Origin of the sequence: Bradyrhizobium glycinis (genome assembly GCF_016031655.1) — a bacterium.
Lineage (GTDB): Bacteria > Pseudomonadota > Alphaproteobacteria > Rhizobiales > Xanthobacteraceae > Bradyrhizobium > Bradyrhizobium glycinis.
This window is the reverse complement of record NZ_JACCHQ010000009.1, coordinates 170301-221667: the sequence shown is the minus strand read 5'-3', so window position 1 is coordinate 221667 and position 51367 is coordinate 170301. Positions and strand designations below refer to the sequence as shown.

Genomic DNA, 51367 nt, shown 5'->3' with positions numbered 1-51367 from the left:
CCCGCGCTTCGCGCGAGCGACCCTCCCCCTCCAGGGGAGGTAAGAGCGAGTCTTCAACCGATGCCCTCCAAGCTGGCGATCAGCTACCAGCACGTCACCAAGCGCTTCGGCTCCCTCAAGGCCGTCGACGACGTGTCGCTCGAGATCACCGACGGCGAGTTTGTGGCGATCGTCGGCGGCTCGGGCTCGGGCAAGACCACGCTGCTGCGGCTCGCCAACCGGCTGATCGAGGCCGATAGCGGCACCATCACCGTCGAAGGCCAGGACGTGCGGACTATCGATCCGGTCGCGCTTCGGCGCCGGATCGGCTACGTCTTCCAGAGCGTTGGGCTGTTTCCGCATCTGAGCGTCGCCGACAATATCGGCATCACGCCGAAGCTGCTCGGCGAGCCGGCTGCGGCCGTTGCAGGGCGTATCGACGAGCTGCTGGAGCTCGTGCAGCTCGACCGCGCATCGCATCGCGACCGGCTGCCCGAGGCGCTCTCCGGCGGCGAGCGCCAGCGCGTCGGCGTGGCGCGGGCGCTCGCGGCAAGACCCCGCATCGTGCTAATGGACGAGCCGTTCGGCGCGCTCGATCCCCTCACCCGCGATGCGCTCGGTGATGATTATCGCGCGCTGCACCGCAAGCTCGGCCTGACCACCGTGATGATCACCCATGACATGACCGAGGCGATCCTGCTCGCCGACCGCATCACGGTCATGCGCGGCGGACGATTGCTCGCACAGGGTACGGCTGCGGAGCTCTGGAGCAGCCGCGACGATTACGTGCTCGAGCTGTTGCGCACCCCGCGGCGCCAGGTCGAGCGACTGAATGCGTTGCTGCCGATGGGCGGTGCGGCATGAGCCTCTTCACCGATCCGCGCTGGGGCGAGGCGCTGTCGCATCTGCCGGACTACCTCGGCAACCATGTGCGGGTGAGCCTCGCCGCGCTCGCGCTTGGCCTCGCCGTGAGCTTACCGCTGGCGATTTTGACGCGCAATCGTCCGGCGCCACGCGCCATCCTGCTCGCGTTCGCCAGCATCGTGCAGACCGTACCTGGGCTGGCGCTGCTCGCGCTGTTCTATCCGCTGCTGCTGCTGGCTGCTTCCGTCACGCTGGCCTGGTTCGGCGTATCCTTTTCGGCGTTCGGCTTCCTGCCGGCGATGCTGGCGCTGGCGCTCTATTCGATGCTGCCGGTGCTGCGCAACGGCATCACCGGCCTCAACGGCATCGATCCCGCGCTGATCGAGGCTGCCGAGGGCGTCGGCATGACCGCGCGGCAATCGCTAATGATCGTCGAGCTGCCGCTGGCGCTGCCGGTGATGATGGCCGGCATCCGCACTGCGGCGGTGTGGGTGATCGGCACCGCGACGCTGTCGACGCCGATCGGGCAAACCAGTCTCGGCAATTACATTTTTGCCGGCCTCCAGACCCAGAACTGGGTATTCGTGCTGTTCGGCTGCGTGGCTTCCGCCCTGCTCGCGCTCGCGGTCGACCAACTGCTTGGGCTGATCGAGAGCGGCCTGCGCCGCCGCAGTCACGTGCGCAGCGGCCTCGGCGCGATCGGAATCGCGGCGCTGCTCGCCGCTACGCTCGTGCCGACCTTGGGACGCTCGTCCTCAGGTTATGTAGTCGGCGCCAAAACCTTCGCCGAGCAATATGTGCTGTCGGCGCTGATAAGGGACCGCCTCCAGGCGGCAGGCCTCTCGGCGACCCCGCGCTCCGGCCTCGGCTCCAGCGTGATCTTCGGCGCGCTGAAGGCCGGCGACATCGATCTCTATGTCGATTATTCCGGCACGCTCTGGGCCAACCAGTTGCATCGCACCGACATCAAGCCGCGCGCCGAGCTGGTCGCGGAATTGAAGACGGCGCTCGCCAAGGAGGACATCACCCTGTTCGGCGAGCTCGGCTTCGAGAACGCCTATGCGCTGGTGATGCCAAGACGGCGCGCCGAGGCGCTCGGCATCCGGACCGTCGCCGATCTCGCCGCACATGCGGCCACGCTGTCGATTGCCGGCGACTACGAGTTCTTCTCGCGCCCGGAATGGGCGGCGCTGCAAAAGGCCTATGGGCTGCAGTTCCGCGCCCAGCGCCAGATGCAACCGGACTTCATGTATGCGGCCGTCGCCAGCGGCGAAGTCGACGTCATCGCCGGCTACACCAGCGACGGCTTGATTGCCAAATACGAGCTCGTTGCGCTCGACGACCCCAAACACGCGATCCCGCCCTATGATGCGATCCTGCTGCTAGCGCCGAAGCGCGCCGGAGACGAGAAGTTGCAGGCTGCACTCAAGCCGCTGCTCGGCAGGATCGACATCGCCACCATGCGCGAGGCGAATTTGCGCGCCAGCGGCAATGATGCGAATTCATCGCCCGATGCGGTGGCGAGGTGGCTGTGGGAGAAGGTGGGCGGGCGATAAGGTGAGATTTCGTAGGGTGGGCAAAGGCGCGTAAGCGCCGTGCCCACGGTCTCTGCGTGTGAGAGGTGATGGGCACGCTTCGCTTTGCCCACCCTACGGATTCTCAGGATGACGGTAAGGGCTACAGTCCCCGGATCATCCCCGCATCGATCAACAGCCGGTTCAGCCGCCGCGCCTCGGCGCCGTCCTTGCAGCCATAGAAGATGCCCTTGCAGCGGAGCATGATCTCTTTCTGCTCGGCAAAGGACGGATCGAGCGGGATGCCGGCGGCTTCCTGAACCACCAGCGGCAGATAGGGGCCGTCGATCGTATCCATCACGGCATCGCTTCTAACCGGCTCGAAATTGATGGCGTCGATGGCGTAATAGGTCGCGTAGAGGCGCGCATCGTAGGCGTCGAGCTTCTTGCCGATCGCGCCCTCGTCGAGCCCGGGCTCGAGGATAGCAGGCGCAAATTCCGGCTGATGATCGCCGTAGCGCACGATCAGGAAGGGCTCGCCGGGAAAGGTCTTCTTCAGGCCGGCAACGAACGCCTTGTACTGCTCGGCGCTCATCGTCTGGCGGCGCAGATATTCGTCGATCGACGGCACATTGCCCGGCGCGCGCCAATTCGGCAGCAGATCGGGACGGAAGCGGGTCTCCCAGGGGAAGTGGTTGGCACCGAGATAGATGAAGGTGAACAGCGGCTTGTTCGGCGGCTGCTGGCCGATCAGCTGAAGCGCCTTGTCATAGAAGAAGCTGTCGGGCTCGACATCCTTGGCGCCCAGATCCTTGGAATCCAGAAAGCGCTCGATTCCCGTGGTCATCTGAAAGCTGCGCGCACCCATGAAGCCGCCATGGGCGGGATAGAGCGACAGCGTGTCATAGCCGCAGCGGCGCAGCGCCAGCGGCAGGCCTCGCTCGACCCGGTTCGAGGCGATGCGCGTGACGAAATAGGCGAAGCGACCAAACGAACGCGCGGAGAGCCCCGCGAGCACGTTGTATTCGGTGAACCAGCTCGGCCCGCCATTGCTCTCGGCGAGGAACGTGCGCTGCTTGCCGTCCCACGATTTGAAATAGTCGCCATAGCGCGGCGGCACCTTGATGCCCTGGGCGGCGCGGATGTCGAAGCTGGATTCATCATGGATCATGATGATGTTGGGCCGGCGGCCCGCTGGGTGGCAGGCATCGATGAGCGGCATGTTGAGCCGCTCGCCGGTCGAAGCAGACGCCTCCATGAAGCCGTGCCGCGCAAAGTCGGAGACGGCCGTGACGCCCGAGCGGAAGAATTTCGAGAGATAGCCGTCGTCGTAATAGCCGCGCCAAGCCTCTTCCGGATGATAGAGCGAATAGCCGACCAGGGCAGCAAGGCAGGCGAGCTTACAGGCGAGCGCCGGCAGGCGACGGATGCGGAATGGGTCGAGCCACCACAGCGCGTACATCAGCGGCAGCGTGACCAGACCGGCCAGGATCACCGACCAGCGCAAATTCGGAAAGATCGTGAACAGGAACGCGACGGTGTCGCGGTCGATCATCATCAGGTCGATGAAGTTGACCGTCATCTGCACGACGTCGTGCTTGAGCCGCGACAGCAGCACCAGCACGACGACCATGGTCAGCGACAGCGCGCCAGACAGCGCCGGCCGCCGCAGCAGCGTGATCCAGAAGAAGTTGAGGATGCCCCAGGCCAGCGCAAAGGACAGGCGCGAGCCGAAATCGGTCTCGGTCTCGTACATCAGCGCGAGTGCGGCCAGATGCGGCGCTGCAACCGCGAGCAGCCGCCAGATGCCGAGCGCGGTGACGCTCGCCAGCACGGCGGTCGTGGCAGAAGGACCTGGATTGGGCGCGGACGCCATCGACGACACGCAACTTCTGGTCCGGCGCGGTGATGCCAAGCCTCGCTGGCCCCCAAAGACGGCCAGCGACGCCCGATGCAGCCGGAAACCTGCACCGTGTCATAAAACTGTAACGGAACCGTCAAGGAGAGGCAACGCGCGGCCGTGGTCGACGTTCGCTTAATGTTAGTGGGAGGCGCCGCCCAGCATCGCCCAGAGCCACTGACCGCTAGAGCTTTGCGATACCCGCGATGAAAAGATCGATCACGCCTTCCGCCATCTGCTCGATCTCGCCCTTCCCGACGCCCCAGCGCGGGAAATGGCCGTCGAGATTCATCCGGGCGAAACCGTAGACGAGGGCGCGCCCGGCGATCTGGATGCGCTTGAGGTCAGCAGGCCGCAGCAGGCCTTGCTTTGCCGCGTCATCCAGCATCTGCTCCGTTAGCGCGATCAGCTCGGCATTGTCTCGCATCAGCTCCGGCGAGCTGCCATGAGCAAAATAGCGCCCGGTCGAGATGATCTCGAAATGCGCGGGGTTGCGCATGGCCCAACGCAAATAGGCGAGACCAAAGGCGCGGAAGCGGCCGAGCGGGTCGGCGGCCGGAGCCTCAGCCAACGCCGTCTCGATCTCGGCGCGGAAGCGGCGCTGTGCCTCCGCGGCGGCGGCCGCCATCAGCGCATCGCGGTTGGGGAAGTGTCGGAACGGCGCCCCCGGCGACACCGCGGCGCGGCGCGCGGCCTCCCGGACCGAGACTTCGGCGCCTTCCGCTGCAAGTTGCAGCGCAGCATCGATCAACACGCGGCGGAGGTCACCGTGATGGTACGGCCGAGCTTCGATGACAGGGCGGCGGGCGCGCGGCTTGGACGGCTGACGGACAGGCATGGAGCTTTCTAGCCTCACCCGAAAGTGAATGTAAGTAATGATTACACCATTGACGGCCCCTTCGATGCCAAATGTAATCGGCGATTACATAGAGAGGGAGATCGCCATGTCCGAACGTCAAAGCTGGCTCGAAGGCTGGCGGCTGCTGGCCGTCCTCTGCTTGAGCCTGGTCGCACTCAGCCTGTGGATCGCCTCGATGCGGCAGTTCGAGGTCGAGGGCGTCCGCATGGTGATCCGCTTCACGGCGCGAAGCTCGCTCCTGTTGTTCTGCCTCGCCTTCAGCGCCGCGGCGCTGGCGCGGCTCTGGCCCAATGCCTGGACGCGCTGGCAGAAACGCAACCGCCGCTATTTGGGCCTCAGCTTCGCGGTCTCCCACGCCATCCACGCGGCGGCGATCGTGACGTATGCCAGGATGGATCCGGCCGGATTTGCCGAGGCCACCTCGGCGGCCTCCTACATCTTCGGCGGCATCGGCTATGGCTTCATCATCGCCATGAGCGCGACGTCGTTCGACCGCACCGCCGTACTGATCGGCCCGCGTGCTTGGCGGGCCCTGCATCTTGTGGGCGGCTACTACCTCTGGTTCCAGTTCATGGTCTCGTTCGGCAAGCGCGTGCCGACGATGCCGCTCTATGCCGCCTTCCTGCTTCCGTTGCTCATCGTGATGGCGCTGCGCATGATTGCGATGGCCCGCCATCCGCGTGGGCAGACCGTCCCCGCGGGCTGATGCGACGGCTTACTTGGCAGGAGCCGAGCCGCTCAACTGCGCCTTAGGTCGCGGAAAGTTTGAAAGGAGCAATGCCTCGCCAAGATGAAAAGAGCGAGACCGCTGTTTGCGATCTCGCTCGACATAGTCGCCAGGGTCCAAGATTTGGTTTGACGAGCGAAGATTGTGCTTCGCTCGTCACCCACGGAATGACGGCGCAGACGTCAGTTCTTGCTCTTGTCGACCAGCGCGCCCTTCTTGATCCAGGGCATCATGTCGCGCAGCTTCGCGCCGACTTCCTCGATCGGGTGCGCGGCGAGCTTGGCGCGGGTGGCCTTGAACGAGGTCTGGTTGACCTTGTTCTCGAGCATCCAGTCGCGGGCGAACTTGCCGCCCTGGATGTCAGCCAGAACCTTGCGCATCTCCTTCTTGGTCTCGTCGGTGATGATGCGCGGACCGGTGACGTACTCGCCGTACTCGGCGGTGTTGGAGATCGAGTAGTTCATGTTGGCGATGCCGCCTTCATAGATCAGGTCGACGATCAGCTTCACTTCGTGCAGGCACTCGAAATAGGCCATCTCCGGCGCGTAGCCGGCTTCGACCAGGGTCTCGTAGCCGCCCTTGATCAGCTCGACCAAGCCGCCGCAGAGCACCACCTGCTCGCCGAACAGGTCGGTCTCGCACTCTTCCTTGAAGGTGGTCTCGATGATGCCGGCGCGGCCGCCGCCGATGGCGGAAGCATAGGACAGGCCGAGGTCATGGGCATTGCCCGAGACGTCCTTGGCAATCGCGATCAGGCAGGGCACGCCGCCGCCGCGCTGATACTCCGAGCGCACGGTGTGGCCGGGGCCCTTCGGCGCGATCATCAGCACGTCGAGGTCGGCACGCGGATCGAGCAGATTGAAGTGGACGTTGAGGCCGTGCGCGAACACCAGGGCCGCGCCCTTCTTCATATTGTCGTGCAGGTGCTCGCGGTAGATGTCGCCCTGGAGCTCGTCCGGGGTCAGCATCATGACGAGGTCGGCCCATTTGGCGGCTTCCGCAACTTCCAGCACCTTGAACCCGGCAGCTTCCGCCTTCTTGGCCGAGGCCGAACCCTTGCGCAGCGCAATGGCGACTTCCTTGACGCCGGAATCCTTCAGATTGAGCGCATGGGCATGGCCCTGGCTGCCATAGCCGACGATGGCGACCTTCTTGCCCTTGATCAGGTTCAGGTCGGCGTCGCGATCGTAATAAACACGCATGGGTCGTTTCCTCGTTCAGGGCCGAAATCGGCCAATGGTCAGTGTCCGAAGGGTGAAATTTGCGGATTTCCGGGGCTGTCTAGAGCATTTTCAGCCCTGAGGGAAACCCGTTTCTGCATGGAAATCCGCGACATCATGCATCCATGAAAACGGGGTAGAGGGAGGCCAAGAGCAGGATCGCCATCAGGATGTTGAAGGCGCGGACCAGCCGCTCGGAGGTCAGGACCGGCCGCAATGCGGAGCCGAATAGCGCCCAGACCACGGTCGAGACGGTACCGACGACGAGGCTGATCACGGTCTGAATGGCGATGTTGATCGGAAATTGGGCGATTGCGGCATAAGCGGTGATGGTGCCGATCACGATGACCCAGCCCTTCGCATTGATCCACTGGAACATGGCCGCGCCCCAGAAGGTCATCGGGCCGCGGCCATTCTCCTCGCCCGGCTTGGCCGGACCAGCCATGGCGATCACGGCGGCCAGGTAAATCAAATAGGCAGCGCCGGCATATTTCAGGATGGTCTGGAGGATCGGATAGGCGAGGAATACGGTGCCGAGCCCGAGACCGACCGCGGCCACCATGAAGGCAAAGCCAATGACGATGCCGACGATGTGCGGGATGGTGCGCCGGAAGCCATAGGTCAGGCCGGAAGACAGCAGCATGATATTGTTCGGCCCGGGCGTGAAGTACATCACGACCATGAAGACGAGGAAAGCGTAGAACAGCGAGTAGGTCATCATCACCTCACGCGGTCTTCGGCAGAACTTGCGGGCGCTTTGCCAGCACCATCACGGCGATACCGCCGATCACGGTCAGCATGCCGGCGAGCCTCAAGGGGCCGAACCGCTCACCGAACACGATGCTCGACGCAGCCGAGCCGACGAACGGGACCAGCAGCGCGAACGGCACCACCTGGGCCGCGGGATAGTCGCGCAAGAGGCGGCCCCACAGCCAATAGGCGATGCTTGTGGAAATGCCGCCGAGCATCAGCATGCAGAGCGCCGATGTCAGCGACATGTGCGTCAGCGACGTCCAGGTCGGCGCCGGTCCGTTGGCGATCAGCGCCAGCACGAACAGCGGCATAGCCGAGGTGAGGCACAGCCAGGCAAACAGATCGAACATCGGCACGCCGCGGGCGCCGCGCAGCAGTAGATTGCCGACAGCAAAGCTGAGCGGCGAGATCATCAGCACCGCAAAGGCACCGACGCTGAAATCGTAGCCGACGGTGCCGCAGATCATCAAAAGACCCGCCGCGGCGATGGCGACGCCGAGCGTCTGCACCGGCGTCGGACGTTCGCCGAATAGGATCGCGGCAAAGCCGATCGTGAACAGCGCCTGGCTCTGCACGACGACGGAGGTCAGGCCCACCGGCACCCCATGGGCGATGCCGTAGGCCTGCGACAGGAACTGACCGAGGAACAGCGTGAAGCTGATGGCGATCAGCAGCGACCAGGCGACCTTCGGCTTGGGAATGAACAGGCACGGCACCGCGGCGATGGTAAAGCGCAGGGCCGTCATCAGTTCGGGCGAGAGCTCGTCGAGCGCGATCCGGCTCGCCACGAAGGCAAGCCCCCAGATGATCGCCACCATGACGGCGATGAGGATGTCGGCCGGCTTCATTGTTGTTTCCGGTTCTGCTTTGTCTCGCAGCCCTGTTTGTTGTTCTGGTCTAGCCTTGCTCGCCGGCTTTCGGTTTCCGCAGCAGATAGGTGCCATGCATCGGCGCGTGGTAGTCGGCCGAGACCAGTGTGAAGCCGACGTCGGTCAGCATCCGCTCCATCACCCAGCCGAAGGTGGAATATTCGTCGCGCATGTGGGTCACCACGCCCTCGCGGGAGAAATCGTGGTTCTTGATCTGGAAGTCGGCCCATTGCTCGACGTCACGCTCGATTGCGTCAGGCATCGTTGAGTAAACAATGTCACGGAGATAAAACGTCGCTCCGGGCTTGAGCGCGCGAAAAATCCGCGACATCGCCACCGCCTTCCAGAAATCCGGCAGATGGTGCAGCGTGAACTCGCTGACGATGAGATCGTAGGACTCGGGCCGGTAGGCGAAGCTGAGCAGGCCGGCGGATTGGGTGCGCACGGGCGCTTTGCGGTCGCGGGCATAGATCTCGGCCAACGCCAGCATCGCCGGCGAAATGTCGATGGCGTCGACATCGGCCCCCATCAACGCCGCTTCGGTGGCAAGCACGCCGTTGCCGCAGCCAATGTCGGCGATGCGCCAGCCACGCTGGACCCCGAGCATCTTCAACGCGGCGCGCGCCCGCAGATCGGCATCGTCATGGTTGTCGTAGATCGAGGCCACCGCGGGCTCGATCCCCATCCGGTTCCGCTCGTTGTAGTACCAGTCGCGCGCCAGCATGGCTCACATCCCCTCAGGCCCGCGAGCGATCGCGGCAACACCCGTGCGCGACACCTCGACAAGGCCGAGCGGGCGCATCAGGTCGATAAATTGATTGATCTTGTCCGTATTGCCTGTGATCTCGAACACAAAGCTCTCGGTGGTGGCGTCGATCACCCGGGCGCGAAACGCATCCGCAAGCCTGAGCGCCTCGACCCGATGCTCGCCCTGCCCGCGCACCTTGACCATCGCCAGCTCGCGCTCGATCGAGCGCTTGGTCTGGGTCATGTCGACGACCTGGTACACCGGGATCATGCGGTCGAGCTGGTTCTTGATCTGCGCGATCACCATCGGCGTGCCCGTGGTGACGATGGTGATACGCGACAGATGCTTCTGGGCCTCGGTCTCCGAGACCGTGAGGCTCTCGATGTTGTAGCCGCGCCCCGAGAACAGGCCGATGACGCGCGCGAGCACGCCCGGCTCGTTCTGCACGAGCACCGCAAGCGTGTGCGTCTCGTTGGGATCGTGACGGTCCTCGATGAAATAGGCGGATGCGGGCTGGTTCATTGTCGTCCCCTCTTGTCTCTCCATCACGCCGTCGCTGGCGCGTCCGTCCCGACCCAACGGCGGAACAGATCGAAATCGATATTGCCGCCGGACAGCACGAGACCAACGCGCTTGCCCTTCAGCTTGCTCTTTTCCTGCAGCGCCGCCGCCAGCGCGGCCGCGCCGGCGCCTTCGGCGAGATTATGCGTATCGGTCCAGTAGGCGCGTACCGCAGCGGCGACCTCGTCGTCGGTGACCTCCACGATGCGCGAGGCGCCCTTGCGGATCAGCGCGAATGCATCCTCGTCGGGGATGCGCGTCGCCATGCCGTCGGCATGCGTGTTGCTGGTTTCGGTCGTCACGATTTTTCCAGCCGCGAACGACAGCGCATAGGATGGCGCTTCCGTCGACTGCACGCCGACGATCTCGGTCTTCAGGCCGAGCAGGTCGCACGCCATGATGCAGCCGCATATGCCGGAGCCCTGTCCGATCGGCACATAGAGGATATCGAGGTCGGGCACTGCGCGGAACAGTTCGAGAGCGTAGGTCGCAACGCCAAGAACGAGATCCGGGTGGAAAGAGGGCACCATGTGGAGCCCGGCGAACTGCGCGCGGCGCTCGGCTTCCTCGCGTGCCGCCTGAAAATCCTCGCCGTGTTCGACGAGTTCGGCACCAAAGGCCTTCATCGCGCGGTTCTTCTCGACCGAGTTGCCGCGCGGCACATAGATGACCGCGGGCACGCCGTGGCGGCTCGCGGCAAAGGCGAGGCTCTGACCGTGATTGCCGCGCGTCGCCGAGATGATGCCCGATGTCTTCGGCCGCTCGCGCTTCAGCCGTTCGAGATAGACGAGGCCGCCGCGCACCTTGAAGGCGCCGATCGGCGTGTGATTCTCGTGCTTGACCACGACCTCGGTGCCGAGCCGACGTGCGAGCAACGGCCAGGCATGCGCCGGCGTTGCCGGCACCGCCTGCCTCACGATCGCATGTGCGCGCTCGAGCTCCCTCAGGTCGAACATGGCCTCACACCAGCGCCTTGCCGCCGGCGAATGCCTTCGCGGTTGCCTCGTCGTTGGCCTGCTCCGGCAGCAGCATCTCGTTGTGGGCCTTGCCGGAGGGGATCATCGGGAAGCAGTTTTCGAGTGCCGCGACACGACAGTCGAACAGCACCGGGCGCTTGACCGAGATCATCTCCTTGATGGCGCCATCGAGATCGGCCGGCTTGTGCACCTGAAGGCCAACGGCGCCGTAGGCCTCCGCGAGCTTGACGAAATCCGGCAGCGCCTCCGAATAGGAATGCGACAGCCGGTTGCCGTGCAGCAGCTGCTGCCACTGGCGCACCATGCCCATGTACTGGTTGTTCAGGATGAAAATCTTGATCGGCAGCTCGTACTGAACCGCCGTGGACATCTCCTGCATCGTCATCTGCACCGAGGCATCGCCCGCAATGTCGATGACGAGGCTGTCCGGGTGCGCCACCTGCACGCCGACCGCGGCCGGCAGGCCGTAGCCCATCGTGCCGAGACCGCCCGAGGTCATCCAGCGATGCGGCTCCTCGAAGCCGTAGAACTGCGCCGCCCACATCTGATGCTGGCCGACCTCGGTCGTGATGTAGGTATCCTTGCCGCGCGTCTGCTCAAACAAGGCCTGGATCGCATGCTGCGGCAGGATGACCTCGTTGCTCTTCTTGTAATAGAGCGAGTTGCGGGCGCGCCATTGCGCGATCTGCTGCCACCACGACTTGATGTCGGGCTTTTTCGCCTCCGCCTTGAACACCTGGAGGATGTCGCCGAGGACGTTGCCGCAATCGCCGATGATCGGCACGTCGACGCGGATGTTCTTGTTGATCGAGGACGGATCGATGTCGATGTGGATCTTCTTCGAGCCCGGCGAGAACGCGTCGACGCGGCCGGTGATGCGGTCGTCGAAGCGCGCGCCGACGCACAGCATGACGTCGCAATCATGCATGGTCATGTTGGCTTCATAGGTGCCGTGCATGCCGAGCATGCCGAGCCAGTTCTTGCCCGACGCCGGATAGGCGCCGAGGCCCATCAGCGTCGAGGTGATCGGAAAACCGGTGACCTCGACCAGCTCGCGCAGCAGCCTGGTCGCCTCGGGGCCGGAATTGATCACGCCGCCGCCGCTGTAGATCACGGGACGCTTGGCGTTCGCGAGCAGCGAGACCGCTTTGCGGATTTGCGTCGCATCGCCCTTCAGGCGCGGCGCGTAGGAGCGGTGCACGTCGGACTTGCGCGGGGGATGATAGGTGCCGGTGGCGAACTGCACGTCCTTGGGGACGTCGACCAGCACCGGACCCGGACGGCCCGAGGTTGCGACGTAGAAGGCCTCATGCAGCACCTTTGCGAGATCGTTGACATCGCGCACCAGCCAATTGTGCTTGGTGCAGGGGCGCGTGATGCCGACGGTGTCGCATTCCTGGAACGCGTCGTTGCCGATCAGATGCGTTGGCACCTGGCCGGAGATGCAGACCAGCGGGATCGAGTCCATCAGGGCATCGGTCAGCGGCGTCACCATGTTGGTGGCGCCGGGGCCGGACGTCACCAGCGCGACGCCTGGCTTGCCGGTGGAGCGTGCATAGCCCTCGGCGGCATGGCCCGCGCCCTGCTCGTGGCGGACCAGGATGTGCTGGACCTGGCTCTGCTGGAAGATCTCGTCATAGATCGGAAGCACCGCACCGCCGGGATAGCCGAAAATGTCGGTCACGCCGTGATCGATGAGCGCGCGGACGATCATCGCTGCGCCGGTCATCTGGTTCGGATCGTGGCTCTTGTCGCTCATTGGCTTGCTCCGGATGCGCTGTTGTCAGCGGCTTCATTCGTGTCGGGTTCGGGAAATAAAAAAGGCCCCGAAGAGGGCCCATGCACACCGCCTGTCATGTGGATGGCAGCTAGCCACCCCCGGCGGTGTGCCTGGGTACGACGGCGATAAGGAGATTGGTAATAATGTTACGCATGGCGGGCGCTCGGCTTCCCAAAGGTTGCGCGAAACATAGCGGCCAAAGCCTCGATGTCAAGGCAATGCGGCCATTCTCGCGCGATTTTGGCAGTGTAGCCGTGTTCCCCGGGTTCGGCGAGAGGTAAATTGGGGAAGCCGGCACAAAAGCGCGTCAGTTGGAGTCCCGCTCCGACATCACGACCGCGGCGAGCCATCCCCTAGCGTCGGCCGGCCTCATCCATTCGAACTCCGGCAGTTGGTGGCGGAACCAGGTGAATTGCCGCTTGGCGTAATGGCGGGTATCGGCGCGGCCGATGCTGGCGGCCTCCTCCAGGCTGAGTTCGCCGCGCAGATGCCGGATCAAGGACGGCACGCCATGGGCCTTCATGGCCGGCAACAGCGGATCGAGATGCCTGGCGGCGAGCCGCTCGACCTCCTTGAGCGCGCCGGCGCCCAGCATGGCATCGAAACGGGCATCGATGCGGGCATAGAGCTCGTTACGCTCGGGCGCGAGGAAGACCGCGCGAAAACTGTCCTTGGGCAGCAGCGGTGGCTGTCCCTCCCGGTGCCAATCGAGCAGCGAACGGCCGGTGGCCTCGATCACCTCGAGCGCGCGGGCGATGCGGGTGCGGTCGCGCAGGTTCAATCGCTCGGCCGCGCGCGGATCGCGGGCTGCGAGTTCCGCGTGCAGCGCCTCGACGCCATTCCGTTCCAGCCGCGCGCGCACATCCTCGCGCAGATCGGCGGGAATCGGCGGCACCACGGACAGGCCTGTGGTCAGCGCCTTGAAATAGAGCCCGGTGCCGCCGATGAAGATCGGCAGCCGTCGGTGGGCCCGCGCTTCGTCGAGCGCCTTCGCCGCATCGCTTACCCAGGCACCGGCCGAGAAATTCACGGCGGCATCGACATGGCCATAGAGACGATGCGGCACAAGCGCCTCGTCCGCCGCGGTCGGCCGCGCCGTGATGATGCGGAGGTCACGATAGACCTGCATGGAATCGGCATTGATGACGACGCCGCGGGCGGCGAGCGCAAGCTCGAGCGCCAGCGCCGACTTGCCGCTGGCGGTCGGGCCTGCGATAAGCACGGCCTTGCTCGAATGCCCCTCGCTCACGAAAACCTCAAATGTCCCTCGTCGCCACGCTGATCTGCAACCCCGACAATCCCGCGCTCGACTCGACCATCGTAGACGGCGCCCGCGCCGTGCTGCCGCAGGCGGCGCCCGCGCACTGGCTGTTCGACGGGGTTGCGGTCGACATCCCCTTCGGCGCCGACAGTAACCTCGAAGGCGACCGCCACGCCATCGAACAGCGGTTGCGCGAGCTCGGCGGCGACCTGCCCATCGACATCGTCGTGCAGCCTGTTGGCTTCAGGCGCAAGAAGCTTTTTCTCGCCGACATGGATTCCACCATGATCGGCCAGGAATGCATCGACGAGCTCGCCGATTTCGTCGGGGTCAAGGCACATGTCGCCGCCATCACCGAGCGTGCGATGCGCGGCGAGATCGAGTTCGAGCCGGCGCTGCGCGAGCGCGTCGCGCTGCTCAAGGACCTGCCCGCCAGCGCGGTCGACGAAGTCCTGGCCAAGCGCATCACGCTGACGCCGGGCGGCCGCGAGTTGGTCGCGACCATGCGCGCGAACGGCGCCTATACCTGCCTCGTCTCCGGCGGCTTTACATTGTTCACGCGCGCGGTCGCCGCCAAGCTCGGTTTCCAGGAGGACCGCGCCAACGAGCTCGTCGTGCGCGACGGCAAGTTCACCGGCGAGGTCAAGGAGCCGATCCTGGGCCGCGCTGCGAAGCTCGCGACCTTGGTGGACCTGATGGAATCGTTCGATCTTGACGACATCGACTCGGTCGTGGTCGGCGATGGCGCCAACGATCTCGCGATGATCCAGGCCGCGGGTCTGGGTGTCGCCTATCACGCCAAGCCGGCCGTGGCTGCGGCCGCAGCCGCGCGGATCGATCACGGGGATCTCACCGCGCTGCTCTATGCACAGGGGTATCGGCGCGACGAGTTCGTGGAGGGATAGACTTTTTCCGTCATTCCGGGGCGATGCGAAGCATCGAACTCCAGTGCGCCCTTGCGCACCTGAGAATCTCGAGATTCCGGGCCTGGTGCTTACGCACCATCCCGGAATGACAGGTGACCCCCTACTGCACGCTCAGTGCGACGAACCGCAGCTCGCCTTCGCCGTTCGAGACCAGCAGCAGCACCGATTTCTTGCCGTCCTTCTTGAGCTGATCGACCCGCTTCTGAATGTCGGCGCCGCTCGACACCGCCTCCTGCGCCACCTCGACGATGACGTCGCCGGCGGACAGGCGCTTCTCGGCGGCGTCCGAATTGGCATCGACATTGGTGACGACCACGCCCCTGACGCTGTCCTTGATCTTGTAGCGCGTGCGCAGATCCTTGTTCAGCGTTGCGAGATCGAGGCCGAGCGCCTTCTGCGTCACCGGCTTCTCCGGTGCCGGCTCGTCGGTCCTCACCGCCGCCTGCACCTTGTCGGGATCCTGGAGGCGGCCGAGCGTGACCTTCTTGGTCTCCTCCTGGCCCTTGCGGATGATGACGACGTCGACCTCCTTGCCGACCGCGGTGTCGGCGACAACGCGCGACAGGTCCTTCGGGTCCTTGACGTCCTTGCCGTCGAACTTGACGACGACGTCGCCGGGCTCGATGCCGGCGGGCTTGGCCGGGCCCTTGTCGTCGACACCGGCGACCAGCGCACCGCGCGCGGGCTTGATGTTGAGGCTCTCGGCGATCTCGTCGGTGACGCTCTGGATGCGCACGCCAAGCCAGCCGCGGCGCAGCTCGCCGAACTGGCGGAGCTGGTCGACGACGCCCACCACCGTCTTCGACGGCACGGCGAAGCCGATGCCGATGGAGCCGCCGGACGGCGAGATGATCAGCGTGTTGACGCCGATGACGTCCCCGTCGAGATTGAACAGCGGACCGCCGGAATTGCCGCGGTTGATGGAGGCGTCGGTCTGGATGTAGCTGTCGTACGGCCCTGAGGAGATGTCGCGGTTCTTGGCCGAGACGATGCCGGCCGTCACCGTGCCACCGAGACTGAAGGGATTGCCGATCGCGACCACCCAGTCGCCGAGGCGCAGTTTGTCGCTATCGCCGAACTTCACCGCGACCAGCGGCTTCGGCGGCTTGATCCTGAGCACGGCGAGATCGGTCTTCTTGTCGACGCCGACCAGCTCGGCCTTGATCTTGGTGCCGTCGTTGAGGATGACGTGGATCTCGTCGGCATCCGCAATGACGTGGTTGTTGGTGACGACGACGCCCGACGTGTCGATGATGAATCCGCTTCCAAGCGAGTTGGTCTTGCGCGGCGGGTTGTTGTCGCCGCGCTCGCCGCCCTTGCTGCCGCCACCGGGACCCCGGCGGTTCTTGAAGAAGTCGTCGAAGAACTCCTCGAACGGCGAGCCGGGCGGCAGTTGCGGCATGGTGTTGCTGCCGCCCCCCTTGGCGTCGACCGTCTGCGAGGTCGAGATGTTGACCACCGCGTCGATCACCTTCTCGGCGACGTCGGCGATGCCATCCGGTCCACGCGCATGAGCCGGCGCGCCGAACGCGCTGAAGGCACCGATGGCGAGCGCGGCCAGCCCAAGTCGAACACCAAATCGCGCGCGACGACGCGAGCGGGACGGGGCAATGGTGGCAGCGGTCATTGTGATCTCCAGGCAAAGGGATTCGGCGCCAGACTGCGCTCGAACGGGGGCACGGCGCAAGCGCGGAGCTTAACGAGCCTCAAGAGCCCGATAATACGGCGAAAACCAGTCTGGCGCCTTCACTTTGGCGTTGGCCGAAGGCCTAAATCGGGCGCCGCATAACCCAGATCAGGACTAGGCCGGCCACGGCCGAGCCGATCCCGACCGCCCGCAGGATGTTGTCCGGCGTGGCGATGGCGCTTTTCATGGCTTTGCGCATCCAGTTTGGACTGGCCGCGAACATCAAGCCTTCGAGGACGAACAGGATGCCTAGGCCGATGAGGAAGTCGGCGAACGCAATGGACCTCATCGGAATGGAACCTCCCGTTATGCTGTTCTTGCCTGGACGAAGGGCGGCGGAATCCGCCGCCCTTTGTCTTGCTTACGGCTTCGCCGGCGTCTCGGTTGCCATCTTGCCGGAGGGGTTACTGAAGTACCGGAAGAAATCCGAGTCCGGTCGCAGCAGGAAGCGGGTGTCGTTCGAACGCAGCCCGTTCTCATAGGCCGTCATCGACCGGTAGAACGCGAAGAAGTCCGCGTCCTTGCCGTAGGCCTCCGCAAACAGGCGGTTGCGCTCGGCATCGCCCGCACCGCGGGTCTGCTCAGCCTGCGAATTGGCTTCCGCGATGATGACGGTCGCCTCGCGGTCGGCCTTGGACTTGATCTCCTGGGCCTTCTGTCCACCCTGTGCCCGGAACTCGGCGGCCTCGCGCTCACGCTCCGTCTTCATGCGCAGATAGACCGCCTGGCTGTTCTGCTCCGGCAGGTCGGCGCGGCGGATCCGGACGTCCACGACCTGAATGCCGTAGCCGTCGGCCTCGCGGTCGAGCTGGTCGCGGATGCGCAGCATCAGCTTCTCGCGGTCGTCGCGCACCACGTTGATGAACGTGACCTCGCCGAGCACGCGGCGCAGCGCCGCGTTCAGGAGCGTGGTGAGCTGGATGTTGGCGGCCTGGATCGAGCCGACGCTCTGATAGAAGCGCAGCGCGTCCTTGATGCGGTAGCGCGCGAATGCATCGACCACGAGCCGCTTCTGGTCGGAGGCGATCGCCTCCTGCGACGGATTCTCCAGATCGAGGATCCGCTTGTCGATGTTGATCACCGAGTTCCACGGCGCCTTGAAGTGCAGGCCGGGCGCGGTGACGACGTCGACGGGCCTGCCGAACTGGAGCACAATCGTCTGCTCGGTCTGCTGCACGGTGAACAGCGACATGTAGGCCACGATCAGGACCAGGAGCAGCCCGAGCAGCGTGACGAAACCTGTAACCGGAGACCTCATCGGCTGCCTCCGCTCGAGGGCTGACCGGTAGGCGGCCGCCTGCTCGTCAACTCGCCAAGGGGCAGATAGGGCACGATGCCCTGGCCCGAAGATCCGCCGTCATAGACGAGCTTGTCGGCGCCGCCGAGCACGCGCTCCATCGTCTCCAGATAAATCCGTTCTCGCGTCACGTCGGGCGCCTTCTTGTATTCCTCGTAAACCTTCAGGAAGCGCGCGCTCTGGCCCTTGGCCTCGGCGACCGCCTGCTCCTTGTAGCCTTCGGCGTCCTGCAGGATCTTGGCCGCACGTCCGCGCGCCTGCGGCACGACCTGGTTGGCGTAGGTCTGCGCTTCGTTCTGCAGCTGCTCGAGATTGGCCCGTGCCGCCTGGACGTCGCGGAAGGCGTCGATCACCTGCGCGGGCGGATCGACCTTTTGCATCTGCACCTGGGTTATCTGAATGCCGGCGCCGTAGCTGTCCAAAGTCTTCTGGATCAGCTCGTGCACGCCTTGCTCGGTGACGTTGCGCGCTCCGGTCAGGATCGGCTGAATCTGAGATCGGCCAATCACCTCGCGCATCGCGCTCTCGGCGACCGCCTTCACGGTACCTTCGGGATTTTGGATGTTGAAGAGGAAGTCGCCGATGCCGTCCGGCTTGATGCGCCAGAGCACGGTGAAGTCGACGTCGACGATGTTCTCGTCGCCAGTCAGCATCAGGCTCTCTTCCGGCACGTCCCGAATGGAGCGGCCGCGACGCGCCGGATCCTCGATCAGTGTCATGCCGATCGAGGTGGTGTTGACGCGCAGCGCCTTGGGCAGCAGCACGGTCTCGATCGGATAAGGCAGATGATAGTTCAGACCCGGCTGCACAGTGCGGACATGCTTACCGAAGCGCAGCACGACGCCGAGTTCTTCGGACTGCACGCGGAAGAAGCCCGACAGCAGCCAGAATGCGACGATCAGCAGGATGATCAGCGTGATGCCGAGGCCGGAGAAATAACCGCCCGGCATGATCTGCTGGAGGCGGTCCTGGCCACGCCGCAGAAGGTCTTCCAGATCCGGCGGCCTCGGCCCGACCGGTTGCGGGCCTGAGCCCCATGGTCCCTTTGGACCCGAGCCCCACGGGCCACCGCCCTGATTCTTCCACGGCATTCGACGCTCTCCTCGGCAGGGTGGAATTGCCACCGCCCGCTTTGTCCGGTCCGGCTTTATAGGGGACAGGCAAGTCCCTTACAACGCAGCCCTGACCGTCTTCCGAGCTATGCTCGGGCACGAAAAAGTCAATGTAAACATTGACGAAAGCGGTTAATGGCCGCGCCGCCGACGATATGTCACATAGGACAGGTCGGCGCTGTCGTCGGGACCGGCAGGATGGCGGATGCGTTCGACCTCGTCCCATTCCGCCTTGTCGATGTCAAAATACGTGTCCCCTTCGGGGCGCGCATGAACTTCGGTGATTTCGAGGCGATCGGCACGACCGAGCCATTGCCGGTAGATCTCGGCGCCCCCGATCACCGCGACCTCAGTGACCGAACGCCGCAGGGCATCGCCGCGCGCGACCGCCTCCGCATCCGCTGGCGATGTCGTGACGATGGCGCCATTGGCGCGATAGGCCGGATCGCGCGTGACCACGATGTTGGTGCGGCCCGGCAGCGGCCGGCGCAGGGTCTCGAAGGTCTTGCGGCCCATGATCACCGGCTTGCCGATCGTCAGCGCCTTGAAGCGCGCCATATCCGACTTCAATCGCCACGGCATCGCATTGCCCGCGCCGATGACGCCGTTCTCCGCGATGGCGACGACGAAGACGATCTGCATCAGGCAGAGCTCCCGGCAAGGTGGGTCAGCGCAGGCCCGGTGACCCGGCACAGCGTCCAGTCGTCCATCATGACCGCGCCGATCGATTTGTAGAACGCGATCGAGGGTGCGTTCCAGTCGAGCACCGCCCATTGCAGGCGCGACCAGCCGTTGTCGACGCATTCCCTGGCGAGATAGGCCAGCAGCGCCTTGCCGAGGCCCTTGCCCCGATGCGACGGCCGCACATAGAGATCTTCGAGATAGATGCCGTGACGGCCGCTGAAGGTGGAGAAATTGAGAAACCACACCGCGAAGCCGACCGGCTCACCGTTCCACTCCGCGATCGCGCAATAGAGCTGCGGCCTCTCGCCGAACAGCGCGTTGGCGATGTCGGCCTCGGTCGCCTCGACTTCGTGCAACAGCTTTTCGTATTCGGCGAGCTCGCGGACGAAGGAGAGAACGAGCCTTGCCTCTCCAGGCTGCGCACGGCGGATGGTCGACGACATCTGTGTCAGACCGCAACGTCCGCCTTGATGTGCGGATGCGGATCGTAGCCGACGAGCTCGAAGTCTTCGTAGCGGAAGGAGAAGATGTCCTTCACATCAGGATTGATCCGCATCACCGGGAGCGCGCGTGGCGCGCGGCTGAGCTGCAGCCTCGCCTGCTCCAGATGGTTGGAATAAAGATGCGCATCGCCAAACGAATGCACGAAGTCACCCGGCTTGAGGCCGGTGACCTGCGCCACCATCATGGTCAGCAGTGAATAAGAGGCGATGTTGAAGGGCACACCGAGAAACACGTCGGCCGAGCGCTGATAGAGCTGGCACGACAGCTTGCCCTTGGCGACATAGAACTGGAACAGGCAATGGCACGGCGGCAGCGCCATCTTGTCGACCTCTGCTGGATTCCAGGCCGAGACGATCAGGCGGCGCGAATCCGGATTGCGCCTGATCATGTCGACGACATCAGCGATCTGGTCGATGCTGCGGCCGTCCGGCGCGGGCCACGACCGCCATTGATGGCCGTAGACCGGGCCGAGATCGCCGTTGGCGTCCGCCCATTCGTCCCAAATGGTGACGCCGTTGTCGCGCAGATATTTGATGTTGGTGTCGCCCTTCAGGAACCAGAGCAGTTCATGCACGATCGCCTTCAGCGGCAGCCGCTTGGTCGTCAGCATCGGGAAGCCGGCCGACAAATTGAAGCGCATCTGATGGCCGAACACCGAGAGCGTGCCGGTGCCGGTCCGGTCGGTCTTCTCGGCGCCGTCGGAAAGAATCCGCTCGAGCAGGTCCTGGTACTGGTGCATGTTGCGACTGAGCCTTTGGGGAGGCGCCGAACTTAACGACACCCCCAGCGCTGCGACAGCGGCGATTCGCTGTCCCCGTCGATTATACCCGGAAAAGTGAGTGTTCCCGGGACAAACGACAAGGGACGGAACTCGGCGTTCCGCCCCTCGCCTAGCGCCTTGATCGCCTTCGCTTAATTTGCCGGCTTGAGCACCGGGCTCCACTTCGCGATCTCGTTCTTGACCAGGGTCGCCAGCGCCTCCGGGGTTCGGTCCTTCGGCCCGGGGATGACGCTGCCGAGCTCGAGCAGGCGCTTCTTCACCGTCTCGTCGTCGAGCGCCTTGATGGCGGCGGCGTTCACGCTCGCCACGATCGCGGGCGAGGTTCCCTTGGGCGCGAACATCGCATTCCAGGCCTGGGCCTGGAATGCCGGCAGGCCGGCTTCCGCCGTGGTCGGCACGTTCGGCAGCGACGGGTTGCGGTCGGCCGTGGCGATCGCATAGGCCTTGATGGTGCCGGCATTGATCTGCGGGACGGCGTTGACGATCTGGTCGCACATGTAGTCGACCTGACCCGCCACCAGCGCGTTCATCGCAGGTCCCGTGCCGTTGAAGGGCACGCCGACGGGCTTGATGTCCAGGATGGAGTGGAGGAGCTCGCACGAGACGTGCGAAACCGAGCCGACGCCGGCATGCGCGGCGTTCACCTTCTCGGCATTCGCCTTCACATAAGTGACGAACTCCTTGAGGTCCTTCGGCGGAAAGTCCTTGCGCGCCAGGATCAGGATCGGCGTGCCGGCCAGCAGTGCGATCGGCTCGAAGTCCTTCTCGGGGTGATAGGCCAGCTTCGGATAGAGCGGCACGGAGGCGGCATGGGTGCCCATATGCCCGGTGATCAGCGTATAGCCATCATTGGCCGCACGCGCGGCACGCGTCGTGGCGGTGGTGCCGCCGGCGCCGACCACGTTCTCGATGATGATGCTCTGCCCCAGCGTCTGCGCCATGTGCCCGGTGACGATGCGTGAGATCACGTCAGTCGGCCCGCCGGCCGCGAAGGGCACGATCATGGTAATGCTGCGCGTCGGATAGGTCTGCGCCTCAGCCGTTGCGATGAAGGCGCCCAGCGCTGCTATCGCTGCTGCACATGCGCCTGTGAGCGCGCGAATGAACGTCATGGCGATCCTCCTTTGGACACAATAAAATGCCGGCCCAAAGGCCGGCATTTCCATTTCACAAAGCCGTAACACAAGTCGATTCGACTTCCGAATGCGGCGCGCCGACGCAGGACCGCGCCGGCCAGGGCGCAGCCACCTCAGTTCTCGGACTCGGTGAACACCTCGTCGCGCTTGGCGCGCAACACGGGTAGCACCGTAAGGACAAGCAGGCTTGCCGCGACCGCAAGCAGCACCGCCGACAACGGGCGCGTCAGGAACACGCTCCAGTCGCCGCGCGAGATCAGCAGCGCCCGGCGCAGGTTCTCTTCCATCAGCGGTCCCAGCACCATGCCGAGCAAGAGCGGTGCCGGCTCGAAATCGTGCTTGATCAGCCAATAGCCGACGAGACCGAAGATGCCCGCGAGGATGACGTCGACCGGCGCGTTGTTCACCGAATAGATGCCGATCGCGCAGAAGATCACGATCGAGGGGAACATCAGCCGGTAGGGCACGCGCAAGAGCCGCACCCAGATTCCGACCAGCGGCAGGTTGATGATGATCAGCATCAGATTGCCGATCCACATCGAGGCGATCATGCCCCAGACCAGATCCGGCTGCTTCTGCATCACCTGCGGACCGGGCACGATGCCATGGATGGTCATCGCGCCCACCATCAGTGCCATCACCGCGTTCGGTGGGATGCCGAGGGTGAGCAGCGGAATGAATGAGGTCTGTGCCGCGGCGTTGTTGGCACTCTCCGGCCCCGCCACACCCTCGATCGCGCCGCGGCCGAACCGGGACGGGTTCTTTGAGAGCTTCTTCTCGAGCGTGTAGGCCGCGAAGGACGCGATCACCGCGCCTCCGCCGGGCAGGATGCCCAGGATCGAGCCGAGCACAGTGCCGCGCAGGATCGGCGGCGTCGAATCGGCCAGATCCTTCCTGGTCGGCATCAGGCCGGTGATCTTCTGCTGCACGAGGTCGCGGTTCATCTCGGCGCCGTGGTCGAGGTTGCGGATGATCTCGGCAAAGCCGAACACACCCATCGCCACGGTCGCAAAGCCGAGGCCGTCGGCGAGCTCGGGAATGTTGAAAGCCATGCGCGAGGCACCGGTCTCGATGTCCGAACCGACCATCGAGAGCAACAGGCCGAACACGATCATCGCGATCGCCTTCAGCACCGAGCCCTTGGCCAGCACCACCGCGAAGATCAGGCCGAGCACCATCAGCGAGAAATACTCGGCCGGGCCGAACGCCAGCGCGAGTTTCGTCAGGGGTGCGCCGAGCAGTGCGATCAGGACGGTCGCGACGCAGCCGGCGAAGAACGAGCCGATCGCGGCGATCGCCAGCGCCGGGCCGGCACGGCCCTGCTTGGCCATCTGGTGACCGTCGATGGCGGTCACGACCGATGTCGCCTCACCGGGTATGTTGACCAGGATCGACGTGGTCGAGCCGCCATATTGCGCGCCGTAATAGATGCCGGCGAGCATGATCAGCGCGCCGACCGGCGGCAGCCCGAAGGTGATCGGCAGCAGCATCGCGACGGTGGCAATGGTGCCGATGCCAGGGAGAACGCCGACCAGCGTGCCGACGAGGGCGCCGATCAGGCACATCAGGAGATTGATCGGAGAGAACGCGACGGCGAAGCCGTGGGCGAGGTTGGCAAAGATATCCATCACGCCCTCACTGGTTCAGGAAACGCGGAAACATCGGCATCGGCAGCCCGAGCACGTATGGGAAAAGGATTGCACAGCCGAGCGTCAGGCAGGCGCCGACGATCGCCGCTTCCAGCCAGCGCGTCTCGTGCGAGCCCGTCGCCGCGATCATGAAGCTGGTAAAAGCCGTGACCACGAGGCCGAGCGGCCGGATCGCCAGCGCGAAGAACAGGATCGCCGCCATCACGAACAGCGGTCCGCGCCAGGAATAATGGGCAAGCGCCGGCCCCTCCGTGATCAGGCCGGTCAACGCAATGCCCGCAGACAGGGCAACCAGCAGCCCGCCGAACATGCGTGGCGCAGTGCCCGCACCGAAGGAGAAGCCACGCATGCCCTGCAAATCGCTCGACGCCCATAGCGCGAACAGGGCAACGGCCATCAGCACGACACCGCCGACGTAATCTTGCGCCGAACGGATGGTCATGAACAGCGTAAGGATGGCGACCGCAAATACCGGGTAGGAATAGATCAGCGCCAGCAGCACCTCGGACGACATCTTCTTGGCGCCGCCGCCGAACGATCCGAACATGGCGCTGGGCGCGCCGGCGAGCAGCGCCGTCGCGTGGCTGGTGACGACCGCCGCCGGACCGCGGCCGGTCCCCCAGCCGAAAATCGTCCCGATCGACCAGATCAATTCGAAAATCTGCGGCGCAAGCGCCAGCAGACAAAAGCCGAGCGCCAGCCGGGTGTTTCGGGTGGCCGTCGCTGAGTGGCCCATCGTGTCGGCCATGTCTGTCTCCTCCGCGACCCGTAAGTCACGAGCACTGTTGTTCTAAATCGGCTGGAACTGGATACCCCGCCCGGATCACTGCCTAGCGATTTTCATCAGACAATGCCAGCAAAACCCAACACGCCGCCGGCAGGCAGAAGCAAAAGTGGATTGATGCGCGAGATGGACGCGACCACCGCAACCACCGCGGTCAAAAGCAGTGCAGCAATTCAGGGGGATTAACGTCACGATAAGCACGTTCGGATCTGGCGAGAGCTGTGAGATCGCATCGGTGTCTGGTGCTTTGCCTCGACCGCGATGCTGTGCGTCTCCAGCACTGCCGCCGCAAGGGCCAGGAACAGCGACCGGCCCCGGCCGTCCGGAGCCTATCCAAAGGGAACCGCAGGATCGCACCCCAACCCTCTGTTTTTCGGAAGCTTTGCCCCCTATATTGGGGATGCCGGTTCGCCGGCTATGGAAATAAACGGTCGTCGCAATAAACCATTCGGACCCGGGGGCGGTACCCGGCGCCTCCACCAAAGCCCACCATCGGGCGAGCCCGAAGATGGGCTTTGGCGGGGGCGAAATAGGATCGACGAGGGCGTAAAGGGCGTACTTTTTCCCGGTATTGTTCCGCCGTTATCGGGCTACTGCAATAGTTGCCAACGACAACTTTGCTCCGGTTGCTCAGGCTGCGTAACGCAGTTTGAAAGACCACTCTAAAGTCCTAGTGGGTTAAGCTCCGCTAGGCGGGGTTCGGAGGCACCTGGCAACAGAAGCCTCCACTTTACACTTTGATTTCTTCCCCGGCGGGGACTCCTGCTCGCCCGTCAGGCGCGATACTATTGCGGCTTGGCGAGTCGGATCGGCAGGGTCCGGCTGCTTGGATGCAACAGGACCACCATGGCGACCGATCATATCCGATACGATGTGCTGGCCCGCGATGCGCTGCGCGGCGTGCTGCGGAAGGTGCTGAGCGATGCCGCGGCCCATGGCCTGCCGGGCGAGCACCATTTCTTCATCACCTTCGTGTCCAAGGCAGAAGGCGTGAAGCTGTCGCCGCGGCTGCTCGCGCAATATCCGGAGGAGATGACGATCATCCTCCAGCACCAGTTCTGGGACCTGACCGTGCTCGATGACCGTTTCGAGGTCGGCCTGTCCTTTGGCGGCATTCCGGAGCGGCTGGTGGTGCCGTTCAGTGCCATCAAGAGCTTCCTCGATCCGTCCGTGAAGTTCGGTCTCCAGTTCGACACCTCCGACGTCACCGAGGTCGCGCCGGACAATCTGCCGGCAGCGCCCGCGCCATCGGCCGTATCGGTCCCGTCACCTGCCGCGGAGAAGCCCGAAGCTGCCGACGAGCCGACCCCGCCGAGCCAGGGCGGCGCCGAGGTCGTCCGGCTCGATCGTTTCCGCAAGAAATAATCTAGGTTGGCCGCGAAGCCGTCGCACCCGCCCAAACTGTCTATATAGAGAAGCACATGAAAGGCCGTGCGGCGTTTCGCGCGGCAGAATGGATGTGCTCATGGCCAAAACGACCCGCACGAAGACTGCCCGCCCCGCAACCCGCACCGAGACTGACAGCTTCGGTCCTATCGAGGTCGCCGGCGACCGCTATTGGGGGGCGCAGACCGAGCGCTCGCGCCAGAACTTCCGCATCGGCACCGACCGCATGCCGATCTCGCTCGTGCACGCACTCGGCATGGTCAAGCTCGCCGCCGCGCAGTCCAATCTCGAGCTCGGCCTGCTCGACCGGCGCCGTGCCAACGCCATCATCCGCGCCGCGCGCGAGGTGATCGAAGGCAAGCTGGACGACCATTTTCCGCTTGTCGTATGGCAGACCGGCTCGGGCACTCAGAGCAACATGAACCTCAACGAGGTGATCGCCAACCGCGCCAACGAGCTGCTCGGCGGCGAGCTCGGCGCCAAGAAGCCGGTGCATCCCAACGACCACGTCAACATGAGCCAGTCGTCGAACGACTCCTTCCCGACCGCAATGCACATCGCCGCCGCAAGCCGCATCAATGCCGATCTCGTCCCTGCGCTGGGCGAGCTGCTGCGCGCGCTGCGCAAGAAGGAGAAGGAGTTCTCGAAAATCGTGAAGATCGGCCGCACCCATACCCAGGATGCGACGCCGTTGACGCTCGGTCAGGAATTCTCCGGCTATGCGGCGCAGGTCGAAAGCGGCATCACCCGGCTCAAGATCGCGGTGAAGGACCTCTACCCGCTGGCGCAGGGCGGCACAGCCGTCGGCACCGGCCTCAATTCGAAGCCGCGCTTTGCAAAGCTGTTTGCCAAGCACGTTGCCGGGATCACCAAGCTGCCCTTCACCAGCGCTGCCAACAAGTTCGAGGCGCTGGCCTCGAACGATGCCTATGTGCTGGCCCACGGCGCCATCAATTCCGTCGCGACCGGCCTGTTCAAGATCGCCAACGACATCCGCCTGCTCGGCTCCGGCCCGCGCTCGGGCCTCGGCGAATTGATCCTGCCGGAGAACGAGCCCGGCTCCTCGATCATGCCGGGCAAGGTCAACCCGACCCAATGCGAGGCGATGACCATGGTGTGCTGCCAAGTATTCGGCAATCACACCGCGATCACGGTCGCCGGCAGCCAGGGTCATTTCGAGCTCAACGTCTACAAGCCGGTGCTGGCCTACAACATGCTGCACTCGATCCGCCTGATGGCGGATGCCGCGCGCTCCTTCACCGAGCATTGCGTCAGCGGCATCCGCGCCGACGAGAAGCGCATCAAGGAGCTGATGCAGCGCTCGCTGATGCTGGTGACGGCGCTGGCGCCGAAGATCGGCTACGATAACGCCGCCAAGGTGGCCAAGACGGCGCATGCCAACGGCACGACGCTGAAGGAGGAGGCGCTGCGGCTCGGCTTCGTCTCGGCCGACGAGTTCGACCGCCTCGTGCGCCCCGAGAAGATGACGAGCCCGGGATGATTCCGAATTCCGATAGCCATCCGTAATGATACGGACGCTCGGCGCCCAAAAATATGCGGCTTTGGGGGCGGGATTTGATTACCGTCAATGTTGCGGCGGGGCGGCGTGCTACGCAGCTCTTCTGCCCTCGACGGGGCGAAATCATCGTTTGATGGCCCCAAGGGCCGATTGACGAGGACAAGCGAATGGCGATCAAGTCTTCTGCGGTGCAATGCGGCACCCTGTTTCTGAATGTTTCATCCTGCCTGAAGAGGATCGGATGATGGAGACGCGGCATGGGGAACGTCATCAACCTGAATCGTTTCAGGAAGCGCGTCGAGCGGGAAGCCTCGGCGAAGCAGGCGGACGCCAACCGGGCGAAGTTCGGGCGCACGAAGGCGGAACGGTCGTCCGAGGCGAAACGGGCGGACCAGGCCAAGGAGCATCTGGACCAGCACCGGATCGATCGCGAGGAGCAGCCATGAAGTCGCCGGTCGTGAAACGATCGATCGTCGTCGCCGGCCACAAGACCAGCGTCAGCCTGGAAGAGGCGTTCTGGAACGGCATGAAAGAGATCTCCGGCCTGCGCAACATGACGTTGTCCGAGCTGGTCGGCGAGATCGACAACAACCGTCAGCAGGGCAATCTGTCGTCGGCGATCCGTCTGTTCGTCCTGGACTACTTCAAGAGCCGCGCCATGGCCGCCCAGCCGGACAAGGTCCCGGCCCAGTAGCCGTCGGGGGACGGACGGCCCCCCGGCCTCTGCACTTTAAAATCGCTCTAAGGTGCAGCTTCGGCGGGCGGGCACGCTTGACCTCAATGCCCGGCGTTGAAAATACAGGGCATGACCGACACCACTGATACGCGTTCGCACATGCCGCTGGGTCTGGCCCAGCGCGGCTATACCGGCGTCATCCAGCACCTTGCTGCCAAAGAGGCTGGTTCGGCGCTTTCGGACGTCGAGCTCGAGAGCCGCCTGATCGAGCTCGGCTTCGTCGAGGGCGCCCGGGTCGAGATCCTGCATGAGGGGCTGGTCGGACGCGATCCGATCGCGGTACGGGTCGACAGCACCACGATCGCGGTCCGCCGTCGCGAAGCCATGGCCATCATCGTCGCCTGACGCGCGACCGGAATCTTGCCCGCAAGGCCCTTGATCCCATGGAAGCACCGCTGCTGCATCTCGCCCTGGTCGGCACGCCCAACAGCGGCAAGACCTCGCTGTTCAACGCGCTGACCGGCAGCCGCCAGAAGGTCGCGAACTATCCCGGCGTCACGGTCGAGCGCAAGGAAGGCTTCTTCGTCACCCCGTTCGGCCGCCAGGTCTCCGTGGTCGACCTGCCCGGCACCTATTCGCTGCGCGGCCGCAGCCCGGACGAGGAGATCACCCGCGACTTCGTGCTCGGCAAGGCCTCCGGCGAGACCCTGCCCGATCTCGTGCTGTGCGTCGCCGATTCCACCAATCTGCGCCTGACCATCCGCCTGCTGCTGGAGCTGAAGCGCACCGGGCGGCCGATGATCCTCGTGCTCAACATGTTCGACATCGCAAGCCGCCGCGGCATCACTGTCGACTTCGAGCGGCTCGCCAAGGCGCTCGGCGTGCCCGTGGTCACCTCGATCGCGGTGCGCAAGGGCGGCACGGCCGACCTGCTCAAGCTGACCGACGAGATTTCCGCCAAGCTCGCCGTCGAGCCGGTGGAGAACAGCTGGCGCGCGCTCAGCGTCTCCGAGCTGCGCGCCACCCAACGCGAGGCCGACCGCATCATCGCCGACTGCGTCAGCCTGCCTGCTCGCCCCGACACCTGGACCGCACGGATCGACGCCGTCGTATTGCATCCGGTCGGCGGGCTGATCGTGCTCGCGCTGATCCTGTTCGTGATGTTCCAGGCGGTGTTCGCCTGGGCCCAGCCGGCGATGGAGCTGCTGAAGTCCGGCTTCGACTCGCTCGGCGAGCTGGTGCAAGCCACCCTGCCCGACGGCTTGCTGCAAAGCTTCCTGCAGAACGGCGTGATCTCCGGCGTTGGCAGCGTCATCGTGTTCCTGCCGCAGATCATCCTCATCTTCCTGTTCATCCTGCTCCTGGAAGATTTCGGCTACATGGCGCGCGCGGCGTTCCTGATGGACCGCATCATGGGCGGCGCCGGCCTGCACGGCCGCGCCTTCATTCCGCTCTTGTCGAGCTTTGCCTGCGCCATTCCCGGCATCATGGCGACGCGCGTCATCGACAACAAGCGCGACCGGCTGACCACGATCCTGATCGCGCCGCTGATGACCTGCTCGGCGCGCATTCCGGTCTATACGCTGATCATCTCCGCCTTCATCCCGGCCAAGGACATCTGGGGCTTCGTCAACCTGCAGGGCCTCGTGATGTTCGGGCTCTACGCGACCGGGATCGTCAGCGCGCTATTGGTCTCGTTCGTGATCAAGTTCTTCATGATCCGCGATTTTGCGCCGGCGCCGTTCATGCTGGAGCTGCCGGACTACAAGATGCCGCGCCTGAAGTCCGTCGCGATCGGTATCTTCACCCGCGCGAAAATGTTCTTGTACCGCGCCGGCACCACGATCTTCTCGATGATGGTGCTGATCTGGTTCCTCGCCTCGTTCCCGCAGCCGCCCGCGGGCGCGACCGAACCCGCCATCGACTTCAGCCTGGCGGCGATGATCGGCAAGGCGCTCGAACCGCTGCTCGCACCCGTCGGCTTCAACTGGCAGATCGCGGTGGCCTTGATCCCGGGCATGGCGGCGCGCGAGGTCGCGGTCGCGGCGCTCGGCACCGTCTATGCGATCGAGGGCGGCAAGGAAGCGGTCGAGCAGATCGGCCAGGTGCTGGCGACGAAATGGTCGCTCGCGACCGCGCTGTCGATGCTGGCCTGGTACATCTTCGCCCCGCAATGCGCCTCCACGCTCGCCGTGATCCGGCGCGAGACCGGCAGCTGGGCCTGGATGGGGGTGACCTTCGCCTACATGCTGGTGCTGGCCTATGCGGCGAGCCTCGTGACGTACAACGTCGCGGTCGCGCTCGGCGCCGGCTAGCCCCTTCCAAAACAAAAAGTGCGAAAACAACCCCATGCACAGTAGACGGGGGCCGTGAAATCAATGGGTTGCGGATTATCCTAAGCCGCCGATTGCTCCGTCGGGCAAAACAATGGCATGATGTCACGATCAGCCCGCAGCGACAGCAGCATGAACGACGACACGGCACCGACGCCACGATCTGTCTCCGTGGACCATTTCACCACCGACCGCCTGAGCGCCGAGCGATTGCGCGAGGATCACCTCGCCGACCTCGTCGCGCTGCATCGCGATGCCGAGGTCTCCCGTTATCTCGGCGGGGTGCGGACGCCCGAGGTCACGAGAGCCTATCTCGGGACCAACATGGCCCATTGGGACCAGCATGGCTTCGGACTTTGGGCGCTACGGACGAGAGACGGAGACTTCGCGGGCCGGGCGGGCATCAGGCACATCGTCGTGGACGATGTCGACGAGATCGAGATCGCCTACGCATTCAAGCGCGAATTCTGGGGCCAGGGATTTGCAAGCGAGATCGCGACCGCGCTGACGGACATCGGACTATTGCAGCTTGCGCTGCCGTCCCTCATCGGCATCGTCTATGTCGGCAACGCTGCATCCCGCCGGGTGCTGGAGAAATCGAACTATCTGCTCGAGCGCAGCACGAACCGTCACGGCGAAGACGTCGTGATCTATCGCATCTGGCGGTGAATTCCAGAACGAGACCGGGGCGCAAGTGGATCGCTTGTGTTCATTTTTGAACCGACAGGATCTGCCGGTCGGCACAATCTTCCTGATAGCTGCCAACACGAAATACCAGTTTCGGCTGATCGACCCATCACGGCGCCTCCGGCATGCCGGCAGCACCGAAGCGGCGAGCGCTGGCTTTTCGGGGCGGGAACTCAAACCGACCCTGAGAGTTCCCTAAACGGACCTTTGAGCCAAATCCGGCTTCCGGCGCGCCCGGGAGCCCAAGGTGAGATTTCGGAAGCTACGCGTAAGGGGGTTCATGACCGGTCAATCCGCGGCTGCTCCGGGCAGCGACCTCAAGGATTTGCCGAGAGTTTCGACCGGCAGCGAAGGGCTGGACGACATCCTCGGCGGTGGTTTCGATGCCAACCGGATGTATCTCTATGAGGGACGGCCCGGCACAGGCAAGACCACGATCGCGCTTCAATTCCTTCTCCGAGGCGTGCGGGACGGCGAACGCGTTCTCTACATTTCTCTCTCCGAGACCAAGCGAGAGCTCAGTCTGGTGGCGCAGCGACACGGCTGGTCGCTGGACGGCGTCGACATCTTCGAGCTGGTCCCGCCGGAGACGACGCTCGATCCCGAGCGGGAGCTGACGGTTTTCCATCCCGCCGAGATGGAGCTGAGCGAGACCACGGGTCTGATCTTCAAGGAGGTCGAACGGATCAACCCCACCCGCGTGGTGCTGGACAGCCTCTCCGAATTGCGGCTGCTGGCCCAGAACCCGCTCCGCTACAGGCGCCAGGTTCTGGCCCTGAAGCACTTCTTCACCAACCGCAACTGTACCGTCGTGCTTCTCGACGATCTGTCATCCTCTCAGGACGATCTGCAACTGCATTCGATCGCGCACGGGGTGGTGATGCTCGAGCAGCTTGCCTTGGACTACGGTGCCGAGCGGCGGCGGCTTCGCGTGATCAAGATGCGCGGAATCCGCTTTCGCGGCGGCTTCCACGATTTCACCATCGCGCAAGGTGGCCTGCGGATATTTCCGCGGCTCGTCGCCGCCGAACATCACAAGTCGTTTGTCGGTGAATTCGTGTCCAGCGGCAACCCCGAACTGGACCAGTTGCTGGGGGGCGGTCTCGATCGCGGCACCAACGCCCTTTTGATCGGCGCCGCAGGCGTGGGCAAGTCTTCGGTCGCGCTCACCTATGCGATCGCGGCCGCCGAGCGTGGCGAGCATGCCGTATTCTTCGCCTTCGACGAAGGCCGCGGCACGGTCGAAGCTCGCGCCCGAACGCTCGGTCTCTCTCTGCAAAGGCATATCGAATCGGGACGAATTCGGTTTCAGCAGATCGATCCTGCCGAGCTGTCACCGGGCGAGTTCGCGGCGAACGTGCGCAGGAGCGTCGAGGTCGACAATGCCAGCGTTATCGTCATCGACAGCCTCAACGGCTATCTGAGCGCGATGCCGGATGAGCGGTTTCTCATCCTGCAAATGCATGAACTCCTCAGTTTCCTGTCTCAGCAGGGGGTGCTCACCATCTTGATCCTGGCCCAGCACGGGCTGGTGGGCCCGATGGATACACCGCTGGACCTCAGCTATCTGAGCGATGCAGTGCTGATGCTGCGCTACTTCGAGTTCGGCGGAACGGTGCGGCGCGCCCTGTCGGTCGTGAAAAAGCGCAGCGGCAATCACGAGCATAGCATCCGCGAGTTCCGGCTCGGCGGTTCCGGGATCAGGCTCGGCCCGCCACTCCGGGAGTTCAGCGGCATCTTTTCCGGCAATCCGCGCTATACTGGCACGGCACTCCCCGAAGGACCGGCTGAATGAGCGCAGACCGGGATCACCGGGTTCTCATTTTTGCTCCGATCGGGCGCGACGGACCGGCTTCGGCCGAGCTTTTGCGCGGCGCGAACCTGGCGGCCGTCACCTGCAGAAGCCTGCTCGAACTTGTCAGCGAAATGACTGCTGGCGTCGGCACCGTGTTCTTGGCCGAAGAAGGATTGTTCGGCAAGGACACCGGGCCGCTGGCGCAATGGATAGCGGACCAACCGCCGTGGTCCGACCTCCCTTTTGTCGTCCTCACCAGCCATCGGGCGCAGCCTGCGGTCGTCGCTTGGCGGCGCAGCATCGTCGAGCTTCTCCGCAACGTTTCGCTGCTCGAACGGCCGGTTCAGCCGATCACGCTGACCAGCACCGTCCAATCCGCACTGCGGGCCCGCCGGCGTCAATATGAGATCCGGGCGCTGCTCGAGGCACGCGAGCAGACGGCGCAGGAGCTCGAGAAGCTGGTGATCCAGCGGACGAAGGCGCTGGAAGAGGCCAACAGGCAGCTTCGCCTCGAAATGGAAGAACGTGCTCGCGTGGAAGAGACGCTGCGCCAGGCTCAGAAGATCGAAGCGATCGGCCAGCTCACCGGCGGCGTGGCCCATGACTTCAACAATCTCCTGATGGTGATTTCCGGTGGCCTCGACATGCTCGACCGCCAAGCTGATCCGAATCGCCGTCGCCGCCTGATGGAGGGCATGATCCAGGCCGCGCAGCGCGGTGCCAGCTTGACCAAGCAGCTTCTGGCATTTTCTCGGCGGCAGAAGCTCCGGCCGGAGCCCGTCGACGTCGCCGCGCAGATCGGCGGCATGCGTGAACTGCTCGATCGCAGCCTGAGGGGCGACGTCCATGTCGAGTTTGATTTTCCGGAGCAGCTTTGGCCGGTGGAGGTCGATCCCGGCGAGCTCGAGCTCGTCATTCTCAACCTGGCCGTCAACGCCCGCGACGCCATGCCCAATGGCGGCACGATCGTCGTGCGCGGCGAAAATCTACCCGACCTGAACGATGGAGAGATCGCCGGCGACTACGTTCGGCTGTCTGTCATCGACACAGGCGTCGGCATGCCTCCGGAGATCATGTCGCGGGTGTTCGAGCCGTTCTTCACCACCAAAGACATCGGCAAGGGGTCGGGACTTGGACTCGCGCAAGTCCATGGATTTGCGACGCAGTCGCGAGGCACGGTGCGAATTCAATCGGAGGTCGGACGAGGCACGAGCATCGAGCTGTACCTGCCGCGATCCTTCGAGACTCCTTCCGGCGAGCGACACCTCATCGACCTCACCAGGGTGCGCCCGAAAAAGAGCAATCAGGGGCAGATCCTGCTGGTGGAGGACGATAACGAGGTTGCCGCGCTGGTCAGCGAGATGCTCGGTCAGCTCGGTTACGAGGTCACACTGGCTTCCAGTGCCGCGGCAGCGCTTGGTGCCTTGGCAGATGGCCGTCCCATCGATCTGATTTTCTCGGACATCATGATGCCGGGCGGCATGAACGGAATCGAGCTTGCGCGCGAGATCAGGAAGAGACGAAGCGACATACCGATATTGCTGACCAGCGGATACGCCGAAGCCTCGGTCCATGAAGCGGAAGGCGCGGGTATCGAGATCCTGTCCAAGCCCTATCACATCGACGAGCTCGCTGCGGCTTTGAGCGCGGCGAAGTCAGGTCTTCGGCGCGCTGCAGGCTCCAAACGTTCGAACTCCTGCTGAGAGGTCGCGGATTACGGTGCGCTCCAGTCTGCGCGCGATCTCAGGAACCTTACCGGAAATATCCCAGCACGAGATCGACATCGGCGCTGCGGGCCGACGTGCCGTTCAGCTCGGCGTCGATGACGCGGCGGCAGGCGTCCACCGCGGCATGATCGCCGAGGTCGTTGGCGGCTTCAAGCACGAGCCAGGCGGCGTCCACCGAGGCCTTGTCCGGAGCTGCGCCGCCGAGATCGGTGGCGCCGGCATTGGCGAGATTCTTCTTGCGAACGGCGGTGCCGAATTGAGGCAACATTGCAGGTACTCCCCTCTCCTCAGTGGACCTGTCAGTGGACTTGGAGCTCGGGCTGACGGCCCGCATCGACACCCGCGCCGGTCTTGCGCGACTGGTAGAACTTCAGAATGCTGCGCGAGGTCTCGATGTTGAGCCGGCCGTACTCGCGCTCGTTATCCTGGAGCTCGCGCGCCGTGATCAGATGATCCTTGGCGCCGAGGAACAACAGCGACATCGTCGTGTCCCAGGAGAAGTCGAGAGCCTTGCACAGAACCAGGATCATCTCGCGATTGCGGTCCATCAGCGCGCGCTCGATCACGTCGACCGGCAGCGCCGACAGCAGCGACAGGCCGATCTGCACTTCGTCGAAGCGGTGCTGGCGGGCATAGTTCGAGATCGAATCCTGATTGAGATTGCCCTGGCGATACTGCGTCGTGACCACGCGCTTGGCGACGAAATAGCTGCGCGACGACGGGCCGAACTTGGACTGGAGATCGCCGGTGACCTCGGTCACCGAGCTCTGGATCTGCGACATCATCTCGGGCCGCTCGGTTTCGAGGCGGCGGCGGACGTCTTCGGACGCCTTCGCGATCAGCTGCTGGAAAATGTGGCGCGGCACGTCCTTGCGCAGGCCGAGCTGCTCGGCAAGGATCGAATCGCCCTCGGCGCGGCGGACCATGTGCAAGAGGCCCGAGCCGGAGAAGCGCGCGCCTTCGTTCTTGGCGACCGAGGTCACGACCTCCTGGTTGCCGCGCTTGACCAGCACGTCGGTCACGGCTTCGCCGATCGACTGGCGCTGCGAGATCGCCAGCAGATGCGCCTGGCCCTTGGTCATGGCGCTCTGGACCAGCATCTTCTCGTCGATGCGGTTGGAGTCGCGCAGCACGGGACCGGCAACCGCGATCTCGTCGTCGAGGGCGAGCTTTTCGATGACGTTGAGCGGGGCATGATCGCAGGCCGACATCACTTCAGAGAGCTGCGCGCGCGCTGCCACCTCGATCTCGTCGGCGAGCCGGCCGATCACCTCGCCGAACATGCTGATCTCGTCGTCGCTATAACGGCCGGTGATCAGGATGTCGGTCGCATGCCACAATGCACGCGCCCGGCTTTCGTCGGTGCCGCGCGCGATCGCGTCGTCCAGATCCTGCAGAAGCGATTTCGCCCCGTTCATCTCGATCACCCCAGTTCTTGGCAAGCCCGTTGGCGGGCCGTCCCGCCGCTCGCGGCGCGACGCCGAATTCCTCTGGGAACCCACGCTAGAGATGAAACGCGAGAATTCAGTAAAGTCGGCAAATCAGTTTTGCCGACGAAAATTCGTTCAAATGCGAGGGAATGGATTAACTGTTGCGCATGAGCCGAGAAGCTTGAGGCACTGAAACCTCTCCGCGCGTCATGGCCGGGCTTGTCCCGGCCATCCACGCCTTGCCGCATCGCACGAAGAACGTGGATGCCCGGGACAAGCCCGGGCATGACGAGCATCGACAACGGAGCGCTTTGGATAGCGTGTCGCCTACGGATTTTGCGGCGTCAGCACCAGCGGCGGCTTCGGCCTGGGCTTGGCGGGCGGCGGGCCCGGGGCCGGCTTCACGTCGATCGGCGGCGGGAGCGGAGCGAGCTGCTGGCTGGCAAGCGGCGGGCTCGGGAGTTGCGCGCTCGGGAGTTGCGGGCTCGGCGCGGCCGGAGCGGCCTGCGGAGCCTTCGGGGTCGGCGCCACCTTGGGCTTTGCCGGCGCGCGGCGCGGGTCCTGGCCCGGCAGCGGCACATTGGCCGGCGCCTGCTCGGGCGCGCCATCGGGAGACACCAGCGTCGGCAGCGCAGCGGTGGCCGGCGGTGGCTCGCCGCGCTCGATGGCGTCCAGGCGCCGCGTCTCGCGATCGATCGTGCGCACCGCGAGCCATGACGACAGCGGCGCGAGGTCGATGGTGCGGCTCAGCCTGTCGGGCGGGCCTGCCGCAAACAGCTGGATCTCGGGCGGGGCGCCGGAGAGCCCGGTCATGATCGGCGTCAGGCTGGCGCGGATGTCGGCCTGGTCCGCAGGAATGTCGTAGCCGCCGGAGACGATGGCGCGGGCGTTCTTCGCTTCCAGCGGCGTTGCACCGACGCGCAGGCGGCCGTCACGGATCGTGAACGGGATTTGCGCCGAGGGCACCGCGATGCGCCCCGACGACAGCGCGGGCTCGACGAGCTGCCGCAGCCGGTTGTCGTCGCTGACCTGGCCGCCGTCGCTGGCGCGGATGGCGATCTCGAACGCACGCGGATTGAGGCCGGCGATCTCGGCGGATTCGAGCGTCACCGTGCCGTTGCCGGCGAGCGCACCGGTCAAGGCCGCGACGCTGCGGCCCTGGCTGGTCAGCGCCATCTGCACCGAGGCGCGCCCCTTGGGAAGGGCAAGGTCGCGATAGCGCAGCGCCGCTGCATCGACATTGCCGAGTTCGATGCGCGCGTTCAGCGCAAGACCACCCGCGCCATTGCGCGCGTCCAGGCTCGCGGACATCTCGCCGCCACCGACGCCGCCCTTGAGCGCATCGAACGCGAGCGACTGGCCGTCGCTCCGGATCGTGCCGCCGAAGGGGCGCAGCTCGATGCCGCCCGGCAACGTTCCGCGCAAGGCCTGGAAGGCGATCCGGCCGCGCCAGCCGCTGACCAATCCTGCGCTGAGCGGCTCGCCGGTCTCGCGACCGGCTGCGCCAATGGCGATTGCGAGCGCCGGCGCCAGATCGAGCGAGTCGAGACCGACCTCGCCGTCGATGCTCTTGTCCTGATCGAGCATCATCGAAACATGGCCGCGCAGATGCGAGCCCGCTGCATTGCCGTCGAGATCGCCGAAGGTCAGGCGATTGCCGGAGAGCGTAAGGCGGGAGGACAGGCTGACATTCTGTGCCGACTTGTCGGCCGGTCTGCTCCCGAGCAACGGCGCCAGATTGGCGTTGCGCACGCGCAGGTTCACGCTCGCTTTGGGTTCGGACGATTTGGGTTCAGATGATTTGGGCTCAGACCATTCGACGGTGCCTTGCGCGTCGGCATCGAGCCCGCCGCCGCTGAGCTTTGCGTTCAATTGCGAGGGACGGCGCCAGGCTCCGCTCAGCCGTCCTTCGAATTGCGAGGCGCCCTCGCCCGCGGCCACGATGCGGTCGAGCCCGAGCAGTGCCAACAAGGCGCCGGCCTGCGGCGCCGCCACTTTCGAGTCGAGCGTGAAGTCGCTGTTGCGCAGGCGTTCAAGGTCGACGCCGCCGATGGCGGCCGCCGGCGTCTGCGCGGCCAGGGTCGCCGTCGCCTTGAGCTGGGGTGCGTCGAGATCGAGCACGACACGGGCATTGCTGCGATCGGCATGCTCGGCGTTCTTGTCGAGACTGAGATCGAGCTTGAGACGGGTCGCGCCGGGCAAGGACGGGAGCGCGTCGAGGCGCGCGCGCACCGCGGGCGCAAACGGCTCGAGCAGCGCGGTGAGCTCGTGCAGCGAATTGGCCGAGGATTTCAGCGCGAGCTTGCCGGTCGTCTTGGCGCGGTCGAAGCTGCCGCTCGCCTCCGAGGTCACGCCGCCGGCCTGGCCGAAGCGCAGCTGCTCCAGCGACAGCGACGCCGGGCTGTAGGCGAGCCTGGCTGCGAACGGCCGCAGCTCCTGGCCGGCGGAGATCGCGCGGCCGATATCGAGCGAGAGCTTTGCCTCTTCCGGCCATTCGCCTTGCGGCCCCGCCAGCGCGCGCACGAAGCTCGCGGCGGCATCGAGGTCGAGCCGGTCGGCCCTGAGGTCCGCATCGATCCGCGAGCCCTTGCTTGGATCTGTTTGCACGAAGCCGATGCGGCCTTCGACGGCGCCGCCGTCGATGTCGGCCTTCAGCCTGTCGATGGCGAGATGATTGGCGGCGATGGTGATGTCGCCGGCGAGACGTAGCGGCCGCGTGCTGCGGCGGTTGATTTCGCTGCGGCCTTGCAGCCAGGCCACCAGCGCGTCGGGATCTGCGGATTCGACGCTGAGCCGGCCGCTGAAACTGTCAGCGCCGGGAGTCGCGCCATTGAGCGAGAGCTGCGTCATGCCGGGCGCGCGCAGCTCCAGCCGCCGGAAGGTCCAGGACCGGCCGTCGGTCGCAAGCTCGGTCACGATGTTCTGGAGCGGACGGCCGCCGAGCATGATCTGATCGGCATTGAACTCGATCTGGGCCGGGATCGGTGCCTGCGGGATCGCCGCCAGCCCTGCGCGCAGCGCCGATACGACGCGCTGCGGATCGGCATCGTCCTTGGCGGCGAGCCTGTCGGCATCGACCTGCCGCGCCGACAGCACCGCGCGCAGCAAGGGCGATGCGCCAAACCTGAGATCGCCGACGCCACCGACCTTCAAGGCGGTATCCTCCGGGCCGAAGCTCACATCGATCTGCTCGAATTTCGCGCCGGCCGGATCGGCCTTGAGCCTGGTCGCGAGCTTCCAGGGCGTCGGCCCCGCCTCGCCCGCCTTCTTAGGCACCGGCACGGCGAGGGTCAGCGCGCCCTCGAATTTCGGCTGGCGGTTGTCGAAGGCGAGCACGCCTTCGAGATCGGCGAGGATTGCGCGCTCTCCGGGATCGATGTTGAGGTGGAGACGAGTGGCGCTGCCGTCGGCGCTGGGGCCGGAGGAGACGCGGAACGGGTAGCGCACGCCGCGCGCCATGAAACTGCCGTCGCCACGCACCGAGCCTGCCAGCGAACGCACGTCGCCGGAGAAGGCGATGTCATTCAATTCCAGCGTCGAACGGCTGGCGGCATCGTGCAGAGCGATGCGGCCGGTGAGGTTCAGCCGCTCGATGGCGAGGGACGCCAGGTTGAAGGTGCCGCTCGCGGTGGAGGGCAGATCGACCCGCCCGCGCGCGTCCAATCCGAGATCCAGCGCCATGCCGCCGACCGAAAGCTCGGTGGCGCGCCATTCGCCGCGCATCAGGGAGCCCAGGCTGAACTCGACGTCGAGCTTGTCGGCGCGCAGGCGGCCGAGATCGTTGTTGCCGCCGAAGGTGACGCCGCGCAGCCGCAGCGTCGGCGCCGGCAACAGGCGCGCATCGAGCTCGCCCGCCACCCGCACCGGCACGCCGATGATCTTGCCGGCCTCCGCCTCGAACTGGGACCTGAACTGGTTCCAGTCGATGTAGTAAGGCCCGATCAGCGCGGCCAGCAGCGCAATGATGAAGGCAATCGCCAATCCGAGCAGCGTCGTCTGCACGGGTCTCCCCTCGGCCAAACCGGCCCGGGCCGAAGCTGAGGGCCTCAGGCGCGCCGGAACAGCCCCTTATATAGGGGGAAGTGTGGCGATGTCACAGCGACTGTTGCGCGCGGAGTTAACGCGCGCGGCCCCTCACCAGCTCGCTGGCAGCCGCTTCAGCCCGCGCAGCACGAAAGTCGGCCGCCATTCCGGGGTCTCGACATCGTCGATGCGCAAATCCGGCAGCCGCCGCAGCAGCGTCGCGATGGCGATCTCGGCCTCGATCCGCGCCAATTGGGCCCCCAGGCAGAAATGGATGCCGCCGCCGAACGACAGCGGCTTGACGTTCGCCCGGGTCACGTCCAGCCGCTCGGGCCTGTCGGGGTAGACCGCGCCATCGCGGTTGGCCGAGCCGAGCAGGCACAGCACGGTTTCGCCCTTGGGGATCTTCACGCCGCCGAGGTCCTCGATATCCTCCAGCGCGACGCGCCCGGTCATCTGCACCGAGGAATCATAGCGCAGGAACTCCTCGATCGCGTTCGTCATCAGCTCGGGTCGCGCTTTCAGGAGCGCAAGCTGATCCGGATTGCGGTGGAGCGCGAGCAGGCCATTGCCGATCAGGTTGACCGTGGTCTCGTGCCCTGCGCCGAACAGCAGGATGATGTTGGCGGTCAGCTCCTCGTTGGTGAGCTTGTTGCCGTCCTCCTCGGCCTGCACCAGCTGGGTGATGAGGTCGTCGCCGGGATTCTTGCGGCGCAACTCGAACAGCTGCTGGAAATACATCTGCGCCATCAGGTTGGCGGCGTTGCCTTGTTTGATCTCCTCCGGCGAGAGCGGCACGGGATCGAGCAGCCGTCCGCCGTCTCGTGAGCTCTTGTAGAACACCTCGCGATGCTCCTCGGGGATGCCGAGCATGTCGCAGATGATGGTGACGGGCAGGCGGAAGGCGAAATCCTCGATCAGGTCCATGTGGCCGCGCTCGATCACGGCATCGATCGCCTGGTCGACGATCTCCTGGATCCGCGGCCGCATGTCCTCGACGCGGCGGGCGGTGAAGGCCTTCACGACGAGGCCGCGCAGGCGGGTGTGGTCCGGCGGATCGGCCTGCAGCATCCAGTAGCTCATGCTGCGAAACACCGGCTCCTTCATGATCTCGGGGCCGTAGCGGCGCGTGGTCCGTTCGACGAAATCCTTGCCGAAGCGCTTGTCACGCAGCACGAGGCTGACCTCGGCGTGACGGCTGGCGACGAACTGGCCGAACGGCGTCACATGGATCGGATCGACCGTGCGCAGCCGTTCATAGTGCGGATAGGGATCGCGGATGAAATCCGGCGAGAGCGGGTTGAACAGCGGTCCGCCAGATGGTTGCACTTGCTCGTTCATGGTGACCTCGGATCGATTGCCGAACGACACGAATACGCAAGGCTGCCCATGGCCCGGCGTAACCACCCCTGAAGATCATCAACTCGATACATTGTTGTATCGAGTTGCAGCTTGCCCTATTCTACGCCGATGTCAAGGGTGCGAACGAGACCGACCAGGGACGACACGCGCGAGGCGCTGTTCGAGGCGGCCGCGCGCGTGTTCGAGGAGGACGGCATCGGCGGCGCCAGCATCGAGGCGATCGCGGCGGCGGCGGGCTTCACCCGCGGCGCGTTCTATTCGAACTTCAAGAGCAAGGACGAATTGATCATCGCCATGCTGGAGGACCATGTCGCGCAGTCGATCCGGCGCAACATGGACATCCTGGCGCAGCACGACAATCTCGACGATTTCATCGCGGCACTGAAGACGATGGATCGCAGCCGCCAGGATCCGCTCGGCCGCTCGCCCCTGCTCCACATGGAGATGATCCTGTTCGTGGCGCGCGCCGAAAAGCGCCGCCCGGAGCTTGCCAAACGCCTGCGCGCACGGCGCAAGCTGGTCGCCGATATCGTCGAGGCGACGTTGAAGAGCAACGGACGCAACCACAATCTGAATCCGCCCTGGATGGCCGCAATCGTGCTTGCGCTGGAAGACGGCTTTCGCCTGCACCGGCTGATCGACCCCGAGACGACGCCGGCCGACAGTTTCCTGCGCGCGATCACGGATCTCCGGCGCAGGACGGGATTGGCTCAGGCCTAGCGGATGCTTGCACCGAGCGGCGCAGCCGCGCCGATATGTGGCAGCCCTTCTCGCCGCTTCCCGAGATAGATTCGAGAGCCAACCCCTCGGGCTGTTCCACCGCCTGCTCGGCGGCAGTCCTCCTTACTTCTTCTTTGCAGGCCCGAAATCCGGTTGCCAGGCGGCCTCCTTGCGGGACGGGGCCGCGGCGATCACCTTCGTTTTTTCCTTCTTCGGCTTCTTGGCTTCGCGGTTGCCACGTTGCTGGCCCTTTGCCATGTCGCTCTCCCTTGCTGGTTTGAGTTCGTCGAATTCATTCGGCTGCAGGACACGGCCGCGCGGCGTGCAGACCCGGACGTCCATGTAGCCCTCGCGCAGCAGCTTTTTCGCGAGACGCAGCGCGACCGTCGCAGTTCCACGGCCGAGATTGGAACTGCCGTATTCGTTGGTGCCGCTGACCAGATACGGCACGCGTGTTGTCCTAGCCATTGAGCACCGCAGCGGCGCACACGAGAAGCAGAAGAAGCAGCGGAACGATTACCGGCGGCACGATCCATTCCGAGATGCGAACACCCCACATCGAACGCTCCTGCGAAGCCTTCGGCGGGAGCACACGTGACCCTCAGTCACCGGTCGATGCCGTTGAGAAGCGCGGTGATGACAACGAGCCTACGCTCACGCCGAACCAATAGCGAGCGTTAAGCGCCTCTTGCCGTCGCACCGCGACATTAGCGTTCGTCGGTGCGAAGACGATAGTGCTGGCTATTGGCGCGCCAAAGGCGCATGGTCGCAGCAGCCGGCACCGGTTGGGGCTTCACTTGCGAAGGGCAGGCGTGCATGACCATCCGCTCGCGGCGAAAATCCATCTCGTTCAGGCATCCGTTCCGCATGAACTCTGTCGATCTTGCCGATGCGCAAGCAGCGGACGCGAGCATCGCCAATGGATGACCGGCCCGTCGATCTCGACAAGCACCGTGGCATGGCCGCGCAGAAGGCCACCGACCTGCGCCGCGCGTTGGGCGAGGTGGAGGCCCATGCCCGGGAACTGCGCGAGCGTGAGGCCGATCTCGAGCACCGCATGATGACGGTGCCCGCGGCTTCCTGGCCGGAGGCCGCGGTGAAGGCGCGCCATCTCCTCAACCTCTATGCTGCAGGCCTGCCTGCCGAGGACACGCGTCACCGCGCGCTCGTGTCCGCGCTGTTCGACGATTTCGCACGGCTGTCCGGGGACGGCTGAGCCGAGCGAAGGCCGAGGCTACCGTGTAACGGAGCAAGCCATGACACTGACGAGCGGCCGCTTTATCGGCCACGAATACGAGCGGATGATCGTCCGATTCTCGATGCATGACGGCGCCAGGGAGATTCCTTGCGCGATTTCGACCTCCGCGATGGACGATCTCGAGCAGGGACCGCAAGTCAGGCCCGAGCAGCGGGAAGCCCAATTTGCCCGTCTACGGGATCGCATTGAAGCATGTGCTGCGAGCAAGTATCGCGCCACAGAATTCGAAGGTACCCCGCCGGGCATCGTGCTGCGAGGCATCGACTTCAGGCGATAGGATCTCAGCCCAAGGAAGACAGGCCGCGACGCCTGGCCGCGCTTTTCTGCGGCGTCACCGCTAACACGCATGGCTTGAGATCCGGAAAGCAGATCGTTGCTACTCCGGCTTTGCCTTGATCTCCGGCAAGGGCGGCTTGCGCTCGAACGGTTTCTTTTTCGGTGGTGCGGGCAGCAATCCTTCCCTGATCGCCTGCTTGCGAGCGAGCTTGCGGGCGCGGCGAATGGCCTCGGACTTCTCGCGGGTCTTTCTCTCCGACGGCTTTTCGTAGGACCGTCGCTGCTTCATTTCCCGGAAGACGCCCTCGCGCTGCATCTTCTTTTTGAGAACGCGCAGTGCCTGCTCAACATTGTTGTCTCTGACGAGTACGTGCAATTGATCCTCCTGGCTCGGGCTGCGAATGCGACACGTCCTGCAGGGCAGCCAATTGCGCAGGAGCTTCATTATGATGTGTGAGAATGATGGGCCGCGACATTGGTCGCGGCTTCGGACGAGCCGATCTGCTTGTCACAGCGAGCAGCTTGGTGGCGTCACGTGACCACCGTCATGCTGCGCTGTCAATCGATAACGCGTTGCTCGCAGATCGACCTACACACGCGAAGCGCCGCGATCGGAACAGAAGAACCATTTCGTAGAAAACAAATTGGCTTTGCTCCTTGCAAATGCGCGAAAATCATATATATTCCGCTTGTTCGATTAGCCGCTGTGCCTTGTTGAATGCGCCCTGCGGGCTCCTTTTCCAAAGACATCGACGAAGTTGAAGGTAACCGCGCGATTGTCGCGCGGAACGCGCTTACGCGCTTTGGAGAAGAAAATGACGACAGGTACGGTCAAGTGGTTTAACGGCCAAAAGGGCTTCGGTTTCATCCAGCCGAACGACGGTGGCAACGATGTGTTCGTTCACATCAGCGCCGTTGAAAGGGCTGGGCTTGCCGGTCTCGGCGAAGGCCAAAAGGTCAATTTCGAGATCAAGACCGACAAGATGCGAGGCAAAACCAGCGCCGAGAACCTCTCGCTGGCTTGAGATCGTTGCGCCGTTTCACGGATGTACTGAAACGGTCGCTTTGCCCGCTCAATCCCTGGATTGAGCGGGTTTAGTCTTTGCGGATCCGGGTGAACGATGAGCAGCAAGAAGCCGGCAGAGCCATCACCCGAAAGCATTGCGCGTTCCGATCGCAAGCGCCTGGCCGCTGAAGAGGGCGCGCGCGCATTGGCGGACGTGGAAAGGCAAGCCATCGAGGTTCGCAAGAACATGGCGCGGCTCCGAGAGGCGCGCCAGGCGAGGGAAGCGGCCGATGAAGCTCTTCGATCGACTTTGCCGGCGCCTAAGCTCAAGAAGCGGACAAGGAAGCTGGCGAGATAGTTGTATTCAACGCCGCCGGCGAAATCTGAAGCGCCGATCACATGCCGGAGAGCGCAGATCGTGCCTCGAATAAAGCCATATCACGGAACCATCACCTTCTTTCTCGCGTCCGGCGCAAATCGGCAGATGTGCCGGCTTGCAACGACATTCAACACGCAGAAGCAGGCCTTCAGCTATCTACAGAAGCATCGCACGGAGTTCGAGCGCATGGCGCGGGCGCGCATGGCTTCAGGAGAGCTCGAAGACGGGATCGTCGTGCTTTCGATGCTTTGACCAGAGCGTTGCGAGCGCGGCCGTACCTAGCGGTCCCACCTCAAGCCTCGCCAGCATCGCCCTCGCCTGCTCGGCGCAGTGCTTCTGTTTTGAGCTTGTGCAGCCGGCCGGCCACGGCCCTCACCTTGCCCGGCGCCGCCCGCCAGATCGCGAATGCCGATAGTCCGCTCACCGCGATGGCGATACCGAAAGCCAGCGTGTAGTCGCCGGCGCGATCATAAAGAACGCCGGTCAGCCACGGTCCGGCCGCACCGCCCGCCAGCGCCGCGAGCATGATCGTGCCGAAGATGCTGCCCTGGTGCCTGCCCTGGAAGATCTCGAACACCACCGCGCCCATGATCGAGGTGAGGCCATAGCCGAGCGCGCCTTGCGTGAACACCATCAGATAAACCAGCCAGAGCGAAGCTTGATACTTCAGCGCGATCAGCGCGGCGAAGCAGACGACGAAACCCGCACAGCTGATCGCCCACACCCACTCCCTCCCGATGCGGTCGGAGACGTGCCCCAGCACGATCTGGCCGGGAATGCCGAGCAGGCTGACCATGCCGAGTGCCCACACCGCAACGCTGGGGCTGAAGCCGACGTCGAGCAGGAATTTGGTCTGGTGCACCTGCACCGCGTACCAGATGTACAGGCCGCAGAAATAGCCGAGCGCGATCCACCAGAACCGCGCGGTAGCGACGGCGCGCTGGAGCGTCCAGTCGGTGTTGACCCAGACGGGATCAACCACGTTGGAGATCGGCCTTGCCGCGCCTGCGGCCGGGGCGGCATCGCCGTCCGGCTGGAGGCCGATGTCCTCGGGGCGCTTGTGCAGCAGCAGGTTGATCGGCGCCAGCGCGATCAGGACGAGCAGGCCCATCGCGGTGCAGGCGGTGCGCCAGCCGGTCTGCTCGATCATGTGCTGCACCCATGGCAGCAGCGTCACCGAGCCGATACCGACGCCGGCGAAAGCGATGCCGATGGCGAAGCCGCGCTTGCGGATGAACCAGTTCGGCAGGAACAGCGACTGGCCGGAATAGCCGAGACAGACGCTGCCGGCCCCGACCATGACGCCGATGGTGACATAGAGGTGCCACGGCGCGCTGGTCAGCGGCGCCAGCAGCAGGCCGCCGCCCATCAGCAGGACTCCGAGCTCCATCACCGCGCGCGGGCCGGCGCGGTCCATCAGGCGGCCGATCAGCGGGCTGACCACGCCCGACGCCACGAAGCCGAAGGAGAACGCACCCGCCGTGACGCCGCGCTCCCAGCCGAACTCGGAGATGATGGGTGGAAAGAACAGCGAAAAGGCGGTGCGCGCGTTGACGCCGATCGCCATGGTGACGAAGGTCACGGCGACGACGACCCAGCCGTAGAAGAACGGAAGCCGCATGTTGTGTGCTTGTTTCATCCCTAGACGGCTCTTCGGACCATCCGGGGATGCCCGGGTCAAGCGCTTTTCGCGCATGCCACAGGCGCGCTCAGGCGGCATCCAGCCGTGAGGATTTGATCGGCGCGTCGAACAGGATCCGCTCAATCGGGTGCGGCCGGCCGAACAGATAGCCTTGCGCAAAATTGACGCCGAGCGCCTTCAGCCGGTCGAACTCCTCGCGCGTCTCGACGCCTTCGGCCGTGACTGACATGTCCAGTCCGCGCGCCAGCGTCACGATCGAGGAGATGATGGCGGAAGAGCGCGGCTGCTGGGTCAGGTTGCGAATGAACGACTTGTCGATCTTGATCTTGTCGAACGGGAACGCGGTCAGGTAGCTGAGCGAGGAATAGCCGGTGCCGAAATCGTCGAGCGCGAGCTCGACCCCGAACTGCTTCAGGCGCTCCATGAACGCGTGGTTCTCGCTGCCGCGCTCCAGCAGCACGGATTCCGTGATCTCGATCTCGAGCCGCTGCGGCGGCAGGCCGGAATCGGCGAGCGCCGCGCAGATCATGTCGAACAGCTCGGCTTCCTTGAACTGGATCGGCGACAGATTGACGGCGATCATGAGATCGGCGGGCCAGCCGGCTGCGTCCGCGCAAGCGCGCCGCAGGACGAATTCGCCGAGCGGCACGATCAGCCCGGTCTCCTCCGCCAGCGCAATGAACTGGTCCGGAGGGATCAGGCCGCGCGTCGGATGCCGCCAGCGCACCAGCGCCTCGAAGCCGCGTCGTTCGCCACTGAGGGCATCGACGAACGGCTGATAGTGCACCTCCAGCTGGCAGCGCGCGATGGCATCGCGCAGATCCCCTTCCAGCGTGTTGCGGGCTTCCAGCTCGGCCGACATCGCCTCATCGTAAACAGTGAAGCAGTTGCGGCCGGCCGATTTCGAACGGTAGAGCGCGAGATCCGCCTTCTTCAGGAGCTGCTCCTGATCGCTGCCATGATCCGGCGCGATCGCGATGCCGATGCTGGTGCCGATCTCGACGCGGTGTCCGGGCAGCAGGAACGGCTCGCTCACGAGCTTGGCGATCCGCGCTGCCAGATCGGTCGAGCAGGTGCGCTGGTCCTCGCCGGCTTGCTGGATGATGGCGAATTCGTCGCCGCCGAGCCGCGCCAGCACGTCGTTGGCGCGAAGTGCGGATTTGAGCCGCTGCGCCACCTGGCGCAGCAGCGCATCGCCGGCCGCGTGGCCGAGGGAATCGTTGACGTTCTTGAAGCGGTCGAGGTCGAGCATCAGGATGGCGAAGGGCTGGCCCCTCACGCTCAACTTGCCGTTCATCTCGTCGAGCCGGGTGAGGAAGAAGGCGCGGTTCGGCAATCCAGTGAGGATGTCGGTCTGGGCAAGCTCGAGCACCCGCCGGTTCGCCAGCGACAGCCGCCGCGAATTGCGGCTGGCGAGCATCAGATAGGTCGACAGCGACAGCGTCAGCAGCATCCCGACGACGAGGACCGCAACCGCGCGGTCGTAAGTCGTCGCCAGCGGACCGCCGGCGGTCGGAACCGCCCGCACCTGCCAATCGGTGTCGCCGATCTTGAGACTGCCCGACCAGTGCAAGGACCGCGCGATGTCCCGCATCGACCGCAGCGCCGAGACGGACGACGCGTAATCCGGCAACATCTGCTCCAGGCTGACGATCTGCGCCGTGAACGGCGGGAAGACCGTCATGCTGACGGCGGGGCTGGCTCCGGTGGTTACGCGGATGGACTGGATCAGCAGCGGCAAGTCGAAAATGCCGACCACGAAGCCGGCGAGATTGCGGCGCCGGTCCGCGATCTCCTCGCGCGAGGTTCCCTTGGCGTAGACGGGAACGACGACGAGGACATAGGACAGCCGGTCGCCGTCCTTCGGCCCGAACACGCGCGTGCGCATGGCTGCGACGCGATCGTTGTCGCGTGCGCGCTCCAGCAGCGCGCGTCGCTCGGGAACGGTCATGTAGTCCATGCCGTAGACCGACGAGGTTTTCGGCTGAGTCGAGTAGAACACCGGAAAATATTCATCGCTCTGCGGCGCGGTGACGAAGTTCTCGTCCTGCAACGACTTGACGTGATAGCTCGACACACCGTCCCGGATCGCCGCGGCCTCGTATTCCGCGCGCTCCTTGCGGTTGACGCGCGGCAACCAGGAGATGCGCAGCATGCCGGGGTGACGCTCGAACAGGCGGGCGCTGAAAGTCTCGAATTCGCTGCGGGTGACTTCTTCGTTGGTCGATTCGAACAGCGTGCGCAGCGCGAGGAGCCTCGATATGTACTCGTTCATGCCGTTCTGCAGGACGATCGCCTGGGTCTCGGCCGCGTTCTCGAACTCGATCCTGTTGACGCGATCCTCCCACCGCGCCACGGCGGCAGCGCCCACGATCGAGAACAACAGGCCGACGCCGACCGCGACCAGCGCAGGACGATAGAGCCCGAGCAGCGGCGCGGCACGCCACCACCCGCCTCTACGTCTCCGATCCTGATCGTTCTGATCGCGACCGCCCATCTTGAAGCCGCCGTCCCCTATTCGCGACGAACCGAACCTCTGGTTGAGGTGCCGGCGCCGCTATCGGAACAAGAGGGCGGTTAAGAACTGCACAATTTTGGAAAGCAGTCGTTCCGCAATGCGGAAACTAGTTAACGAAGTGCGCGAACGATCCCGGCGTTCTGGACATAAGTTGCCGGTCTTCCCCGGTGTACTACGGCCTCTCTGCGTCGTGCCGCTTAGCGAGCTATTCAGGCTCGCAAGGCTATGTTGCGCAGGGTTTCTTCCAACGATCCGGCAAAGCCTCCCGATGCATCGATTTCGATCAGCGAGATCCGTCGTCCTGACCATCGCGCTTCTGGCCGCGACCACGCTGGTTGCGAGGGGCAACGAGGCCGGCATCAGCGAGGATGCGATCCTGTTCGGCCAGGCCGCGGCGCTGGAGGGCCCCTCCTCCGCGCTGGGACAGCGCATGCGGCAAGGCATCGTCGCCGCGTTCACCGAGGTCAACGCCAAGGGCGGCATCCATGGCCGCAAGCTCCAGCTCATCAGCCGCGACGACGGCTACGACCCCGACCGTTCGGTGGCGCAGACGCTGCGCCTGATCGACGACGACAAGGTGTTCGCGCTGATCGGCGCGGTGGGCACGCCGACCGCGATGGCGACGATACCGATCACCAGCTCCAGGAACGTGCCCTTCATCGGTCCGTTCACCGGCGCCGAGTTCCTGCGCGATCTCGAGCTCCCGAACGTCGTCAACATCCGCGCGAGCTACGGCGCGGAGGCGGAAGCCTGGATCAAGCATCTCACTGAAGATCGCAAGTTCACCCGCATCGGCATCTTCTACCAGGACGATTCCTTCGGCCGCGACGGGCTTGTCGGAGTGAAGCGGGCGCTGGCCAAGCGCGGGCTCGAGCTCGCCGCCGAGGGCACTTTCGAGCGCAACACCCGCGCGGTCGGCCAGGCCTGGCGCATGATCAAGCGCGCCGATCCCGAAGCCATCGTCATGGTCGGGACCTATGGTCCGTGTGCGGAGTTCATCAAGCTCGCCCGCCGTAGCGGCGCCCGTCCAACCTTCGTCAACATCTCCTTCGTCGGCGCCAATGCGCTCGCCGCGGAACTCGGCGCGGAGGGCGAGGGCGTCATCGTCTCGCAGGTGGTACCGTTTCCCTGGGACCGCTCGCTCAAGCTCGTCGCCGACTACCAGGCGGCGCAGAAGGCGTTCGACCCGGCGCTGACACCGGATTTCGTATCGCTCGAAGGCTATTTGTCCGGCCGCCTCGCGGCCGCGGCGCTGGAAAAGGCCGGCCCCAATCCGACCCGCGCGAGCCTGCTGCGCGCCATCAACGATACCGGCCGTTTCGACATCAGCGGCAGCATCATCACTGTCGGCACACGCATGCTCGACACGCCGCCGAAGGTGTTCCTGACGGTGATCCAGAAGGACGGGACGTTCATGGCGGTGGACCGGCTTTGAGACCCTTCACGGCCGCCGCGTCCAGCGATCGGCGTTGACGGCGCCTTGCGGGATTTCTCCCCTCACGATGGCCTCGACCTGTCGCACGGTCTCCAGCGACTGGTATTCGATGGCCTGCGGCGTCAGCCCGCCGACATGGGGCGTCGCGATGACGTTCGGCAGCTTGGCAAGATCGGGCGTCGGCATCTGGTCCGGTGCGCGGCCGACATCGATGGCGGCGCCGGCGATGCGGCCCTCACGCAGCGCGCGTGCCAGCGCGGCCTCGTCGACGAGATTGCCGCGCGAGAGATTGATGAAGAAGGTATGCTTCTGCATACGCGCCAGCGCTGCCTCCCCGATCAGGTTCTCGGTCTGCTCGTTGGCAATGGCGAGACAGACGACATAGTCCGATGCGGCGAGGAGCTCGTCGAGACCGACCTGCCGGATCGCGGCATCGCTGACGGTTACGAAGGGATCGCAGACCAGCACCTCCATGCGCAGCACTTTTGCGATCTCGGAGAGATAGCGCCCGATGCTGCCGTAGCCGATGATGCCGATCCGGCTGCCGGCGAGCTGGCGGCCCATCCGCGCCTCAGCCTTGCGGCCGGCCTGATAGTCCGCCGTGGTCCGCGATACGCCGCGGG

The 51367-nt window shown here is 64.8% G+C and carries 49 protein-coding genes and 1 other RNA gene (1 of these 50 running past the window's edge); 21 read left to right on the top strand and 29 right to left on the bottom strand.

All coding sequences use genetic code 11. The features are described 5' to 3' along the window. Positions 1-60: 60 nt before the first annotated feature. Both HZZ16_RS16380 and HZZ16_RS16375 read left to right on the top strand, forming a co-directional pair. Positions 61-843: an ATP-binding cassette domain-containing protein gene (locus HZZ16_RS16380; RefSeq protein WP_197949469.1), complete on the top strand. Its 783-nt coding sequence runs from the start codon at positions 61-63 to the stop codon at positions 841-843. After that, positions 840-2399, top strand: a complete 1560-nt coding sequence (locus HZZ16_RS16375) for a glycine betaine ABC transporter substrate-binding protein (protein WP_197949467.1) — start codon at positions 840-842, stop codon at positions 2397-2399. The genes HZZ16_RS16380 and HZZ16_RS16375 overlap by 4 nt, the downstream gene beginning before the upstream one ends. 121 nt (positions 2400-2520) lie before the next feature. Here HZZ16_RS16375 and HZZ16_RS16370 read toward each other — a convergent pair whose 3' ends face one another. Both HZZ16_RS16370 and HZZ16_RS16365 read right to left on the bottom strand, forming a co-directional pair. Further along, positions 2521-4233: a sulfatase-like hydrolase/transferase gene (locus HZZ16_RS16370; protein ID WP_197949464.1), complete on the bottom strand. Its 1713-nt coding sequence runs from the start codon at positions 4231-4233 to the stop codon at positions 2521-2523. 208 nt (positions 4234-4441) lie between these two features. After that, entirely contained in the window at positions 4442-5095 is a 654-nt protein-coding gene (locus HZZ16_RS16365; RefSeq protein ID WP_210342486.1) for a TetR/AcrR family transcriptional regulator, read from the bottom strand. A gap of 106 nt (positions 5096-5201) precedes the next feature. Between HZZ16_RS16365 and HZZ16_RS16360 the strand changes: the two genes are divergently transcribed. Next, the gene (locus HZZ16_RS16360) at positions 5202-5822 is read left to right on the top strand and encodes a hypothetical protein (protein WP_197949460.1); all 621 of its coding nucleotides are present in this window, start codon (positions 5202-5204) and stop codon (positions 5820-5822) included. A 203-nt stretch (positions 5823-6025) separates the two neighbouring features. Here the strand turns inward: HZZ16_RS16360 and ilvC are convergent, their stop codons facing one another. The 8 genes from ilvC to miaA form a co-directional block, all read right to left on the bottom strand. Further along, entirely contained in the window at positions 6026-7045 is a 1020-nt protein-coding gene (gene ilvC / locus HZZ16_RS16355; protein ID WP_027577255.1) for a ketol-acid reductoisomerase, read from the bottom strand. Between the two features lie 133 nt (positions 7046-7178). Further along, on the bottom strand, positions 7179-7781 hold the full coding sequence (locus HZZ16_RS16350) for a LysE family translocator (protein WP_197949458.1): 603 nt from the start codon (positions 7779-7781) through the stop codon (positions 7179-7181). A gap of 7 nt (positions 7782-7788) precedes the next feature. Continuing rightward, positions 7789-8664, bottom strand: a complete 876-nt coding sequence (locus HZZ16_RS16345; RefSeq protein ID WP_197949456.1) for an EamA family transporter — start codon at positions 8662-8664, stop codon at positions 7789-7791. A gap of 49 nt (positions 8665-8713) precedes the next feature. After that, positions 8714-9409 (bottom strand): class I SAM-dependent methyltransferase, encoded by a 696-nt coding sequence (locus HZZ16_RS16340; RefSeq protein ID WP_197949454.1) that lies wholly within the window; start codon positions 9407-9409, stop codon positions 8714-8716. Positions 9410-9412: 3 nt separating this feature from the next. Further along, positions 9413-9955: an acetolactate synthase small subunit gene (gene ilvN, locus HZZ16_RS16335; protein WP_197949452.1), complete on the bottom strand. Its 543-nt coding sequence runs from the start codon at positions 9953-9955 to the stop codon at positions 9413-9415. Between the two features lie 23 nt (positions 9956-9978). Beyond that, positions 9979-10950, bottom strand: a complete 972-nt coding sequence (locus HZZ16_RS16330) for a threonine dehydratase (protein ID WP_197949450.1) — start codon at positions 10948-10950, stop codon at positions 9979-9981. Positions 10951-10954: 4 nt separating this feature from the next. Next, positions 10955-12730: an acetolactate synthase 3 large subunit gene (locus HZZ16_RS16325; protein ID WP_197949449.1), complete on the bottom strand. Its 1776-nt coding sequence runs from the start codon at positions 12728-12730 to the stop codon at positions 10955-10957. 328 nt (positions 12731-13058) lie between these two features. Further along, on the bottom strand, positions 13059-14000 hold the full coding sequence (miaA, locus tag HZZ16_RS16320) for a tRNA (adenosine(37)-N6)-dimethylallyltransferase MiaA (protein WP_197949448.1): 942 nt from the start codon (positions 13998-14000) through the stop codon (positions 13059-13061). An 11-nt stretch (positions 14001-14011) separates the two neighbouring features. Between miaA and serB the strand changes: the two genes are divergently transcribed. Beyond that, positions 14012-14917: a phosphoserine phosphatase SerB gene (gene serB / locus HZZ16_RS16315; protein ID WP_197949447.1), complete on the top strand. Its 906-nt coding sequence runs from the start codon at positions 14012-14014 to the stop codon at positions 14915-14917. Between the two features lie 121 nt (positions 14918-15038). Here the strand turns inward: serB and HZZ16_RS16310 are convergent, their stop codons facing one another. The 10 genes from HZZ16_RS16310 to HZZ16_RS16265 form a co-directional block, all read right to left on the bottom strand. Then, a complete protein-coding gene (locus HZZ16_RS16310; RefSeq protein WP_197949446.1) occupies positions 15039-16565 on the bottom strand; it encodes a Do family serine endopeptidase in 1527 nt (508 codons plus the stop codon). Between the two features lie 142 nt (positions 16566-16707). Continuing rightward, on the bottom strand, positions 16708-16914 hold the full coding sequence (locus HZZ16_RS16305) for a DUF2065 domain-containing protein (protein WP_025038031.1): 207 nt from the start codon (positions 16912-16914) through the stop codon (positions 16708-16710). Positions 16915-16986: 72 nt separating this feature from the next. Then, a complete protein-coding gene (gene hflC, locus HZZ16_RS16300) occupies positions 16987-17883 on the bottom strand; it encodes a protease modulator HflC (RefSeq protein WP_197949445.1) in 897 nt (298 codons plus the stop codon). Beyond that, the gene (gene hflK / locus HZZ16_RS16295) at positions 17880-19013 is read right to left on the bottom strand and encodes an FtsH protease activity modulator HflK (RefSeq protein ID WP_197949444.1); all 1134 of its coding nucleotides are present in this window, start codon (positions 19011-19013) and stop codon (positions 17880-17882) included. Before hflK ends, hflC begins: the two co-directional genes overlap by 4 nt. Before the next feature lie 153 nt (positions 19014-19166). After that, the gene (locus HZZ16_RS16290) at positions 19167-19676 is read right to left on the bottom strand and encodes a dihydrofolate reductase (protein WP_197949443.1); all 510 of its coding nucleotides are present in this window, start codon (positions 19674-19676) and stop codon (positions 19167-19169) included. Continuing rightward, entirely contained in the window at positions 19676-20161 is a 486-nt protein-coding gene (locus HZZ16_RS16285; RefSeq protein ID WP_197949442.1) for a GNAT family N-acetyltransferase, read from the bottom strand. The genes HZZ16_RS16290 and HZZ16_RS16285 overlap by 1 nt, the downstream gene beginning before the upstream one ends. A gap of 5 nt (positions 20162-20166) precedes the next feature. Beyond that, complete coding sequence (locus HZZ16_RS16280) at positions 20167-20961, bottom strand: thymidylate synthase (RefSeq protein WP_197949441.1); 795 nt, start codon at positions 20959-20961, stop codon at positions 20167-20169. A 173-nt stretch (positions 20962-21134) separates the two neighbouring features. Further along, positions 21135-22115, bottom strand: a complete 981-nt coding sequence (locus tag HZZ16_RS16275) for a tripartite tricarboxylate transporter substrate binding protein BugD (RefSeq protein ID WP_197949440.1) — start codon at positions 22113-22115, stop codon at positions 21135-21137. 137 nt (positions 22116-22252) lie between these two features. Next, complete coding sequence (locus tag HZZ16_RS16270) at positions 22253-23767, bottom strand: tripartite tricarboxylate transporter permease (RefSeq protein WP_197949439.1); 1515 nt, start codon at positions 23765-23767, stop codon at positions 22253-22255. A 7-nt stretch (positions 23768-23774) separates the two neighbouring features. After that, entirely contained in the window at positions 23775-24536 is a 762-nt protein-coding gene (locus tag HZZ16_RS16265; protein WP_197949438.1) for a tripartite tricarboxylate transporter TctB family protein, read from the bottom strand. Positions 24537-24935: 399 nt separating this feature from the next. Here HZZ16_RS16265 and ssrA point away from each other — a divergent pair. From ssrA to HZZ16_RS16215, 10 genes are all read left to right on the top strand, one after another. Continuing rightward, positions 24936-25302: a transfer-messenger RNA gene (gene ssrA, locus HZZ16_RS16260) on the top strand. A 116-nt stretch (positions 25303-25418) separates the two neighbouring features. Beyond that, the gene (locus HZZ16_RS16255) at positions 25419-25937 is read left to right on the top strand and encodes an SspB family protein (protein WP_197949437.1); all 519 of its coding nucleotides are present in this window, start codon (positions 25419-25421) and stop codon (positions 25935-25937) included. Positions 25938-26025: 88 nt separating this feature from the next. Further along, a complete protein-coding gene (fumC, locus tag HZZ16_RS16250) occupies positions 26026-27459 on the top strand; it encodes a class II fumarate hydratase (RefSeq protein ID WP_197949436.1) in 1434 nt (477 codons plus the stop codon). 275 nt (positions 27460-27734) lie between these two features. Continuing rightward, positions 27735-27923 (top strand): DUF4169 family protein, encoded by a 189-nt coding sequence (locus HZZ16_RS16245; RefSeq protein WP_109144934.1) that lies wholly within the window; start codon positions 27735-27737, stop codon positions 27921-27923. Beyond that, positions 27920-28171 (top strand): ribbon-helix-helix domain-containing protein, encoded by a 252-nt coding sequence (locus HZZ16_RS16240; RefSeq protein ID WP_025038043.1) that lies wholly within the window; start codon positions 27920-27922, stop codon positions 28169-28171. Before HZZ16_RS16245 ends, HZZ16_RS16240 begins: the two co-directional genes overlap by 4 nt. Positions 28172-28282: 111 nt before the next feature. Next, a complete protein-coding gene (locus HZZ16_RS16235) occupies positions 28283-28558 on the top strand; it encodes a FeoA family protein (protein ID WP_036006563.1) in 276 nt (91 codons plus the stop codon). 38 nt (positions 28559-28596) lie between these two features. Next, positions 28597-30468 (top strand): ferrous iron transporter B, encoded by a 1872-nt coding sequence (feoB, locus tag HZZ16_RS16230; protein WP_197949435.1) that lies wholly within the window; start codon positions 28597-28599, stop codon positions 30466-30468. Between the two features lie 189 nt (positions 30469-30657). Then, positions 30658-31155, top strand: coding sequence for a GNAT family N-acetyltransferase (locus HZZ16_RS16225; RefSeq protein WP_197949504.1), 498 nt, complete (start codon positions 30658-30660; stop codon positions 31153-31155). 298 nt (positions 31156-31453) lie between these two features. Beyond that, positions 31454-32968 (top strand): ATPase domain-containing protein, encoded by a 1515-nt coding sequence (locus tag HZZ16_RS16220; protein WP_197949434.1) that lies wholly within the window; start codon positions 31454-31456, stop codon positions 32966-32968. Further along, the gene (locus HZZ16_RS16215) at positions 32965-34671 is read left to right on the top strand and encodes an ATP-binding protein (protein ID WP_197949433.1); all 1707 of its coding nucleotides are present in this window, start codon (positions 32965-32967) and stop codon (positions 34669-34671) included. Before HZZ16_RS16220 ends, HZZ16_RS16215 begins: the two co-directional genes overlap by 4 nt. Positions 34672-34720: 49 nt before the next feature. Here the strand turns inward: HZZ16_RS16215 and HZZ16_RS16210 are convergent, their stop codons facing one another. The 4 genes from HZZ16_RS16210 to HZZ16_RS16195 form a co-directional block, all read right to left on the bottom strand. After that, complete coding sequence (locus HZZ16_RS16210) at positions 34721-34963, bottom strand: hypothetical protein (RefSeq protein WP_197949432.1); 243 nt, start codon at positions 34961-34963, stop codon at positions 34721-34723. 31 nt (positions 34964-34994) lie between these two features. Continuing rightward, the gene (locus HZZ16_RS16205; RefSeq protein WP_197949431.1) at positions 34995-36113 is read right to left on the bottom strand and encodes a DUF2336 domain-containing protein; all 1119 of its coding nucleotides are present in this window, start codon (positions 36111-36113) and stop codon (positions 34995-34997) included. Positions 36114-36452: 339 nt separating this feature from the next. Continuing rightward, positions 36453-40127, bottom strand: coding sequence for an AsmA family protein (locus tag HZZ16_RS16200; protein ID WP_197949430.1), 3675 nt, complete (start codon positions 40125-40127; stop codon positions 36453-36455). 132 nt (positions 40128-40259) lie between these two features. Next, complete coding sequence (locus HZZ16_RS16195) at positions 40260-41489, bottom strand: cytochrome P450 (RefSeq protein ID WP_197949429.1); 1230 nt, start codon at positions 41487-41489, stop codon at positions 40260-40262. A 129-nt stretch (positions 41490-41618) separates the two neighbouring features. Between HZZ16_RS16195 and HZZ16_RS16190 the strand changes: the two genes are divergently transcribed. Beyond that, positions 41619-42230 carry a TetR/AcrR family transcriptional regulator gene (locus tag HZZ16_RS16190; RefSeq protein WP_197949502.1) on the top strand — a complete coding sequence of 204 codons (612 nt, stop codon included), beginning with the start codon at positions 41619-41621 and terminating at the stop codon, positions 42228-42230. Positions 42231-42353: 123 nt separating this feature from the next. Here the strand turns inward: HZZ16_RS16190 and HZZ16_RS16185 are convergent, their stop codons facing one another. Then, positions 42354-42680, bottom strand: coding sequence for a hypothetical protein (locus HZZ16_RS16185; RefSeq protein ID WP_197949506.1), 327 nt, complete (start codon positions 42678-42680; stop codon positions 42354-42356). Positions 42681-43149: 469 nt separating this feature from the next. Here HZZ16_RS16185 and HZZ16_RS16180 point away from each other — a divergent pair, with 469 nt between their 5' ends. Continuing rightward, positions 43150-43446: a hypothetical protein gene (locus tag HZZ16_RS16180; protein WP_197949428.1), complete on the top strand. Its 297-nt coding sequence runs from the start codon at positions 43150-43152 to the stop codon at positions 43444-43446. 40 nt (positions 43447-43486) lie between these two features. Further along, positions 43487-43765: a DUF1488 family protein gene (locus tag HZZ16_RS16175; protein WP_036037411.1), complete on the top strand. Its 279-nt coding sequence runs from the start codon at positions 43487-43489 to the stop codon at positions 43763-43765. Positions 43766-43864: 99 nt separating this feature from the next. On the opposite strand, the gene rpsU is transcribed toward HZZ16_RS16175, so the two are convergent. After that, positions 43865-44140 (bottom strand): 30S ribosomal protein S21, encoded by a 276-nt coding sequence (rpsU, locus tag HZZ16_RS16170; RefSeq protein WP_197949427.1) that lies wholly within the window; start codon positions 44138-44140, stop codon positions 43865-43867. A gap of 439 nt (positions 44141-44579) precedes the next feature. Here rpsU and HZZ16_RS16165 point away from each other — a divergent pair, with 439 nt between their 5' ends. The 3 genes from HZZ16_RS16165 to HZZ16_RS16155 all read left to right on the top strand — a co-directional run bounded on the left by HZZ16_RS16165 (position 44580) and on the right by HZZ16_RS16155 (position 45401). Then, positions 44580-44789, top strand: a complete 210-nt coding sequence (locus HZZ16_RS16165) for a cold-shock protein (protein WP_197949426.1) — start codon at positions 44580-44582, stop codon at positions 44787-44789. 96 nt (positions 44790-44885) lie between these two features. Continuing rightward, complete coding sequence (locus HZZ16_RS16160) at positions 44886-45128, top strand: transcriptional regulator (protein ID WP_197949425.1); 243 nt, start codon at positions 44886-44888, stop codon at positions 45126-45128. Between the two features lie 60 nt (positions 45129-45188). Next, complete coding sequence (locus HZZ16_RS16155; protein ID WP_197949499.1) at positions 45189-45401, top strand: hypothetical protein; 213 nt, start codon at positions 45189-45191, stop codon at positions 45399-45401. A gap of 40 nt (positions 45402-45441) precedes the next feature. Here the strand turns inward: HZZ16_RS16155 and HZZ16_RS16150 are convergent, their stop codons facing one another. Together HZZ16_RS16150 and HZZ16_RS16145 are read right to left on the bottom strand one after the other, a co-directional pair. Beyond that, a complete protein-coding gene (locus tag HZZ16_RS16150; RefSeq protein WP_197949497.1) occupies positions 45442-46770 on the bottom strand; it encodes an MFS transporter in 1329 nt (442 codons plus the stop codon). An 88-nt stretch (positions 46771-46858) separates the two neighbouring features. Next, complete coding sequence (locus HZZ16_RS16145; RefSeq protein WP_197949424.1) at positions 46859-49288, bottom strand: bifunctional diguanylate cyclase/phosphodiesterase; 2430 nt, start codon at positions 49286-49288, stop codon at positions 46859-46861. A gap of 289 nt (positions 49289-49577) precedes the next feature. Here HZZ16_RS16145 and HZZ16_RS16140 point away from each other — a divergent pair, with 289 nt between their 5' ends. Beyond that, positions 49578-50744, top strand: a complete 1167-nt coding sequence (locus HZZ16_RS16140) for an ABC transporter substrate-binding protein (RefSeq protein WP_197949423.1) — start codon at positions 49578-49580, stop codon at positions 50742-50744. Between the two features lie 6 nt (positions 50745-50750). Here the strand turns inward: HZZ16_RS16140 and HZZ16_RS16135 are convergent, their stop codons facing one another. After that, positions 50751-51367, bottom strand: the 3' portion of a protein-coding gene (locus HZZ16_RS16135) for a hydroxyacid dehydrogenase (protein WP_197949422.1). The gene runs 361 nt beyond the window's last position; the window shows 617 of its 978 coding nt (coding positions 362-978); the start codon falls outside the window, past its right edge — the gene reads right to left on this strand; its stop codon occupies positions 50751-50753.

Coding starts and splice junctions, on each gene's coding strand:
- HZZ16_RS16380 (WP_197949469.1), top strand. CDS start 61: ATGCCCTCCAAGCTGGCGATCAGCTACCAGCACGTCACCAAGCGCTTC.
- HZZ16_RS16375 (WP_197949467.1), top strand. CDS start 840: ATGAGCCTCTTCACCGATCCGCGCTGGGGCGAGGCGCTGTCGCATCTG.
- HZZ16_RS16370 (WP_197949464.1), bottom strand. CDS start 4,233: ATGGCGTCCGCGCCCAATCCAGGTCCTTCTGCCACGACCGCCGTGCTG.
- HZZ16_RS16365 (WP_210342486.1), bottom strand. CDS start 5,095: ATGCCTGTCCGTCAGCCGTCCAAGCCGCGCGCCCGCCGCCCTGTCATC.
- HZZ16_RS16360 (WP_197949460.1), top strand. CDS start 5,202: ATGTCCGAACGTCAAAGCTGGCTCGAAGGCTGGCGGCTGCTGGCCGTC.
- ilvC (WP_027577255.1), bottom strand. CDS start 7,045: ATGCGTGTTTATTACGATCGCGACGCCGACCTGAACCTGATCAAGGGC.
- HZZ16_RS16350 (WP_197949458.1), bottom strand. CDS start 7,781: ATGACCTACTCGCTGTTCTACGCTTTCCTCGTCTTCATGGTCGTGATG.
- HZZ16_RS16345 (WP_197949456.1), bottom strand. CDS start 8,664: ATGAAGCCGGCCGACATCCTCATCGCCGTCATGGTGGCGATCATCTGG.
- HZZ16_RS16340 (WP_197949454.1), bottom strand. CDS start 9,409: ATGCTGGCGCGCGACTGGTACTACAACGAGCGGAACCGGATGGGGATC.
- ilvN (WP_197949452.1), bottom strand. CDS start 9,955: ATGAACCAGCCCGCATCCGCCTATTTCATCGAGGACCGTCACGATCCC.
- HZZ16_RS16330 (WP_197949450.1), bottom strand. CDS start 10,950: ATGTTCGACCTGAGGGAGCTCGAGCGCGCACATGCGATCGTGAGGCAG.
- HZZ16_RS16325 (WP_197949449.1), bottom strand. CDS start 12,730: ATGAGCGACAAGAGCCACGATCCGAACCAGATGACCGGCGCAGCGATG.
- serB (WP_197949447.1), top strand. CDS start 14,012: ATGTCCCTCGTCGCCACGCTGATCTGCAACCCCGACAATCCCGCGCTC.
- HZZ16_RS16310 (WP_197949446.1), bottom strand. CDS start 16,565: ATGACCGCTGCCACCATTGCCCCGTCCCGCTCGCGTCGTCGCGCGCGA.
- HZZ16_RS16305 (WP_025038031.1), bottom strand. CDS start 16,914: ATGAGGTCCATTGCGTTCGCCGACTTCCTCATCGGCCTAGGCATCCTG.
- hflC (WP_197949445.1), bottom strand. CDS start 17,883: ATGAGGTCTCCGGTTACAGGTTTCGTCACGCTGCTCGGGCTGCTCCTG.
- hflK (WP_197949444.1), bottom strand. CDS start 19,013: ATGCCGTGGAAGAATCAGGGCGGTGGCCCGTGGGGCTCGGGTCCAAAG.
- HZZ16_RS16290 (WP_197949443.1), bottom strand. CDS start 19,676: ATGCAGATCGTCTTCGTCGTCGCCATCGCGGAGAACGGCGTCATCGGC.
- HZZ16_RS16285 (WP_197949442.1), bottom strand. CDS start 20,161: ATGTCGTCGACCATCCGCCGTGCGCAGCCTGGAGAGGCAAGGCTCGTT.
- HZZ16_RS16280 (WP_197949441.1), bottom strand. CDS start 20,961: ATGCACCAGTACCAGGACCTGCTCGAGCGGATTCTTTCCGACGGCGCC.
- HZZ16_RS16275 (WP_197949440.1), bottom strand. CDS start 22,115: ATGACGTTCATTCGCGCGCTCACAGGCGCATGTGCAGCAGCGATAGCA.
- HZZ16_RS16270 (WP_197949439.1), bottom strand. CDS start 23,767: ATGGATATCTTTGCCAACCTCGCCCACGGCTTCGCCGTCGCGTTCTCT.
- HZZ16_RS16265 (WP_197949438.1), bottom strand. CDS start 24,536: ATGGCCGACACGATGGGCCACTCAGCGACGGCCACCCGAAACACCCGG.
- HZZ16_RS16255 (WP_197949437.1), top strand. CDS start 25,419: ATGGCGACCGATCATATCCGATACGATGTGCTGGCCCGCGATGCGCTG.
- fumC (WP_197949436.1), top strand. CDS start 26,026: ATGGATGTGCTCATGGCCAAAACGACCCGCACGAAGACTGCCCGCCCC.
- HZZ16_RS16245 (WP_109144934.1), top strand. CDS start 27,735: ATGGGGAACGTCATCAACCTGAATCGTTTCAGGAAGCGCGTCGAGCGG.
- HZZ16_RS16240 (WP_025038043.1), top strand. CDS start 27,920: ATGAAGTCGCCGGTCGTGAAACGATCGATCGTCGTCGCCGGCCACAAG.
- HZZ16_RS16235 (WP_036006563.1), top strand. CDS start 28,283: ATGACCGACACCACTGATACGCGTTCGCACATGCCGCTGGGTCTGGCC.
- feoB (WP_197949435.1), top strand. CDS start 28,597: ATGGAAGCACCGCTGCTGCATCTCGCCCTGGTCGGCACGCCCAACAGC.
- HZZ16_RS16220 (WP_197949434.1), top strand. CDS start 31,454: ATGACCGGTCAATCCGCGGCTGCTCCGGGCAGCGACCTCAAGGATTTG.
- HZZ16_RS16215 (WP_197949433.1), top strand. CDS start 32,965: ATGAGCGCAGACCGGGATCACCGGGTTCTCATTTTTGCTCCGATCGGG.
- HZZ16_RS16210 (WP_197949432.1), bottom strand. CDS start 34,963: ATGTTGCCTCAATTCGGCACCGCCGTTCGCAAGAAGAATCTCGCCAAT.
- HZZ16_RS16205 (WP_197949431.1), bottom strand. CDS start 36,113: ATGAACGGGGCGAAATCGCTTCTGCAGGATCTGGACGACGCGATCGCG.
- HZZ16_RS16195 (WP_197949429.1), bottom strand. CDS start 41,489: ATGAACGAGCAAGTGCAACCATCTGGCGGACCGCTGTTCAACCCGCTC.
- HZZ16_RS16190 (WP_197949502.1), top strand. CDS start 41,619: ATGTCAAGGGTGCGAACGAGACCGACCAGGGACGACACGCGCGAGGCG.
- HZZ16_RS16180 (WP_197949428.1), top strand. CDS start 43,150: ATGGATGACCGGCCCGTCGATCTCGACAAGCACCGTGGCATGGCCGCG.
- HZZ16_RS16175 (WP_036037411.1), top strand. CDS start 43,487: ATGACACTGACGAGCGGCCGCTTTATCGGCCACGAATACGAGCGGATG.
- HZZ16_RS16165 (WP_197949426.1), top strand. CDS start 44,580: ATGACGACAGGTACGGTCAAGTGGTTTAACGGCCAAAAGGGCTTCGGT.
- HZZ16_RS16160 (WP_197949425.1), top strand. CDS start 44,886: ATGAGCAGCAAGAAGCCGGCAGAGCCATCACCCGAAAGCATTGCGCGT.
- HZZ16_RS16150 (WP_197949497.1), bottom strand. CDS start 46,770: ATGCGGCTTCCGTTCTTCTACGGCTGGGTCGTCGTCGCCGTGACCTTC.
- HZZ16_RS16145 (WP_197949424.1), bottom strand. CDS start 49,288: ATGGGCGGTCGCGATCAGAACGATCAGGATCGGAGACGTAGAGGCGGG.
- HZZ16_RS16140 (WP_197949423.1), top strand. CDS start 49,578: ATGCATCGATTTCGATCAGCGAGATCCGTCGTCCTGACCATCGCGCTT.